The organism is Blautia sp. BCRC 81119, assembly GCF_003184505.1.
GTDB lineage: Bacteria > Bacillota > Clostridia > Lachnospirales > Lachnospiraceae > Blautia_A > Blautia_A fusiformis.
The window spans coordinates 1-57,671 of sequence record NZ_QJHD01000028.1 but is presented as its reverse complement, the minus strand read 5'-3'; the positions used below and the strand labels follow the sequence as shown (position 1 = coordinate 57,671).

Here is a 57,671-nt window from a genome sequence, read left to right as displayed (position 1 = left end):
CTGCAAATGCCTAATGCATGTTGATATTGGAAAAGGGCTTACTAACCTTGGCGAGCCATTCAGTTCAGGAGCTATGTTTAACGGATGCCGAAACTTACAGTATATAGACATCCCGGAAAATATTAAATATATCTCTTCAAACTGTTTCAGTAACTCAGGCCTTACTTCCGTGACTTTGCATGAAGGCCTTGAAACGATTGACAGCGATGCGTTTAACTGCCCGATTCAAAATGTGGAAATCCCGAAATCTGTTAAAAATATAGACCTGTGGAATTTCCCTATGCTTGATGAGGCTAATATTAAAACACACAGTATGCCGGCTATCACAAACATTGTCAAGTCAAACTGCAAGAAATGGAACTGCAGAAGCAATATGGCTGACTTGAAAATCAATATTGACTGTATAGCTTATCCGGTTTTTGTTCCAGCAAAGCTTACAAGCGCCGGATTGAGAAGATTAAACAGCCTACTTGGTAAAGCACTGTTTAGGGATACCGATTCTAATGATGTAAACCAGACGACATTCCTCTGTATTACATCTGAACCGAGGATAAAACAGAGACTTGCATTAAAAATGTATGACGCCGTAGAGAGTAATGAAATCAAAGCCTATCTTCGCCGGGCGGGAAAAAGTATTGCTGAATGGATGATTCTTGATAAAGATGAAGAGGCTTTAATTCGGTTCCTGAAAAAAGATATCATAACAGCCAATACTATTGACAAATTAATACCACAGATGGATGCTGCTGAAATGATTAACGCCAAGGCATATGCCCTGGAGTACATAAGAAAGAGCACAAAAGAAAAAAGTTTCCGTATTTGAAAAAAGCGCCTTGCGGCGCTTTTTCGTTGCCAGTAAAAAATCCGACAAAAATTTGCGTACACCGGAAAATCTGGTATACTGTATATAAGAGATGAGGAAGAGAAATCTTCCTGGTTCATAAGACGGATTCGCCGCCGAAAAAATTCCTTTCTTTGTTTAAATGCCGCTGCCGCATGCAGCGGCATTTGTGTTTTCTTGGATAAAAAATTCGGCATATAAAAATATCGTTTACGATGTTTTATTTCTCTACATTTCGGTGTAGAGATTTTTTATTTCCCATTAAAATTTTTTCGTAAAAAATCGTCCCGTTTTTAATTTTTTCAGCATATTAAAAGCATATTAAATATGTAAGGAAAATACATGAGAAGAGGAAACAGAATGCATACTTTAAGATTAAAACTAAATGTTGATGATGATACTGCAGCGGTGCTTGAAAAGCGTTTTCATATTTTAGAGAAACCAGACAGAAATAAATGCATCAAATTGTTTGATAACTTTGTAAAAATGCAGGATGAGCTGATAAACGAAATGAAAGCAGCCGGCGTCTCATATCCAGCCTGCTTCGGTTTCTAGTAAACTGCAAAAGGTTTCCGGCAAGCACTAGAAGATTCCGATATTTGCCGGGAGTCTTTTGCGGACATAACATACAGACAAAGATTTCCCAGTAACCCGTTAATTGCACAGGAGGCAGAAACCGCTCCTTCGGTTGCGAATAAGGGAGCCTGAACCTTCGGGTTCTTGTCATCTCTGAAAGCTGAGCCCGTAAAATGGAAGAGAGTCATGCAAAACCGTGTACCAGGTCATGCCTGAAAGATTGGCCGTCTGTTTCCCGGGGATATACCTGCAGGGGTTCGCCTGCTGCAGTGAAACCCGAGTCCTCTTCAAGTAACTGCTTGCAGGTGCGGGGATTCTGCGGTTTTAACCGTTGGAGGTTTCAACAAAAAACAGAAAGACTTCTTATGTCAATAATCCGCGCCCGAGATAAATCTCGGACGGGGCTTGTAAAAACATGCATATTTTTATTCTGTATTTTTTATTAGTCCTGTCCATATTTATTAGAGGCGTTGGCCGCAAGGCCTTATTGATTAGCCTCAGTATTAAACGAAGCCTTCCGGGCTAGTTTAATACTACGTTACCGGTAAAATAGGCACCGTGGAATGCTCCTCAAGTCTCACGCTCTGCGGCATGCTGTTAACCATCTCTTAGGGTAGGAGAAGTGCAGTATGCGATAAACTATCGGATAACATTGGCGATGAGGACAACCGATTCTGACTAGGCGCCGGCTTGCCGAAGCCGAAAGGATAGAGAATCTGTATGGGCTGCTTTTAAATATCTTCTGATGTTTGGAAGCAGCTGGTACAGAAGGCGTAAGCCATCCCGGCTTGCCGGGAAAATATAAATACAAAAGAGGGCAGCTTATGTCAGTTGCAGTCATTAATAAGACAGGCGAAAGATTGATGCCAACAAGTGAACACAGAGCACGCAAGCTGCTCAAATCAGGTAAAGCAATTAAACATAGTTATCATCCGTTTACCATACAGCTTACCGAAAGGGAATCTGGAGATGCTCAGCCCATAGAGCTCTGTATGGATACCGGATATATACATATTGGAACATCTGTAAAATCAGAGAAGCACGAATATCTGGCTGAACAGATTGATACATTAACAGACGAAAAAGCCAGGCATGATGCATGCAGGATGTACCGCAGACAGAGACGAAGCAGAAAGAGATACCGCCAGCCACGGTTTAATAACCGGAAACGTAATGACAGGTGGATTGCTCCATCTCTGGAGCATAAGAAAAGTATCCACATCCAGGCAATTTTACGTATCTGTAAAGCAATGCCAGTTACTGATATTACCTTAGAGATGGGCAACTTTGATACTCAGGTTTTGAAGGCCAGAGAAGAAGGTAAACCATTACCACATGGTGCAGATTATCAGCACGGCGAACGTTACGGCATCGCAACACTTCGCGAAGCAGTTTTTACCCGTGATGACTATAAATGCCAGTGCTGCGGCAGGACAATAAAAGATGGGGCGATACTCCATGTTCATCATATTAAATACAGGAGCCAGGGCGGAACAAACCGTATGTCAAATCTCATCACTGTATGTGATAAATGCCACACACCGGCAAATCACAAGCAAGGCGGTAAGTTGTATAACTGGAAACCAAAGATTGCATCATTTAAGGGTGCAACATACATGACTACTATTCGATGGAAACTATATAACGAAGCAAGAGCGTTGTTTCCAGATATTGATATTCATATTACATATGGCGCTGAAACGAAAGAACGGCGCAGGGCATTGGATATTGACAAATCACACGTTAATGATGCTTTTGTAATTGGACAGTTTCATCCAAAGCACCGTTCAAAACCTATATGCTATAAGAAAAAGCGCAGGAACAACCGGTGTCTGGAGAAATTCTACGATGCAAAATATATCGACAGCCGTGACGGTAAAAAGCGAAGCGGTCAAGAGTTGTTTAATGGCAGAATCAGCAGGAATCATAAGAAAGACTCAGAGAATTTACACCAGTATCGGTTACAAAAAGTAACTCCCGGAAGAAGAGCAATCAGGAGGCAACATTACCCCATTCAGCCTCATGACATTATCGTTTATAACGGTAATAAAATTGAAGTTTCAGGATGCCAGCACAAAGGTACAAGAGTCGTTTTTTCTAAAACTAAAAAGTCAGTACAGATATCAAAAATTAAACTATTTAAATACGCTGGCGGTTATTCCAAATCAGTATTTAATTAATAGAAAAGGAGGAAGCAGGAGGAATGTAAAACCGCGCATTCCTCCACACCCGACTGCGAAACAATGAATATTGTTTCTACGTCGGATGGGGTACCCTGCGCGAAAAAAGATGGATACTTTTTGGATATGGGAATGACAAAGCGGGCAGAAGAATTCGTAAAAGATAACGCGTAATACAGCAATAAAACTTAGCAGCGAGACATTCGGTCTCGCTTTTTTGCTGCATTTTCGCCTCATTTTTCCAGCAAACATATTGATTCTGCGGGCATAAAGATGAAGGCAAGCGAGTGAAAATGAGCTTCCCGAATCGCATATGTAAACAACAAGCTGTTTGCATATAATCGCAAATATGACCGTTCCTCGTAGCCAAAGAAAAGGAGATGCGATGAAAAAAGTTTTACGCGCCATTGTGATAATGATTCGGGATGCCAAAGAATACAGAGAAGCCGGGATAGAAGAGAAGGCTGTTGTCCTGGAAAGCCTGAAAGGATTGGTGTTTGGGAAGGTGACGATGCAGGAAAATCCTGAAAATAGAAAGTAAAAAGCAATAGGATACAAAAAAACAAAAAAATAAAAGCCTCGGTAAAGTTCCGGGGCTTTTGTTTAAGAGATATAAAATATGAAATTCTCTTTTTCGATGGCTGCTATAAAATTAAAATAATTACATTCAATATAGGTTCTAACTAGATGAACCCAGAGTTGAATATCTGCCCGCAACGGTCGCGGTAATCCATAAAAGCCCTCCTCCCTTGTATACAAAACAACAGTTCCTTAAATTAAATTATCAGAATTATATTATGTTTTGTCTCTGGCTAGATGAACCCAGAAGGAAAGTCTACGGTATTTAATCTCATCGCTACAACAAACTCCTTTCTTTTTTTTTAAGACAATAATAATATGCCGGAAAAATATAAGAATAAAAAAAGAATTTGCAAAAATACAAAAAAAAGAGCCGGCCACTTTCGTGGTCGGCAAATTTGCGGGAAATCTTACAGCAGCCCGGTGGCTACAACACTGATTCCCCAAAGGAGAAACAGTACAGCGCCAGCTTTGACAAGTCCGAAGTGAAAATCACTTTCATAGTCACAGAAGTCATCTGCATCATCATCGTCAATGATGGTATGAGCCAGAAGCTGGTGTGTTAAATCTGTCCGGCGGTCAAGTTCGTTGACCTGCCAAGCAATCTCAGATACAATCGCATGCATAATGCGGCGTCCGCGTCTTACGATGGCAACCTGATTTCTTTTTGCTCTTACGATTTCATTTTTTCTCATAATTCTTTTCTCCTTTTCTTTCCGTTCCTTTTCGTTACTTTGTGACAGATTCAATATGCCGAAAGGGTGACGAAATAAAAAAGAAACGGCAAGACCGTTTTGGCGAAAAAAAAGACAGCAAAAAAATTTTTTTTCTTTGTTTTTTATGCACGTATTTTTTAAGCATATTAATTTTGTATCTAGAAAATAGAAAAGACAAAGAAAAGGAGATTTAAAATTATGAACATCAAAGAAGCAAAAATGGAAGTCGAGAAAACAGTTAAGGTTTATCTTGAGAAAGATGAGTGTGGTGAGTACCGTGTACCGCTTGTTCGCCAGAGACCTTTGTTCCTGGTCGGTGCACCTGGAATCGGTAAAACAGCCATCATGGAACAGGTGGCAGAAGACCTTGACCTTGCTCTGGTCAGCTACTCTATGACTCATCATACAAGACAGTCTGCTATCGGCCTTCCATATCTGAAGGAAGTTGAATATGGCGGCAAGAAATTCACCAAGTCCGAATACACGATGTCTGAAATCATCGCATCTGTATATGATGTGATGGAGAAGACTGGTAGAAAAGAAGGCATCCTATTCCTGGATGAGATTAACTGCGTATCCGAGACACTGGCTCCGGCTATGCTGCAGTTCCTGCAGTATAAAGTATTTGGCAATCAGCAGGTTCCGGAAGGATGGGTTGTCGTTACCGCTGGTAACCCGCCACAGTTCAACAAATCCGTTAAAGAGTTTGATGTGGCTACCCAGGACCGTCTGAAGATGGTTCCGATTGATGCAGACTTCGGATGCTGGAAAGAGTATGCATATAACGCAGGTATCCACCCGGCTATCATGGCATTCCTGGCTAACAATGAAAAGTGGTTCTACAGCATCAAAACGACTGTTGATGGACAGCAGTACATTACAGCACGTGGCTGGGAAGATTTATCATCCCAGATTCAGGCATATGAAAGAATGGGATTCCCTGTAAGCCAGGACCTCATCATGGAGTATATTACGGACAAAGAATGTGCCCGTAAATTTGCAGTTTATTACGACTTATTTAAAAAGTACCGTGTAGATTATGCAATCTCCGATATCCTGAAAGGCAATATTTCTTCCGGTGCCATCCAGAAAGCACAGAATGCACCATTTGATGAACGACTGTCTATCATCTCCATGTTGATGGAAGCAATCGGCGGATTAGCGAAATCCGTTGTCATTGATGGTGAAGCATTCGAACAGGTTGTTAAGAATCTGCGTGTAGTAAAGAAAAAACTTGCTGGCAGTGATAGTGTTTACGAAATGCTTGCAAACGACATTGCAGACGTCAAAGACGAGATGGATAAGGACAAACAGGCAAATGCACTGTCCTCTGAAAAGAAATCCATCATGCGCAGAAAAATCAATCTCTATGAGTCTTATAAAAATAAGATTGAAGAAGAGAAACTGGTTTCTGCTGGAAACAAAGAGCAGTTCGCTATGCTGAAGGCGACTTTCGACAAAGATATCAAGAAGTACAAGGCTTCTGCAGCGAAGACAACTGCGGCGATGGAGAACGCTTTCAAATATATGGAAGGCGCGTTTGGTGATGAGCAGGAGATGACATTGTTTGTTGCGGAGTTAACAATCAATAAAAACATCGCAAACTTCATTACGAAGCACGGCAGCGAGTCCTACTTCAAGCATAACAAGAGTCTGCTCATCTACAACGAGGATGACAAACTCAACAATGAGATTGACACTATGCTTGAAGAAGCAGTGTGATGTTCTCTCAAAATACACAAAGAACCCCGGGGATTACTCCCTGGGTTCTTTTTTTTGTGCTGTTAAAAATCAGGCATATTAAAAGAGAAGCAAAATTAAACAAAAAGAAAGGAAGTAAAAAAAATTATGGATTTAAAAATCAACAAAGCAAAAACAACTGTAGCACCAGGACAGAGTCTTACAAATTTTGAGGCAATTGCGAACAAGTGCCTGAAACAGATTAAAAACAAACTGTACTTTCAGTACAAAGCGTTAAGCCCGGTAATTTACCGTATGCCAATCCAGTTTACAGAACCTGGGGCGGGGGCCTTTGGTACTGATGCTGTGAGAATATATGCGGACCCAATGGACGTCATCCTGAGATATAAAAAGTCACAGGATGAACTGAGCAGGGCGTATCTGCATATGCTGTTCCATTGTATCTATCTTCATCCATTCCAGCCGGTAAAAAACATTGACACCGGTGTTTGGAATATCGCTATGGATATCTGCAGTGAGGCCGCTGTCCAGAGGTTGAACCCGAAACAGATTGCTGGGGACAACGACCGAAGCCGTATCATTAACGACATCAAGAGCCGGATTAAGATGTTTATTCCGGCTTTGGTATACAAAGAGCTGATGGATAACTCTATGAATTATGATTTTGAAGAGTTAATCTCTCTGTTCCATATGGATGACCATTACTGGTTAAAGGACCAGACCCCTAATGTTAACGGCGACGGCAATGACAATGGCGATGGTAACGGTCATGGCAATGATAATGGCGACGGTGACGGCGATGGCGACGGCGACGGCGATGGCGACGGCGACAGCGATGGCGACGGCGACAGCGATGGAAACGGTAACGGTGGTGGAAACGGTAACGGCAATGGGGATAATGATGGACCAGAAGGCGGCGACAGTTCCCAGCACACGGACCGTGAGATTCAGCAGAAACAGCAGGAATGGCAGGATGCTGCAAGACAGGTTGCTTCAGACATGCAGAATTTCCACCACCAGGGAAAAGATGCCGGAGATATCGCAGCAGAAATCGACTTTCTGACCCAGGATAAGATGGACTACGAAGAATTCCTCCGCACGTTCTCTGTTATGGAAGAGAAAATGATGGTCAACCAGGATGAGTTTGACAATATGTATTATATGTACGGATTGAATGGCTTACCCAGTGTTGACGGAAAAAAGGCGGTAGACAAAAAAGTGCTGCTGATTGAGCCTTTGGAGTACAAGGAAGACAAAGTCATTAAAGACTTTGTTATCGCCATTGATACATCTGGTTCATGTGCAGGAGAACTTGTTAAGAAATTCCTTAACAAGACTTACAGCATTTTAAAAGAGACTGAGAGCTTTGCTTCCCGTGTAAACATTCACATCATCCAGTGTGATGCGGCTATCCAGAATGATACCAAAATCACAAACATGAAAGAAATGGAACAATTCATGCAGAACATGAAACTGTATGGCTTCGGCGGAACAGACTTCAGACCTGTATTTGAGTACGTTGATACCCTTATCAAAAACAAAGAGTTTGACAACCTTTGTGGGCTCATCTACTTTACTGATGGATATGGAACATATCCGACAAAGCCAACACCATACAAAACGGCATTTGCTTTCCTGCAGGATTACAACAACCGTGACGATGTTCCGTCATGGGCTATGTCTGTATTCTGGGATGAAGACCAGGAATAAATCTATAAAGAGAAATTTATGCAGAGCACAAGAACTGTGCTCTGTTTTTTCTTTTTCGTTTTGGATTTTGCATATTAAAGAAGAGACAAAAATAACAAAGAAAGAGAGGAGCTGGAACTATGGATAGAGATACGGCTAAAGAGATTATTTTGGCCAGTCTGCCAAATTACCTGGCTCAGAAAGGCATTAATATTTCAAGAAAGTTCTTATGCTTGAGCCCTGACCATCAGGACCATTCACCGAGCATGTGCTACGACCGGAGAAGGAACCGCTGTCATTGTTTTTCATGCGGATGCGATGTTGATATCTTTCATCTCATCCAATGGGATTACAATACCACATCATTCCCGGAAACATTCAACCTTGCCTGTGACATCTTCGGAATCGATGTAGATGACCGAAGGGAAAAACCAAAAGAAAGGCCAAAAATAAAACCGGCCAAACAGGGAAGGACGAGGGTTTCCGAGATTAAACGGGCGGAGCCTGAAGTCTGCGACAAAGTATACAGGACTTTAAAGATGTTATCACCTTTGACTGAGGCCGATAAAAAATATCTGAAAGAAAAGAGGGGACTGTCCAAAGAACGGATTGAAAAAGATTACATGAGGATGGTTGTCGCACCGGAAGAACGTGCAAAAATTGCCCGGAAGATTTCAAAATTGACTGGGTACACGAAAGATGTATTGAAGTATGTCCCCGGATTTTTTATCGACAAAAGAACAGGTATGCTTGACTATTCCGGAGAGGACACTCCTTCGGTGTCTCACGGCACAAGGTGGTGCAATAACGCGGGTATCGGAATCTTAATCCACGATGCTGACGGGTATGCGGTTGCAGTTCAAATCAGACGGGATACGGCAAGTAAAGGAAATAGATATTGCTGGTTCACTTCCATTTTTGCCGTTGACAGCATTGATTATGACGGCGGCAGCACACCTGGGGCAGCAAAGGACATTATCATTCCGGAAAACCCGCGGGGCTGCCTGTGTATAACAGAGGGCCGGTTTAAATCCGAAATCCTGGCAGCAAACAGGAATATCACTATTTCAATCCAGGGCGTTTCCTCATGGAAGGGGATTGACGAAATCATCAATAAACTTAGAGAACAGCACGAGATAAAAAGTATTTATCTGATGTTTGATTCTGACATCCTTGGTAATAGACAGGTATTCAATACCATCTCAGAAATGGCAAGGATGCTGATGGAGAAAGTCCCGGATTTAAAGATTAAATTTGCAATCTGGAAAATCGGATACGGGAAAGGGATTGATGACTGTATCCTCGCCGGGAACATAAAGGAAGTGCGATATATTGATGCGATATCTTTTATGAATACCTGCAATGAGGCTTTTGACATGCTGCTTAAAAAATATGAGGTTAAGTCTTTTAAGAAGATGAAAAGCGAAGACAGAAAAGTATTTGCAAAATACCTTCAGGCAGAGAATGAGAAAAGGCTTTTTGACGAAAAGGCAGGAAAGAAACCAGAAGAAGCCGCGTAGGAACAGAAACCGTTTGTTGTTGTAATGACAGACGGTTTTTTTTTGTGTAAAAAAACAGGAATGCCAGCAGTTTTTCAGGAAGATTTGGCATACTGGAGGTAGGAACAAACTACAAAAAAATAGCTACAAAAAAAAGGGAAAAGGAGGACGGCGAAAGAGCCGAAGAGGAAGAAAATGAGAAACAGATGTATGTTTGAGAAGATGGCTGCCGGGATGGCGCTTGCGGCAGCGGTGATGGCCGGCGTGATGATAATACCTGGAAGCGGACGTGGGCTGGTGGTTGAGGCTTATTCCGCAGATGCAAGTAATCAGAATAGTCAGAATATTTCGGGGGGGTACCAGGAGTAAAGATGGCGTAGACAAGACGGACGAAGCGGGTAGCAAAGAGGGAAATGCTGAAGTTGGCGCGGAGAGTGAGGAAGACGGAAGTGGAATCTACGATTTCAAGGATAATAAGACGACCAGTACTGTGACCATCACCAAGAAATGGGATGACGGGCTGACCAATGCGGAGCGTGAAATCCCGGATATGTATCTAAGCACCGAAAAGCCAAGTAAGAGTACAAAGGGATATACCATCACGTTCCACGGGAACGGGCTAAAGTTTGCCGACGGGACCGACGAGAATATGGTGGTTTACAACTCTTCAGGGCAAATTGTGGAGGGGAGTTATAAAGAAGTGGTCGGAACCGGGGTAGCGTGGTACAGTGATGAGACATGTAAAAACAGGATAATGATTTCTGATGATGGTATGCCGCAGGTCGAACTGACCGGGGATTTGGAATTGTGGGCGAAAGAGATGACATTTACGCTCGTCAACGGAAACACCTTCAATGCTAAAATACCAAAGAATACTACTGAGGTTATTTTCACTGATGAAGTAAAGCCAAAAGGTAAAGAGATTATTGATGTAGACGCGGACGGGGACGTCGGTGTTATTGCATGGATGGATGATGACGAAGGGACGGTCATGAAAGTATCCACACAGATTCCGGGCGTAAAAGTACAGGCGAATGAATACAGTGGAAATATGTTTAGTTATGCCAGAGAACTTCAAAAAATCGACTTCAAAATGCTGGATACACAGAACGTAACGGATATGAGAGGTATGTTCTACGGCTGTTTTGGTTTGGCTAATCTGGATTTGACACCGTTGGACACACAGAACGTAAAGAATATGCAGTACATGTTCTACGGCTGTTCCGGCTTGACTAGCCTGAATGTGTCGCCGCTGAATACACAGAAGGTGACGGATATGAGAGGTATGTTCTACGGCTGTTCCGGTTTGACTAGTCTGAATTTGTCACCGCTGAATACACAGAAGGTGACGGATATGAGCTGGATGTTTGACGGCTGTTCCGGCCTCACAAACCTGGATTTGACTCCACTGGATACACAGAAGGTGACGGATATGGGTTGCATGTTTTGCAATTGTTACGGCCTGACAAGTCTGGATTTATCGTCGCTGAATACACAGAAGGTGACGGATATGAGTAGAATGTTTCAGTATTGTTCTGGCCTGACTAGCCTGGATTTATCATCATTAAATACACAGAAAGTGACGAATATGAGTAAAATGTTCTCCGTCTGCTCTGGTCTGACAAGCTTGAATCTGACGTCGTTAAATACGCAGAACGTGACGGATATGAGTGGAATGTTCTCTAATTGTCGTGGCCTGACAAACCTAGATTTATCACCGCTGGATACACAGAACGTGACGAATATGAGTAATATGTTCTGCTATACCGGTTTCACGAGCCTAGATTTAACCACGCTGGATACGTCAAAAGCAACGAACATGAACGGCATATTCGAAGGCTGTTCTAGTCTAACAAGCCTGGATTTGACGCCGTTAAATACACAGAACGTAACGGATATGAGTGAAATGTTCTGCGACTGCTCCGGCCTGACGAGCCTGGATTTGACGCCGCTAAATACACAGAAAGTGACAGATATGGATAGTATGTTTCAAGGCTGCTCCAGTTTGACTAGTCTAGATTTGACTCCACTGGATACACAAAGGGTGACGAGCATGAGGCGTATATTTTACTACTGTTCCGGTTTGACAAGTCTGGATTTGACACCGCTGGATACGCAAAACGTGACGGATATGAGTGGAATGTTCGAAGCCTGCTCCGGCCTAACAGACTTGGATTCCTCTCTGCTAGATACACAGAACGTAAAAGACATGAGTGGTATGTTCTATGGGTGCAGTGGTCTTGTAGAATTAGATTTATCTAATTTTGACACAAGTAATGCGACAGCAATGGGTAGTCCTGCTGGGTATAAGGAAAACAGCGCTTATAGTTCTATCAGAAGTGGCATGTTTGAAAACTGTTCTTCTTTAACATCTTTAATTATTCCGTTTAATACATCGCACGTAATTGATTTTGGCAGAATGTTTAAAAAATGCAGCGCATTAACCACACTTGATATTTCAACATTTGATACGACCGCCGCTAAAGATATGGGTTGTATGTTTGAAGGTTGTAATAACTTAACGAATATAAACTTATCAAAAATAAGTACCAAAAACGCAACAAGTTTAAGCGGCATGTTTAATGATTGCAGCAGTTTAAAGAGTCTTGATTTTTCATCATTTGACACATCAAATGTAACTAATATGGTCTATATGCTTCGTAACTGTTCCTCCCTAACCAGTCTCACCACCGGCACCACCTTTAAATTCGTCGGAACGAACTATGAGCTTCCCGGCACCTGGCAGAACACCGCCGGTGAAACCTTCACCTCCGGAACGTTCCCTTCCAACGTTACTGATACCTATACGAAAGTTTCATCTTAGCATACATCAAGCCTGTAGCGCTACGCGCTGCAGGCTCTTTTGTATATTCTTTTCGTTTGCTTATTTGCAAATGGGCGTATTTCTCCGTAACTTTTTTGCATATTAGATGTATACAGATTGATTCAGAAGGAGGAAGAAAATGAGAAACAAGTATATGTTTGAGAAGATGGCCGCCGGGATGGCACTGGCTGCGGCAGTGATGGCCGGCGTGATGGTGATGCCCGTGGACGGGCATGGGCCGGTGGTTATGGCTTATGCTGCAGACGTGAATAATCAGAATAGTCAGAATATTTCGGGGGGGGTACCAGGAACGAAGATGGCGTAGATAAGACAGACGAATCGGGCAGCAAAGAGAGTGATAGTGTAGAGAGCGGGGAAGACGGCAATGCCGATGAGGGCATCTACGATTTCAAGGATAATAAGACGACCGGTACCGTAACCATCACCAAGAAATGGGATGACGGGCTGACCAATGCGGAGCGTGAAATCCCGGATATGTATTTAAGCACCGAAAAGCCGAGCAAGAGCACGAAGGGGTATACCGTCACGTTCCACGGGAACGGCTTGACGTTTGCCGACGGGACTGATGAAAATATGGTGGTTTACAACTCTGCCGGACAGATTGTGGAGGGGAGTTATAAGGAAGCAGTCGGGACCGGGGTTGCGTGGTACAGTGATGAGGCGCGTGAAAACAGAGTGATGATTTCTGATGATGGCGTACCGCAGGTCAATCTGACTGGGGACTTGGATTTGTGGGCGAAAGAGATGACGTTTACGCTTGTCGATGGAAGCAGTTTCCACAATAAAATACCAAATAGTGCTACCGAGGTTATTTTTACCGATGAAGTAAAGCCAAAAGAGAAGGAGATTATTGACGTTGATGCGAACGGAGATGGCGGTGTTGTTGCATGGCTGAATGATGACGCAGGAACTGTCATGAAGGTGTCTACACAGATTCCGGGTATGAAAGCGCAAGCGGCTGAAAACAGCAGCTACATGTTTTACTATAAAAACAAACTTCAAAAAATCGATTTCAAAATGCTGGATACGCAGGACGTAAGAAACATGGAGCGTATGTTCCAAGGTTGCTCCGACCTGAAGAGCCTGGATTTGACACCACTGAATACGCAGAATGTAACGAGTATGGCCAATATGTTCTCCAGCTGCTCCGGCCTGAAGAGCCTGGATTTGGCACCACTGAATACGCAGAATGTGACGAGTATGGCCAACATGTTCTCCAGCTGTGTCAGCCTGACAAGTTTGGATTTGGCATCGCTGGATACACAGGAGGTGACGGATATGAGGGGTATGTTCTCCAGCTGTTATAGGCTGACGAGTTTGGACTTGACACTGCTGGATACACAGAACGTGACGAATATGAGTGGTATGTTTCAGTATTGTTCTGGTCTAACGAGCCTGGATTTATCATCGTTAAATACACAGAACGTAACAAGTATGAGTTATATATTTTACGACTGCTCTTGTTTAACAAACCTGGATTTAACACATCTAGATACATCGAAAGTAACAAGCATGTATTTCTTATTTTACGACTGTTCCGCCCTCACCAGTCTCACCACCGGCACCACCTTCAAATTTGTCGGAATAGATTATTCTCTTCCCGGCACATGGCAGAACACCGCAGGTGAAACCTTCACATCCGGAACGTTCCCCTCCAACGTTGCCGACACCTACACAAAAGTTTCAAGCTGACGTTTCTGGTTTGAACTACAAAAACAAAAAAGACTCGCAAAATTTGCAGAAAAAGAAAGAGTATGGCATACTGTACTTGTCAGGAAGGAGTAATGTTTGAAACGCTTCCGGACCACGTAATAAATTCTTCATCGATGGACAGGAAAACCCGTCCACGGCTCTACACTCCGACTGCGTCGTCGTTTGTCAGCGGTCATGACCGCTTGGTACACGCGAGCATAGCTCGCGGTATCATATGTATACACGATATGTGCCGGCGATTCTGGCGAATTTGGGTTATTTTTCGAACAGGTTCTACCCAAATGGCAGGTTCGATTCCTGTCATCGCCTTCCTGGGTGCCTGGCATCCTGACTTAAATTTGTACCTTTCTTTGTTTGGCAGGACCGGTGGCTGCAATGGCTGCCGGTTTTGTTTTGTAAAAATCTGGCATATTACATATGAAAAAACGTTAAAAAAAATGAGGTAAAAAATATGGAAAGACTAACACTGAACGAATCGGCATACAAAGAAATACAAAATGCAAAAAAATGTGGAAAAATGACTGCGCCGGAATACGATAATCTGACTGAAGGAGCGACGAAACGCATACGCAAGCACAGACTGGAGCAGGCGCGGGCATATGCGGAAGCAGAAGGATTTTTTGCAAATAAGAAAAAACAAGGAAGAATATTGACTCTTCCTTGTTTTGCTTCTGTTCCTATTCGTCTCCAGACATGCGATATTTTCTGATTCCTTTGTATGGCATATGATACCCATCAGGAATATTATCCTGCCACCGCGGAATGCAAATTGCTCCAAATCCAATATGTTTCTGGAGTAATTTACAGGCCTCTTTCAGTGATTTTGCGCCGACGAAATAAACTCCCTTGACATTTGGCCGCTGATACAGCCAGTCTTTCATGTCCCGGTAGCAAAATCCATTGTTCCTGAACATATCCACCTGTAAACGATATGTATTAATTGGTTTCATTTTTTTACTCCTTTTTTTCGTTTTTTGCAATATGCGCGTTTTTGTATAAATGTAAAATTCTGCATATTGCAGGGGATAAAAAGAAAGTACAAAGAAAGGAGAAAAAATATGATAGAAAACTTAACAAAAGAGCAGTATGACAGAATCAAGAGGGCCAAAAACCTCCTTTGCTCTTACTGCGAAACTGAAATATGTAAGGCTTTTCCGGAATCATGTATGGTAATGGACATAATGACAAAACTGGAATCTCAAGCAAAAGAATCAGACATTGTAAGGACTTATGAAGTCGCTTTTGTTGTGTTTGGATATATTCAGAACAAGGATGATGATATCGGATGCATCGAATGCAACGGATTGACAAAGGCAGGCGAAAACTATGTCCTTAAAGATGGAAGAATTTATTATAATGTCGTTGAAAAAAGTCCTCAGGCAGCATACGAACACGGAGTTTGGCTTATGCAATCTGGCGGGACCAACCTCGGAGACGCAGAAATAGTAGACTGGTACTTGGAGCACGTGTCTTGTGAGGATGAATACTGGTACAAAGAAGACCTGGAAGGCTGAAACAATAGACTTGGTGCGATTGCATCAGGTCTTTTTTTTATATTTTTCTTACTTTTGTAAAATTTGGCATATTAAACCTGAAAAAGAAAATTAAAAAAAACGAAAGGAAAAATGGTTATGATTAACACAAAAAGAATAAGTAAAGAATATGGCGACAGTACTGCTGACTACGAAATACTGATGGACCAGGAATATACTGTTGAAGAGTTCATTAACGATGTACTAAAAATTTACCCAAATAACTGGGGCGAATTCCTCATTTCTGATAATCCCGATTCTTTTTTCTCTGCGCATATCGAAGAACGGGAAATCTCAGGCCGACAAAAAGTCGTCCGCGGGTCAAATGCTACGGTTCTAACTTCGAAGTCTGGCGACGAGCCGGAACGGCGAGTTGTCAAAGACTATCAGATTTGGAGTTATAGCCATGGAGAATTCGATATGCTATCTCTTCCGGAAGAAATCAAAAAAGCTAAAATAACAAAGATTTCTGGGAGTGGTGGTTGGACAAGAATGGATTACTGTATGACAATCGCATATCAGAAAAGCCCGCAGACAATCGTTTTCGCAACACACAACGAGAATAAAATAAAAGAGATTAAAAAAATCGTTAAAAATTTTCCGAATTTGGAAAATATTAACTTCATCTCCATGGCTGAAGCAGGAATCGGCGAAGACATTGTGGAAGATGGAAAAACATACGAAGAGAATGCTCTACTGAAAGCAAAGTATGTATGCGAAAAAACTGGTATGATTGCATTGGCGGATGATTCAGGGGTGGAGATAGAAGCCCTGCATGGAATGCCTGGCATTTTTTCAGCCAGATTCCTTGGAGAGCAGACACCGCAAGAAGTTAAAAATGCTTACATTTTGGACAAACTGGAGGATGTCCCATACGACGAAAGAAATATCAAGTATGTGTGCTGTATTGCAGCCGCGTTTCCTGATGGAAGCACAAAAACTACGTTTGGAAAGTTGTACGGCAAGATTGCAGAGAGGATTTCTGATGGTAAAAGCGGCTTTGCATATGACTCCATTGTATATCTTCCTGTATATCGAAAAACGATTTCTGAAATGTCCATGGAAGAAAAATGCAAAGTCAGCCATCGCGGGAAGGCATTGCGGAATATGCTGAAATTTTTAGACGAAAAACTGAAGTAACACCAGGCACTACATCACTAGATGTAGTGCTTTTGTTTTCACAAAAAAAAGCAAATCCTAAAAAATCCTGCATATTGTAGATACACACTGCCGGCCTGCATGCGGGGCAGGAGAACAGACCTGCGGCTTGGCTGCTGAGAAAAAAAACAGCAACCCGTACGATACGGAAAGAATATATCGTTACCTGTTCCGCAGACTTTGCGAGAACAGGCTCCGGCGGTGAAAAAAACAAAAGAAGGTGGAAAAATGGGAGAAAAATTAAACCTGAGGCAGGCTTCTTACGAAGGACTCCAGAATGTGAAAAGAGTAGAGAAAATAACATCTCCGGAATATGACCGGCTGGCAGAAGAAGCGAACAAAAGAATACGGAAAAACCAGTTAAAACAGGCAAAAGCATATGCGGAAGCAGGAATGTATTTTTGCAAGAAATAGCCCTCCATGCAGTGGAATGCTGCATGGAGGGTTGTTTTTTACATAAGTGACAGGAAACCGAGACTTCTTAAATCTGTCAGTCTGGCAATACATCTTTCTCCTGATACCGTATTTTCAGCGAGAGCTGTTTTGTAATCCAAAGCGATTTCTCGGACTGAGTTCTTCAGGATTTTATACACTTCGTCGCTTGGATTGGCCTTGTAAGAAGAAATCAGAACATCATATCTTGCGAATTTGTCAACGTCCAGATGGCCATCCAATGCAAAGAAGGCCGGGTGCTTGTCGCAAAAATTGCCGGAATCCCATAAAAACGACAGCATCTCAATGTTGTAGTCATGACAATCCGGATTCATAATCCTTGGAAGACAGAATGTCTTTCCGGTCATTTCGTCGTTAATCCGTAAAATCCATGGGTCGGAAAAATTGAAAAGACTCCATTTATCTCTGTAACCTAAGCAGGCCTTAATTAATCCGGATGGTATGGTCCAACTGCGGTCTACTGTAATGCTCTGGATGTGAGAGAAGGCATCCTGACCAATGTCAGAAACATAAGGCGGCAGGACAACATTTCGAAAATCTGTCTCCAAAAATGCCTTTTCGCATATATGCGTCAGGCTGCCATGCAAAACTACATGTCTTAAGTTGTGACAGCGGGCAAAGGCAGAAGCCCCGATTGTCTGGACTTGCTCGGGAATCTCTACAGATTCAAGGTTGTCGCAATGAGCGAATATGGATGTTTCCGTAAGGCTGCCGATGTGTTCAATCCCGAGGCCAAATTCAATGCACTTTAAGCCGACCATGTCGGAGCAGGCCTTTGTTCCGATATGTCTTAAGGAATCCGGAAAATGCAATTCCCGGATGTTACAGTTGCCGGAAAAAGCATATGGGGAGATAAATTCCGTTCCGTCAGGGATATGGAGAACTTCTGTTCTCAGCATAGCCGGGCAAGCGATAAGGGTTTTCCCGTCTTTGGAATATAAGATGCCGTCCACGGATTTAAGATATTTGTTCTGCGGCGTTATCTTAATAGTAGAAACACGCCCCAAGATGTGTTTATACACCAGGTCGTACAATGTATTGCCCTTGATTTTCCCCGTAAAATTCAGAAACAGTTCTTCTGTGGCGAGCATATGCCGCAGGCCATGAAGTTCTTCCGAGTCCTGGACCTCAATACAGTATATAAATGAGTAGTCGTAGTTCTTAGATAAGATATAATTTGGTGATGTCTCTATATTTTTCTGCATATTTTATTCTCCTTTTTAAGTTTTTCTTTCCGTAATATGCAGAATTTCTGGCATCTTGCACTGAAAAAATTTTCTTTCGCAAAAAAATTCCCATTCTGGTAAAAATCCTGCATATTGTAAGCACAACAAAAACAGGAGGAAAGCAGGCAAAGGTCCTGCGCTAAAAAAAATGAAAAATAAAAACAGATTTTTAGCGGTATTATGCTCCGCACTGATGGCAACGGCGTCACTTCCAGCCGTAGCCTTGCAGCCGGTTCTCGCCGATGCATCTAAAGTGGTATCTATCGGAAACGACCTGACAGATGCCCAGAAAAAGACAATGATGAAATATTTCGGGATTTCCGGCGATAAGAGTGTGCAGGAAATCACTGTCACAAACAAAGATGAGGTTTCACACCTTTCCGGGTACATCCCGCTTGAACAGATTGGAACAAGGACGGTAAGCTGTGCTTACATTAAACCAACCGAATCCGGTGGCATCAAGGTAAGGACCGCAAATCTGCAGTATGTCACTGCAAACATGATTGCTTCTACACTGGCAGACCTTGGAATCAAGAACTGCGAAGTTGTTTCCGCATGTCCATTCCAGGTATCCGGGACCGGAGCACTCACGGGCGTTATGATGGCTTATGAAAAGGCAACCGGAACGGTCATCAATAAAGATAAAAAGGATATCGCCACGCAGGAAGTCGTTATCACGAAAGATATTGCAAAAGACATTGGCACCGCACAGGCCGAGAACATCGTAAACCAGGCGAAGACCGAGATAGTGCAGAACAATATCACAAACAAGACTGACATCCAGAATACCGTAACGAACATCATCAACAATAACAACGTCAATATCACAGAACAGCAGATTGACAATATCGTGGACCTGGCTGAAGATGTTGCTAACCAGGATTACGATGATTCTTATGTAAAGAACCTGGAGGAGATTGGCGACAATATCAAACAGGAACTGGAAGCAATAAAGAACGACAAAAAAGAAGATACGGATAAATCAGACAAGCAGAAAGAAAAGAAAGAAACAAAAGACAGCGACAGTATTACGGACCAGGTGGACGACAGTGTGCTTGGAGATAATGTTATCTCTTCCTCAACAGATGACCCTGAAATGATTGTCAATACAACAGAGGACGATATGAGCGACATTGATAACGCTGCAGTGATTGAAGATGACATGGACGAAGGCTCAAGCGACACTGGCACGGACGACAGTTCATCCGATGATTCACTTTCTTCCACAGATGTCAGCGACGAACAGGGTGACGACGAGATGACCCCGGTGACAGAAGATACATACGAAGAGCAGACAGAAGGCTCTGAAGATATCAGCAAAGAAGACAGCGTAGAACCTACACAGGAAGATGCCGATAATACGGATGCAACTGACGAAACAGTTACTACCGAGAAAGACAAAAAAGACAAATCCGTGTCTATCTTTGGGTATGATTTATCTGAAATCACAAAAAACGCTGGGGAAGAAGCCTCAAAAGGATTTTCAAAGATTGAAAAATATTTAAAGGAGCATTTTGCCTTTAATGAAGAAAGCAATGACGACAAGGACGCAAATGTCGAAAATCCAAATACGGACGAAAAGATTTCAAACGTAGCAAAAACGCTTTTAGATGCATATTATGATGCGCTGGCTACTGAGAAGGATAGCGCTGAAGATGCAAGCGAAAGCACAGGTGAAGATACAGAGACTGAAAAAACAGAACAGGCGTCCGAGGCCTTTCTGAATAAGGTAAAAGAACTCCTGAATGACGGTAAGATTTCTGAAGACGATGCAAAGAAACTGGAAAAAGAATTTGCAAAAACAGATGCTGACGATGGCGATATTGAAGACGAAGTAACAGAAAGCAATGCCGGAAATGGCAATAGTAATGACAACGGCACAGAGGCTGCAAACGCGGAGTAATACGTTAGCAGAAAAACAAAAGAACCGAAAACAGGAAGACAAAAAAAAAGGAGAAGACCAAAGGTCTTCTCCTTTTTTTTTGTCTAAAATTCAGGAAGCCATTTTCCGTCGTTAGAAAACTGGCATTTCTCGAAACGAAATTCCTGTTTTGCGTCCGGGTATTTATCTTTATCGACTGGGCTGAGAAACATAGCCATTGGGCGGGCGTAGGTCTGAAAATCGCCATACATCGCTTGATAAACAACCATATATTCGTTTGTCTCTGTATGCTTGGCTTCGGCGATGATTCGGTAAAGATATTCGTTTGCCTGCATATCGTCAGTACGCTTAAAATGCTGGACAATGTCACCTGGCTTGATTTCCTCTGCAATATTTTTTTTGTTTACTTTTCTGATTCTGAACATGTTTTTTCTCCTCTCTTAATAAAAAATCAATCGCAATACACATACGCACAACTGTTTGGCTGAATTTCCAGATATGGGACTTTTGCATATAAATCTCTCATCGGTAACGGTTTTCCATTAATTTCAATACTGTCAATGATTATGCATTTTTTCTTAATTTTTCGGATAGTCCCGATACATTTGTCTCCAGTATCTGCCAGGACGAAAGAGATATCTGTTCCAACTGAGAAACGCTTTCCATTATCTGCGCAAAACGTTTTTTCAACTTTCTTCTTGATTTCTTTAACTTCCATTTTACTTTACGGTTCCTTTCTTTTTTAAAGATTTTTCTTACATACTTAATATGCTGAATTTTGCATCGTAGAAAATCATACATATTATTCTTGACGCAAAAAAAATATCTACAAAGAAAGGGAGAAAAGAAATGAAAATGACAGAGGAGAAATACCAGGAATTAACAAAGGCGGGAAATATTCTCTGCAATTGGTGTGAAAACGACGAATGCGAGAAATGCCAGGTGCAGATACTGCTGGATGAGGCGTATGCTGAAGCATTAGAGGAAGGAGTTGTTGAAGAATGAGAGAATACGAAGTTGTTTTTAACGTCTACGGCTATACTCAGTTGTGGTATCACAGTGTCGGAAGTGTATCTTATAGTAGAAAGATAGAACGTAAAGATGACGATGGAAACATTGTTTATATGCTTGAAAATGGCCATATCTCATTCACAGTTGAAGCAAATTCGCCTGAAGCTGCATATGAAAAGGCTATCATCCTATGGATGAAAACTGACACAGGACTTCTTACAATCAATGGTTGGAATCTCCGATGGGTATGCAATGGTGAAAATCGCTGGACGAAGGATGACATGGACGAAGACGGAAATGTTGCACTTGCAGTTGCATGCGAATACGTTAGAGATTTGTCAAAGCCAAAATATAAAGGCAACTACCGGATTGAGGTCACTTTTTCCTGGAACGAAAAAGATGATACAGTATATGATGGATTTTCTACAAAACAGGAAGCATTCAAAGAGGCATGTACTCTGGCCTGTAAAGAAGCATATACACAGAACGAAGAAGCCGCACACGAAAGGACCTGTATGGTCTATTTCGATGCAGCAAATGGAGTTATCCGGCTTCATTACACTTATGACGGAACGTTTTGCCAATACGAAGTCATTCCAGTCAACGAGGAAGAAAAAGAAATCTAAAATATACAAGCCGAAATACTTCCAATTTTCTTAACGGCAGCAGTGATGCTGCCGTTTTTTGTAACACAAAATTAAATAATACTTAAAAATTTTTGCCAAAAAATTCCGCATATTGTATAAAAACAAAAAGGAACGGCAAAAGAAATGACACAAAATACAACATACAGAATCAGGCATTCCGCAAGTCCATATCGTCAGGGAGCGGGAAGACCGCAGTCAGGTCATCAGCCGTATATTTACGGAAATGCGGCAAGAAAATTGGAAATGCTTCCGGACAGTAAAAACACTTACAAAAGAAAAACGGCAAAGCCGGATGTGGTGCAGAGGCCAAAGAAACAGACAAGCAAAGCGGTTTTGAAGAACAGGGCAGCGGCAAAAAGCATGAGCCCGGGATTCGTTATATTCCTTTCTCTAATGTCAGTAGTGCTTATTTTCTGCTGCATCAGTTATCTCCAGGCGAAGTCTGGTTTGACATATAGAATAAAAGAGGTTGCGAATGCAGAGTCACAGTTGGCAGAAATGAGACAGGATAACACAGCTTATGAAGCGCAGCTGAATTCAAGTGTAGATATTAATAAAGTAAAAGAAATCGCGATTAAAAATCTTGGAATGAAGTATCCATCCAACGAACAGAAGATGACATATAAACTGGACCACGAACAAGGGTATGTCAAACAATACATCTTCGATATTGAGGAATAGCCATTTTTCTTTTTTCTGCTTGTTTTGCATATTACAAAGGTATAACATTAAGACTGGAGGAATACAATATGCAAAACAAAGCAGTATTGGACTACATGTACACAATTCTTTGCCATAAGGATGAAGGCACCGCTGAACATTCTTCGCGTGTCGCCGCTATAGCACACACTATTGGAAAGAAGATGCGGCTTTATGATGATGATATGGAGTTGTTGGATGAAGCATCAAGACTTCATGATATTGGAAAAATCCGCGTGGACACAAATATCCTGAACAAGCCGGGGAAACTTACCGAAGAAGAGTTTTCCGAAATCAAGAAACACACCATGTACGGATATTCCATCGTAAGCCAGCAGGACTCTGCAGTGGCAAATGTCGTTCTGTCGCATCACGAAAGATACGACGGCAATGGATATCCGAATGGGATTTCCGGAACCGATATTCCGCTATCTGCAAGGATTATTGCAGTCGCGGATTCGCTGGACGCTATGGCATCTGACCGCTGCTACCGGAAAGCGCTGCCATGGGCTGTATGCGCTAAAGAAATAGATAAGAACGCAGGAAAGATGTATGACCCGGATGTCGTGCACGCATTCGATTGTTGTGCAGAAGAAATCAAATCCATACTCACATGCTGAAAGAATTGCAGGAACCAGGCAAAGCGCCTGGTTTTTTTTGTTTTTTGGGAAATCCTGCATGCTGAAACAGATAAGAAAAATAAGGAGGCCAAGCTTATGAGTAACGAAAAAAAGAGAAATGCAAATAAAATAATAAAAAATACAGAACGGAAACTTGAGGGTGCTGAGAAGTATATGGATGGCGATATCACAGCGAAAGGCCTGTCTGTAGCTGCTGGTATGGCAAAAACAGCAGAAAAAACAGGTCATACATTCTTTGACATACATAAAGCATTAAAAGCATCCAAAAAAGAAGACGAAAATATGTCCAGAAGTGAAAATAAAGCGCAAAAGCAATTTGTAAAGACAGATGATGCCATGCGTGATGTTGACACGGCACAGCAGCAAAAAGGAGGAGAACGCCAGGAACGGCCAAGGTTTATCAGAAAAAGACAGACTGAGAATCAGGAAAAAGAGCCTGAAAGGAATAAGACGGATGAATCACGACTGGAGCGTGAACGGGCTGCAAGGCAGAGAGAGGTGGAACAGCAGCGCCAAAGAATGAAAGAGGAGGCACAACGAAATGGAAGGCTGCATGATGGGAAAGAACAGGCGATGGTACATGATATGACAGAGCAGGTCCTCGGGCAGACGTACAAAGTGCCTGGAACAAATATCAGTTATGACGATGCGTCAATCATGGCAAAAAATAATATCCGTGATTCTGCTGAATTAACAGGAATATCTCTGGAAGACGATGGTTTCGCAAATTCTGTTGAAGAAGTCCAGGAAATGATGAAAGGATACGTATTCAACGGGGTTCCGGATATTGATGAGGTTTATGACATGACAAAAGACAAAGGCCCTGATGTTATTGCTCAGGCGTATGTAAATGTCCTGAAAGAGACAGACGTAAAAAGCAATATTCATACACTGACAAAGATTGATGAAAAGTTCTGTTTTGAGCATCAGGCTTTTGAGAAACAGTTTGATTATATCCGTGAGCACGATTCTGCTGCGGACCGGGTGCTTGACAAAGTTGAAATGGAAATGGGCAGAGACCGAGCCGATGGATAAAAACCTATCGGATTCGATAGGTTTAGAATTTTACGGGCAGCCGCTTCGCGGCTGCTTTTTATTTTTTCCCTCAAAACTCATATTGAAAGTGTAAAAAAAGATTCCTTCTCAAAGAAGGACACACAAAGAAAGGGGAACAAAAAATGAAAAAAAGCGCAAAAAGAGGATTGGTAATGTTATTGACACTGGTGATGACACTGATAGTATCAGCACTTCCGGCGGCTGCCTGCAGAAACAACTTCGTATTCAGCAAGTACGGGGTATGCAGTGGAGCAACGAGGGAAGACGCAGTCATTGGATACTGGCAGGCGAAAACCAAATCTGGTATTTCTAATCTGGAAGTCAAAGCAAACAAGACATTCACAATGACGACTGGACGAAATAAAAAATCCGGAAAATGGACACTCGATAATCTGCTAACACTTTCAAGCGGAAAGGAAAAGGTAAGATTCTATTACGGAAATAAAACACTTGAATCCGTAAGGACATCTGAGACTATCGTTTACCACTATGTCAGCAAAGTATCACTTCCCAAAAACATCAAAAAGAATGTCAGGATTAATAATTTTTCTGGCAAGTGGGAAGCAAGAGAAGTCGATACTGATGACCAGTTAAGATTTACTCGGCTTGTCATTTCCGTAAGGAACGGAAAGGCTGATATCTACATGAGACGTGGTTTTACCGGAAAGACGGTACGCGTAGCAAAAAAAGTCAAACTTAATCTCTCCAAAAAAACCGGTGCTGCTTCCTTCACAACGAAAATTTGCGGAAGAAAGGTGTCCGGAAAATTGTATGTGCTGTCAAATGGCAACAGATACATCTATGCGAATTACCAGGTTGGAACGGCCGGCATCCGCATGATAAAAACGCGCTAAGTTGTTCAGAAGGAGACCAGATGGTCTCCTTTTTGCGTGCAAAAAAAAGAGAGATTCAAAATCTCTCTTAAAGACTTTGGCAGGACTAGAAACGCTGCAGCGCTCCACAACCAATGATGCGGCCTGCCTCGTCGCGGCGAAGGTCTGCCGGGACAAGAACGTCAGTTCTGTCCGGCACAGCCTGTGCCACAAGTGTAGAAGTCAGATAGATGACTCCCTCCTGTGGCTCTGGCAGGTCTGTTACAACGGTGTCAAACACCGTTTTCGTTACTGGAATGCATCCAAGTATTCCGACCTGTTCTGAATGACATCCAACACGAGCGATAATTCCAGAGGCTGGGATTGTAAAGATAGTCTCATCCGGAAGGATGAGATTTACGTCGTGCGGAGTCAGATTCGCAAATTTTACGTGTCCGCCGTTTTCAAAAATCATTCCTGTCATTTTAAGATTTTCATTTGTCATAATAATAATTCCTTTCTTGTTTAAAAATTCACATAATCAACACTTAATATGCAAAAGAAATTACGCAGTGAAAAACGCTATCGATGGACGGAAAAACCCCGTCCACGCTCTACACTCCGACTTCGTCGTCGTTTGTCAGCGGATAAAGCCGTACTGCGTTCAGCCTAACGGCTTCACTTGTCAGCCTCTACGAGGCTTGGTACACGCGAGCTATGCTCGCGGTATCATCGTCGGGCGGGAACTTCCCGCCCGTGTCTGGTGAAGGTGAGTGTGAATTCACCGAATCATACGAAAAAAAATATTTAAAAAAAACGTCTCTTTGGGATTTTATTTGGCATATTATATATGCAGGTAACAGGGCAGTAAAGAAGCCTTGTCAACCTGTGAAAAATGCAGGTCTGCTCCGGCCGGGCGGAAACCACATTTTTTAAGTGCATCGGGCACAATTCTGGCGCCGAGTGCCGGATGCGCAGGCTAATCTGCATGGTAGTGCAAAAAATGGCCAAAATGTCGACAAAAAAAGCAAAAAAAAGCGGCCAGTGTCCGCTAAATGCATGAATTAAGTTTTTTTTGGGAACTGCGAATGTAAGAAACGAGGTATTCGCATGCCCCGCAAGTGGAAGGGTGTTAGGATATAAAGCGGGAATCCTCGGCAATTAAATTACCGAGATGAAAGCGACTAATAAATAAAAGTATCGCTTGCGATTTTTTTAAAAAAATATATCCAAACAAGCAAATTTTTCAGCATATTATATATGAGCATAAAAGAGACGTTCTCTTACCTTAAGAATAGGTTGCTCATTACAATATAAAGCAGCGACCTGAAGCAAGTATGCAAAAAAGAAACAGTCTCTGACTGTTACACCTTCTGTTTAAAACTTCAGGTCCATAGGAGCCTCGTCGTGTCCTGCTGTGGCATGTCTGCAGCCGGGCCTCTGTCCAGGGATATTTCTGGTGCATACGCTTGCATATGCGTTGGTTGTATTTCTCGCAGATAAAAGCAGTTGTTAGTTTACCTGGGTGTTTTCGGATGCTCGGTGATTCATATTTATTCTGGTAACGACTCCGGCAAAGCCGGGGAGCTATCAATTGCCGAGAGGTTCACAGCGCGGCGATAAGTTTTTGTCCCATTGTAGTTTTTCAGCATAGGTTGGTCGAGAGGTGAGAATCCGTGACGCTAAGGACGCGCTGTACCTGGCGATGACGTAAGCCAGAAGGAGGCAGAAGTTAAGCGAAGCGATGTATTCCGTGTAGCTGAACAAGGGACAGGTTGTTCTTGCCCGATGAAAGATAGCAGGTATGGCCTGCTTCTGAATGGGGAAACCTGAGCAAGATATGCTATCTGCTCCAGTCGTAGACTTGGAACAGAGGGACAAGAACAACAAAAAAGCAACAAGAAACAGTTTTGGCGGGCCTGGCGGCCCACCGGTAAATTCTATTTTTACTGCCAGCCTGCGTACAAGCAGGTAGTTAAGCTTCCGGCGGGGAAACTCCCCGGGAAAAACTGACTGCGGCAGGTGGCTGTCAGTTGCAGAGAGAGAGATGAAATCTCGTGTATACGACAAAAACAGCCACAAAAAAGAGCAAAAAAAAGCAGCGTGGGGCTTCGTGTAATCTGCAGTAGCACGTGGCAGCGCTGGAATGTATAAGCGTGGGGCTTCGTGTAATCTGCAGTAGCACGTGGCAGCGCTGGAATGTATAATGGAAAGAAAAACGGCATGCCGGCTTAATCCGGAGCAACATGCCGTTTTTTTGCTGCTTATTTTCAGGCATATTGTAAAAAACTAAAAAGAAAGGAACAAAAGATATGCCAAAAACAGAATACGAAAAAGGTTACGAAGATGGGTTTTCTGACGGCTTTAGGCTTTGCCAGAAGATATATTCCAATGTGATAGACCTTCTCTGCAAGGCGTTTCAGAAAAAAGAACAAAAAGAAAGAAAACTGATTTCCGAACAGCCACAAAGAAGAAGCGAAAGAAGAGGTTTCCGGGACATTCCAATTGACGGAAACCTGCAGGTTGGAGATGTTATCTACACCAAGGCAAATACCGTGCTGGATATCGGTATTGTCAAAAGTGTCAGTCCCCTGGAAGTATATTCTAGATGTACACGATACGATTACGGCTATCCGAGCCTCTACGGGGCGCCGGAACTCTGCCGCTGGTACAATTCAGGCGTTAATGTATCTTTTACACGATGGAAAGAAATTTCTTATGACGCCGGAACGGACGATGTCTGCCGGGCGATTGGAATAGCATATTTGCGATGCTGATTTTGCTGGCGGCTTTGGCTGCCGGCATTTTTTATGCGTTTTTTTGCTGCTTATTTTCCGGCATACTGTAAGAAACTAAAAAAGAAAGAGGAAGTATAATATGGAAAAACCAGAATATGAAAAAGGATACGAAGCCGGATATCACGACGGGGCGAAAGATTGTCAGAAATTGTACGGCAAAATTTTGGACTATGTTTGCAGTATGTTTCAGGAACAGGAAAAGAAAAAAGAATACAGAGAACGAATGGATAGATGTAAAGAAAGACGAAAAACGATTGAAAAGATTATAAGTGGCAGGCCAGTTAGACCAATGATTCTCAACAAGCCAATTGACGGAAGCCTTAAGGTTGGAGATATCGTCTTCACAAAATCTCATGTCGTTCTGGATGTCGGTTTTGTGAAAAGCACATTTCCACTGAGGATATACTCGCGAAGTACTAAATATGATTTTGGCGGAGTTCCTGGCGAGGTCGAGCTCGCATTAGGACGCGTAAACCATTACCACTGGTATTATTCCGGGGTTAATATGTCTTTAGACAAGTGGAAAGAAATATCATTAGACGCCAGTGCTGAAGAGGTGTGTAAAAAAATTGGGATTTCGTATCGAAGGGAGTAAGAAAAAGAGCCTATCGGCTCTTTTTCTTTGCGCGCAAAAACAAAACATTTCGCAAATGTTACATTTTATTTAAAATTCGGCATATTATATTTGTTGCACAAGAAAAGCAACAAGTATAACAAAGAAAAAGAGGTAATATAAAAGATGAGAAAAAAAATTGTAACTTTAACTTTAGCGATGATGCTGAGCGCTGCCATGCCTGCTGCAAGTGTTTATGCTGACAGGGAAGATGACCTGCGGGCTGAGCAGGAGGCCACAAGCCAGCAGTTAAACGAAACTTATTCACAGATTGATAACTTATATTCACAGAAGCAGCAGCTGGAAAACGAAATCAACTCTCTGGATGCGAACCTCGTTAACGTGATGGTGTCCATCCAGACGCTGGAAGGAGATATCGCTAACAAAGAAACCGATATCTCAAAAACAGAAGACAACATAAAAAAGGCAAAAAAAGCAAAAGAAAAACAGTACGAAGCGATGAAGAAACGTATTCAGTATCTATACGAAAAGGGTGGCGACACAGCCTGGTTTCAGATGATGATGAATTCAGAGAGCCTGACTGACCTTCTTAATAATGCTGAGTACACACAAAAAATGTATACATACGACCGAAAATGTTTGGACAAATATGCAAATACCATTACAGAAGTACAGAAACTGGAAGACCGTTATCAGCAGGAAAAAGCTGAACTTGAAGGGATGAAGCAGGAGCAGGAGACCGAGCAGGCAAACCTGCAGGCTGCGATTGATTCCAAGCATGCAAGTTCTGCAGACTGTGACAATGAAATTGCCTATGCTCAACAGATGGCGAATGATTACGCAGCACTGATTCAACAGCAGCAGGCCGAGATTGAGCAGATTGTCGCAGAGAAAGAGGCTGCGGCGAGGGCAGAGGCAGAGAGGATTGCGGCAGAGCAGGCTGCGGCTGAAGCAGCGGCCGAAGAAGCAGCGAAAGAACAAGAGGACGGCTCAGATGAATATGAAGAAGATAAAAACAACGGTGAGAATGATGAAGAGCCGGAAGATGATGACAATGAGTATGATGAGGAATCAGATAGAGAGGACGAAGAGTCAGATGACGCTGGGGAAGAGGAGGATACTTCAGGCGAAAGCGATGACATGAATGGAGAAGGAAATCAAGAAGAGGATTATGGCGAAGATGAGGCGGAAAGTAATGAAACAGATGAAGCCGAATCAGACAGCGAAACAAGTGATGAGCCAAGCAATGAAGCGGCAGATTCAAGCGATAGCAGCACAGAAAGCAGCAGTGAAAGTGCTTCAGGTTCCGGCTCCGGCTCTTCCGTTGTAGATTATGCGACTCAATTTGTCGGAAATCCTTATGTCTGGGGCGGTACATCCCTGACAAATGGCGCTGACTGCTCAGGATTCGTACAAAGTGTCTATTCAAACTTTGGCGTGAGCCTTCCAAGAACATCTTATGAACAGCAGAACGCAGGGCGTGAAGTCTCTTATGCAGATGCACAGCCAGGAGATTTGATTTGCTACGGCGGCCATGTGGCTATCTATATGGGGAATGGACAGATTGTTCATGCGTCAAATTCAAGAGACGGAATTAAAATAAGCGATAATGCGGCTTATAGAACAATTTTGAGTGTTAGGAGATTAGTATAAAACCAACAAGACCCGGTGTAAAAACACCGGGTCTTGCATCGATGGTAATGCCTCCATTACCAACTGCCCTTAAGGGCTGTCTTGCGCATGGATATAGTATATCAGGAAGCCAGAAAAATTTCAAGTTATAAGTTTACAGGCACCGGATTTATCCGGTGCTTTTTCTTATGCCACAGAATCTCGCATATTGCAATAGAAAACAAAAAACTAGCAACAAAGAGAGGAGAAGAAAAATGGAAATAGAATACGACTGGAGTGAACTACTCGGCAATTAAATTACCGAGCATCTGATGTGCGGAGCCTGGGCCCCGTAGATTCAGGGTGGGTCCATACCACCACTACTGTTTTTTACGCAGCTACCTTTAAGACATAAGGATGTGAGATAGATTTGGCATCAAATGTTAGGTCTATCTCTTTTTGTTTCAGATAAAGTCGCAATATGTTGAATGCTCCAACGCAATCTGCATTCCAGGCAAAATCATTATCTAGGTATAATCCACGCTCCACACGATTCGACTTTTTCGCATATCTCCGGATGACATCTGGAGCCAATGGACTTGTCTGGCTGGAATATGCTTCGCTGATTACTTCCAGACGGATTCCTTCCAAAGCCAGTTTATAAGCCAGCATGGTTGTCAGCTGTTTAAATGGCAGGCTGTGAAGTTTCTGATTCGTCTTATCTCCAAAGTCTTTGTCTTTTCGTATATTGGTCCAATCGCCAATGATGACTGTGTGGATGTTGTGCAGTTTGCAATACATGGTCATACAGCGTGTGACTTTATGAAGATAATCATGGATGTGGTTTCGTTTACTCTGATATAGCCTTTGCGCATGTTTGGATAATTTCGGATATTTTACTCCATGCTCCGCCTGAGTTCTTGCCCACTGGGACTGTATCCTTGCAATCTCTTTATCGTAATATCTACAAATAGAAAGGTATTTTCGTCCAATGATAAAAGTATTGGCTTTTTCAGATGTGCTGTCGTAACAGGTCATCAGGTTGTGGACGCCAAGGTCAATGGACAGATACCGGCCATTATCTGACAGCATATCCTCATCTGGAATTTCATAGACAACAATGACTTCGCATACCCCATTTTCAGGTGGATACAATTTTATCTGTTTTATCATATCAACGTCCTTAAAAATACGGTTTTTAAGGTAAAGGAAAGTATCGTTGATTTGGTAAGTTTCAGACATGTATTTCCTGAGATTTTTGGATATGGAGAGCCTTATGGTGTCGCTTCCGGGCTCATGCACAATCCCATTCTGCATATAAGTAATGGCGATATTGTCATGTTTAAAACGTGGCGGTTTAGGGTCCTCAATGCCTCCTGATTTCTTCAGGAAATAAAAAGACTTCCAGGCCTTATCCAGTTGCTTACATATTTCCTGTGCTGTTTGCGACGGAAGCTGTTTAAACCACAAACCATCCTTGTGCGCAGACTTCTGATAATACCAGTCAGGATATTTTACTGGCAGTGATAAGCCTTTGTAATTCTGTCGCTCATAGTTACAGACATTCCAAAGTTTATATGCTGCATAGCACATATGCCCAATGATATTAGATTCTGCGTTATTTAATTTGATAGTTGTTTTTTGTGATAGCAGCATATAGATTCCTCCTTCCTTGAATTTCTTATTTATATTTAATATGCCAAATTTGTGATAAAATGTAAAATTTTGCGAAAAAAAATCTCCGCATGAGATGCGGAGATAAAAAAGTCGTATACGATATTTTTATTTTTTATGCACTTTCATCTCGGATATAGAATAACCGAGGATTCCCGCTTTAAATCCTAAAAAATACGAAATCGGTAAGATGATTGACGCTGCATTATCAGATGGAAACGGGGACCATGATACCGCGAGCTGCGCTCGCGTGTACCAGACGCGGGCGGGTTTCCCGCCCGTCGATAGGGCCTGCATTAGTGTTCCAGATACGAGACGCGGAACGTTCATGCTGTACGAGATTATCTCTGGCTTTTATGTCGATTACTGCCACCGTGGAGCACATGACGGTTTATGTTTGCAGGTCAATTTTGGAAAAGAGAAATTTTTCATTCCACAGATGGACTTAAAATCAACCAAAGCTACATTGGCCGTGATTGATGCACTGGATGTAAAGATATTTTTTCGAAGAAGATGCCGAGAGGGACTGACAAAACATATGGAGCAAATATATCTCCAAGCAGAGCATGATAATGGATGTCTGACTGCAATAAACATATACAAAAATATGCCACAAAAGAGGTTGGAATCTGAAGCAGGGCAGGAGATAAGAGAGTATCTGACCGCAATGAGCGAATCCATTCTGTTGTGGGACTTAGAAATGCAGCTGCCAAAACAATTAGGCGATTTCCTACAGTTGGATTGCGCTCCTCCTGAAATCCTTGAGAAGGTTTTTTCAGCGAAATATGATGACATGTCTATTGACGAAAAATCATACATGCTAGACGCAATGAGGAGAGCGGAAAAGCGGGAGGCAAATGAATTTTCTTTGTAAAAAAATAAGAGCAGGCCGAATGGCTTTGCTCTTTTTTTACACTTCCCTGAAATACAGCATACTGTAAGCAGGAAGAAACACAAAGAAAGGAAGAAAAGAAAATGACAAAAACAGTATTTACTGACTCACAGAACATTTTTGTTTCTGGAGGACCATTTAAAACAGAATCGAAAAAAGAAAAATTTCCTCCTAAAATAACTCTGCAAAACACTAAAAAAGGCTTCCACAAATTATATGAACTCGTCATGGATTTATCTAATATCCAGGTTATACCATATGGTGAATTCATTGATTATCTTGCCAGAGAAGGAGACCCTAGAGACATTGAGATTAACATGGATGGAATTTCTATTTTTGTTCCAATTATGAATGACGTTCAAAGAGAACTTTTGCTGTCAAAGATACTTGATATTTCGCGGAGCATGTTTCCAAAGAAAAGGTTAAAATCATTACAAAATCTTGCAGAAAAATCGTATATTTATTCAAGTTATGATTCTGCAGAAAAGGTTGCGTTCAATACTTACCGCAAAATGACTGATGAAAGAAAGTCTTCTAAAAATGGAAGAGAGTTAGAACATTACCTGATAGTCATGAGCGAAAAGATTTTATGCGCAATAGTTGAAACTCAGGATGTAAAAGCACTGAATGAATTTTTAGACTTCGGATTTGCCAGTCAGAAAACATTGGAGCAGGTTTTTGATGAATTGTGTGATGATGTACCGGTCGTTATGAAAGCGTATCTCTTGGAGCAGATTAGCAAAGAGCGAGGTATTTCCGATAAGACAGAAACCGAAACTTTCAGTGTATAAAAAAAAGAAAGGGAAATTAAAAAAATGGAAAAAGTAATTATCCGGGATATTGAAGAACCGGAAAAAACTGAAATACATACAAAAATCGAAAATACAAAAGAAGGATTAAAAAAACTGGCACGTTTTTTTTCGCTCCTTGTTTCTGACTACAATACCAACAATATATACTGCGACGAACACAACAAAATAATGTCTGTGGAAATAAATTCCGAGCGATTTTGGCTTCCGTTGGATATCTCATATGACGAAGAAAATATCATTGTTTCAGGAATTCGGGCAATTTCATCAATTCCAGTCGCTAAATTGCGAAAGCAGTGTCTTCTCAACTATATGGAGACGATGTACCGTTTCTCAAAAAACGACTATGGGCGGACGTTGGCAATTCTGATTTATAAAAACATGAGCGAAGAAAGAAAGCGGGCGAAAAACGGCAGGACATTAAAACAATATCTTGCTGTGATGAGTCAGACAATACTGCTATGGAACATGACGGCAGGTAATGTACCGGATTTATTAGACTTTTGGGAATTGGGTTTATCATCCGCAAAAGATTTAAAATTGTTGTTTGACAACCGCTTTGCGAAACTATCCATTCCGATGCAAGCATGTATCATGCAATTGTTAAATGATTCTACTTGTAGAGATACAGATTCTGAATATTCCTTGTAAGTTTTCTTTGCACCGCCGAAGGCGGTGCTTTTTCTTATGCTCCAGAATCTCGCATATTACTGACAATTGAAAATTTAGCTGCCGCATTCTCGTGACTTCAGTCGTGAGTTAGGCGGTTTTTCTTTTAAATACATAAAAATATCGTTTACGACTTTTTAAAACTGCTCCATACTTATGCGAAGTTTTTCTCGCAAATATTTTACATTTTGGAAAAAATCCGGCATACTGTACGTATAACAGAAAACAAATCAGAAGGGAGGTAATCAGCATGGCAAATACAAATAAGAACACCGTCTGCAAGAGAAAGACTGTTGATAAGACACAAAAACAACCTTCGGAATCAAAATCACCAGTCACTGTCAAACAGCTGCCGGACGGTACTTTTGAGTTCAGTGGCGGAAAAGGCGGTTTCAATATCGTTGAACGGAAGAATAATGCCCTGGAGCCGTATGGCAAATGCATCTGGAATTACGGTGTAGTCCTGGAGCTTATTCCTGGCGAAAAACAAGCGGATATTAACCAGCAGATTGGGAATGCCCGTTTTGTACGTAATAATTATTTACATGAGCGCAAGGAATACTATGCCCAATATAAGAAAACACTTACGGTCAGCCAGTATCAGAAAGATTACCTTCCGAAACTGAAAAAAGAGAACGAGTTCCTGAAAACATCGGATAAATTTGTTTATGAAAACGCCTGCCGGAATGTTGATAACGCATATAAGCGGTTTTTCAAAGGCGAAGCCGGGTTTCCAAAGTACGCATCTTACAATAAACCAAACGGCAGCAGTTTCACGACGAACTACACAAACAACAACATTGAGCTGAAGATGGTTGACGGACTGCCATATATAAAACTTCCAAGACTTGGATATATAAGGTTCGTGCTACCAAAAGGTAAGACTCTTGCAGACATCCAGCCGCATGGCACTTCTATCAAGGTGGCAACAGTAACAAGGTTAAATAATACATACCGTATTTCTCTCAGGATGGAGACTGTGATTGACAAGCCAGTATTTCAGACTATCGTTCACAAAGACGATATCATCTCAGTGGACCTTGGATTAAAATATTTCGGCGTTTTCGGAAATCTTAAAGAAACCAGCACAGTACCAAACCCAAGATGGATTCAGGTACACGCCAAACGGCTCCGCAGATTTCAGAAGAGTCTTTCCAGAAAGCAGTACGACAAGAAAACACATACTGGTTCCAAGAACTGGGAAAAGGCACGTCTGAAGGTTGCAAAGGAACAGCGCAAGACTGCGGACCAGCGAAAGGATTTTCATCACAAGCTGGCAAGGGCAATCACTGATAGCTGCACGGCTTTTATCTGTGAAGACCTGGCAGTTAAAAACATGATGAAGAACCGATGCCTGGCAAAGTCCATTGCCTCTGTTGGCTGGTCCCAGTTCCTGGGCATGGTGAAATATAAAATGGAACGTTCCGGAAAGTATTTCCGTAAGGTCAGCAGATGGTACCCATCTTCCCAGACATGCGGATGCTGCGGACATAAAAATATAAACGTGAAGGACCTGGCGGTCCGGAAGTGGATTTGCCCGAAATGCGGAACACTGCATGACCGTGATGTCAACGCACAGCAGAATATATTCAGAGCAGGCGTAGAACTACTACAGGCGGAAGGAATCCAGGTAATCCAGTAAACTGAAGATTTCAGAAGTAACTATTAACCCAGCAACGGATAAAACCGGTCACATGCAAACAAACACTCCGGAAACGGAAATAGCCAGACAATGAAGCAACGGTACCTCGGGGAAGCGTGGGAGCCGTGGTGAAAGTCCACTTCTAAAGCCTGCACCGCAGTAGGACTGCCAGGATAAGGGTCCTGACAGAGAGCCTGAGTAAGACTAAAGCCGGCCGGCAATGCATCGGGCAGATGAAGCAGGAAACAGATAAGAGCAAAACGTAATCCTACAAATAAAGGTTTTTGTTTTTTATCAGAAGCCCGTGACTTCAGTCGTGGGTTCTTCACGTTAAAACTTGAGGCAATCAATAATAATAAAATAAGAATTGACATTCCTTTACAGCGAGAGGATTCCGATTATTGTTGCTATGCCGGAAAAAATAAACTGTGTATCCGTTATGACGGAAAGGTATTCGGATGTGAAACATTCAAGTATATTCAATTAGCTGACGAAAATAATAGAATAGTTAATCCGGATTCTATTTATAACAAATCTTTAGAGGATATTTATTATCATTCGGAGTATTTGAAGTATGAAAGAAAGTTTGTGGAGCATCAAATGGCACTTAGTGGATGTGGAGAAAAATGCCCTGTTCAAAGAAAAATGAGGAGAGTGACAGGAATATAATCTGATATGGAAGAAGAAATTGTATATTCAGAGCCGGCAGCACCAGACAGGCGATTGAAAAAATCATCAGCTTTGCTAATGAGACAGAGGGGCTGTCGTTAAAAGCATACGCACTGGATGCATTAAACAGAATGGATACAAAAACTGATTTTAGAATTTAGCATTTGCGCCTGGTTCCCAGGCGCTTTTTTATGGTGCTGATTTTTTCTGGATTTTCTGCATATTGTATACATAAATAAAAAAGGATGCAGAAAATGAAAAAGAAAAATATCTCAAAGAACTTAAAAAAACTGGCTGAAAAAATATCGGAAAAAATATTCAGACGGAAGATGGAGTGGCATATCTGGAAGAAGATGTAAGCGGCGGAATCCGGAAAGCGAATAAAGAGATGGAGAAAAAGAAAAAAGAAAAAAAAGAAGCCCGGCAGCTTCGCTGCCGGGCTGTTGTGCGTTTACAATTTAAAAGAGGTTTTCTTGGAGTTGTCAAGGTTACTTATTGCCTGTAAGACATACACATTGATATCAACCTTGCCGAGCTTGTTTGCATCATTTGCAAGGGTCTTTAGCGCGTTCTCTGTACATAAATTATATGACAGATATTTGAACAATAACTTATCATTGCTGTTGTCATTGATTTTATTGCCGGAAGCGTCGGTATCGGAAAGACACATTTTAAATATACTTCGCTAAAAGGCTCTGAGCTTTTTCCCGATTTCTGTCTTTACCTTCTGGTTATCAATTGTAGGGTAGAGTTCTATAAGAAATCTTCTGATAAGCTCTGGTTCCCTGTCGTCAATATCCTGGTAAAAATTCCAGATGATGTCTTCGTCAAACGGAATCATTTTGAAATACTCGTCCCATTTGGACAAACGACCGCCTGCAAAAGGAATTAGATAATCTTTGCCGTCTACAGTCAGCTTTGTAGATATCCTCTTGAATGAATTGTTTCCGGTGCCGATGGCATCAAACAGGTTATGAGGAAGCATTCCGTTACTGTCGGTTGTGACTATGATGTGCTTTACACCGTAAAGACTATGGCTGTCAAGTTTTTTAATTGACGCTGGTAGTATAACTTCAGTATCGTAATCGCAGTCCGGATTGAATATAAATGCATTCGCCCCAATCTCGGTTAAACCTTCAGAAAGTTCAACTGAATGTATTTTGATATTGCTGAATGCATATTTTTCGATTTTCCTGATGTGTGCCGGTATTTTTATATCCGTAAGGTTCCGGCATGAATTAAACATTGACTCCGTAATAGTATCCATACTTTTACTAAATGTAAAGGACTCAATGTCGGTTGATACAAATGCATATGCGCCAATCTCCGTAACTGAATCTGGAATGACGATGTCTGTGATTTTACAACCATAAAATGCAGATTCGTTGATTTCTTTAACCCCGTCGGGGATAACAACCTTTCCAGCTCTTCCTGACGGGCACCCGAATAAATAAGTACGGTCATGGTTGTATACGATACCGTCATGTGTTAAATAATACGGATTGCCGGAAGAGATTTCTATGCTTGCAATTCCAGAATTTCTTAATACCGTACGCAAATCCTGTGGATTGATTACCCCGTCGTTGTCAATGATGACTTTGCTTGGACGATACTCGGAATAAATCCGGGAAATAATAGATATGTCATGCACGGTAAGTGTCCTGCCTGAAAAGTCAACGCTTTTACTGATATTCCTGGCACTGTCAGGTACCCTGTCACAAACCTCCATCACCATATTGCCGAGCATATGAACGCCTTCCACAACAGGCAGGTCACCAACGCCTTCATACCCTTTAAATGCATCAACGTCGCAAGAAATATCTTCAAACTTCATATTGACGAAATTTGCACTTTTGCATCCAGCAAAAGCCATAGACGTAATTGCCACAACATTTTTCATATCCATAGGCTCGCCTGGTTTTTTGCAGAATGTATTGATAAGCGTGCCAGTATTCTTGCCGGTAATACGCATCAGCATTCCGGCGCCGGTATTTTTGTATGTGTCGTTGTCTGAGACGATTTCCTCAACATTCGGAAATAGCTGGTTGTCCATCTGAATGCCGCGGACGTTTTTGTCAATATAGATTCTTCTGACATTCGGGAAAGATTTGTTGATATCCCGCAGATAGTAGTATTTGATGCCTGTATACGGTGCTTCTCCGAGAAACTTAAATTCGGTTGCATCTGGTAAGACGTCAATATCCTTAACGTACATATCGTTGCCATACAGTGTGGCTCCTTCGTATAACTTTTTTGTAAACTTCATATTTTTTTGTTCCTTTCTTTATGATTTTTTTGTGCTTCAAGATTAATATGCTGAAAAAAGGGGAGGGTGAAAGAGGGGTGAAAAATCAAACAACAAAAACCAAAGGCCAGGGGGAGCGAAGCTCCCCCTGGCTGCGTTTCTCTTTACGTTTTTGTAATTTTTCTGCATATTGGAATTAACGGAGAACGGGAAGTCCCCGGCCGACGAAAAGTCGTCCGCGGGTCAAATGTTTTGGTTTTAATTTCGCACGTGGGCCAGAATCCCCGTTCGTGCACTGCACTTAGCCTTACGGCTTCGCTTGTCAGCCTCTGCGAGGCTTGGTTATATTTATTCTGGTAACGAAGGCGTAAGCCTGAGTTATCACGAGCCGAAACGGCGAGTTATCAAAGATAAAAAAAAGGAGCAAAGAATGCCAAACTCAGCAATTAGGACAAAGACAATATTCCTTTTTGGAGCATATCCGGAATATCTCCAGAAAAAAGTGATAAAAGAAATGCACAAAAGAAAATATATCGTCAAGCAGCCGAAGACGCTGGATGGTCTGGAATTGGATGGCGACGATATTATCGTTGTAGATGTGAGAGATATGGATGACTGGAAAGAGCAGATTGGACGGCGAAAAGATGCAAATTATGTCCCGATAGAGACGTATGTTTCGTCTGGCACTACCCTGTCAAGAAGAGAACTGCTTGAGCGCGCACGAATAAATGCCGGGTATCTCGAAAAAACAATTAAAAAATGCAGCTGCGGGAAAGATGGGATGGTCTTATCCAAAAAAGACTACGAAAAAGAAATTAAGGCAGAGGCAGATACACTGCTAAAAGATGCGTACGGAAATGAGATAAGACAGATTGGGCTGCTGAAAGCGGCGCTGCTGAACCTAAGACACCGGCCGACAAGATGTCTGGCGATGAAATATGAGTTAGAAAATGGATATCTGCTGCAGCGCCTGCTGGTGAACAGAAGTTCGTTAAGAACAGTGGAAGAAGCAGTGGAGGCGGTGGAGGATTTTTTGTGGTTTTGAAAAATAAGTGCTCCGTGTAGCGACTGAAAAACCCGTTCTTTTTTTGTTTTCCGCAAAAAAAATCAGCATATTAAAAAAAGCACACATGAATGCTAAAAGAAATATCGAAACAAGAGGAAGAACAATGACAACAAAAGCAATTTTTCTACTGGCCGGAAAGCCAGATAAAGCAATAAAGATAACAGTAAAAAAGTTAAAAAAGTTGGGACATCATATTAAATTTTGCAAAAGCATAAAATCTCTTCCTGCTTTGGATGGAGATGATGTTCTGGTAGTGAACATCAATAATGTTTCTGAAATCAAAAGAGAACTGGAAAACAGAACAGATGCAGTTTATATTGTGCATAACTACATCTCGTGCTGCTATACAAAAGGAATCCAGGAAACATACCGTGACGCGAAAGAAAATGCAGAAAGGATTGATGGTCTCGTACTCAAATATGCACTTGGCCCAGATGGGATGGACCTGTCTAAGGAAAAATACCGGAAACAGGTAATGGAAGAATATACAGCATTGATAGGCCACGCGACACGTGAGCAGACGGAGCAGTTGACAACATTAAAAAGTGTGCTGCTGAATATCAACGGCCGGAATATGATATACAACGCCATGCGGTTCCAGGAGATGAATGGGCTGATATTGAAACGGTTATATTTTTTCTGCTGCAGGCATGAAGATTACGACTGTAAGAACAAGGAAGATGCTTATGATTTGCTGGATGAGTTTTTGAGATAAAAATGCAAAAGATATTGCGATAGAATTTCCAGAAGAGTATGTATTGTCAATATTGAAAATGGATATTTTTAATACTGATGCATTAATGCAGATGCTGGAGGCAGTACAAGCAAAAGGATACAAAATAGCAGCAGCATATATACTGGAAAAAATCAATACATGTAATAAAAATGACGACGAACGTTTCAAAAAGTTCGATTGTTGATGCAGAGGGCTGATTTGATTGGCAAAACAAATAGTTGAAATTTGTGTATCACATGAAAAAACAAAAGATTGTTACAAAGAACTGGTTAGCATAATAAATGACCATTCTACCGATAGCGAAGCATATTTTTTCAGGTATTATGCACCAAGAAAGATTTTCAAATTAACCGTCTTTGGAATGTGCTTCTATCTCCCAATAATGATAAATTCTTACAGAACAATTTCAATATGCCAGGAAATAGAAAAAATATCAAAAAAAATATTAAAATCAGCACGTAGAAAAAAATTAACTAATACCATGGAAACGCTCTATAAGTATGCGTTTGGAGACGAGGGGAAAGAAGCTGCCCTTAACACATATCTGAACATGAGCGAAAAAAGAAGAAAAAGTAAAAATGGAAAAGAACTGAGAGAATATCTTGAAGAATACGCTACTGAAATTATTCGCTGGCATGTTGAAAATGCAGAACCGGAAGAAGTATACACTGTCTTAAAATTGAATCTTGTATCAGCCGATGTATTGCAAGCAATATATTCTGAATTGGAAGAGGATATGGGTATCGAAGTGAAAGCTTATTTTCTGGAAATGATTGGCAAAGAGTCCAGCATCAATGCGTCAAAGGAAGAGAAATGGACACTTTAAGATACGTAAACTACAAATATTAAGCTATTTTCATAACAAAAAAAAGAAAGTCTTTTTCCACATGTTATCAATGTTATCAAATCCAGCATATTGGATTTGTAAAAATAAGCATAAAGAAAGGCGGAAATATTTATGAGTTACGATATTGAATTGGTAAACAAAGTCACAGGCGAAACAGCAAAGATGAAGCATCCCCAGTATGTGAGAGGAGGAACGGTTCCAGCAAGAGTGAATCCTGTAACAAAAGAACTGGAGCAGGCCGAGCAGGTGGAAGCGCATATCAACATTACATATAACTACAGCCATTATTACTATGAGGCGACAGATGGCGATATTCGGTTTGCGCATGACGAGGTCTCTGCATACTATGCTGACGGAACCCAGGGCCCGGTTGAGACCAAATATGGAATCCGTGGACTGTATGGTACAACACCCGCAGAGTCAATCCCGATGCTGATGGGCATGATTGAAAAAATCAAAGCCAAATACACAGATGAAAACGGTGAGTGGATTGACACTGAAAGAACAAAGACTGTTTATTACAAAAATGGAAAAGAGATTAAAGAAAGAAATGTCCTGGATGCTATCTTAAACCACGATTATGACCGGAAAGAAGAAGTGACTTATTCAGTCAACGAAGGAGATATTTCCAGTTACTATATGGCAACGGCAGCAAATGCAATCATGGCACTGAAACAGATGATGGTTATGGCAACGGATAATCTGACTGAGAAAAATATTGTTTGGGATGGTGATTGAGATTGACAAAAAAAGACAAAAAGAAAAAAGGAAATAAATTTGCGCCGGAACTCGGTATACCGATATCAACATGGATTCTGAATGTCATGTATGTAGTCATTGAATTTGTGCTGGCGTTTTCCATGCTGTCCAGTGGCAGTCTTGGCAAATACAAATTTGTGGTCTATGCGGTGGCAGCGATACTGGCGGTTGGAATGTTTTTATATATCTTTTTTAAGATAAAAAAGCAGGAACAAAAAACAGCAAAAACGTTTCAGATTACAATAATTGAAGTCGTTGTTTTGGTATTGCCATTTGTCCTGGCTGCAAGGATGTAACAAAAAAAAGAAAAGAAGAGAAAAAAGAAAGAGCGTCCGGCCGAAGGCCGGGTGCTTAATACTCAATTTCAAGAAATAAAAATAAAAATAAAGAAAGGAGATTTGTAATGTCTTATGATACCGCGAACTGCGCTCGCGTATACCAGCACGACGTGCGTGCGAAGCAGACAAAAGTCTGCGATGCTGAGCGGGCGAGGTTTCAGACCCCTACGCATTCGTCCAATTACCTCAAGACCGACGGACAACTAATTGTTCAGGGTCGGTCTGCCTTCAGCACCCCTTCCCTGGCGGCAAGCCTGGCTGTATTTCCACGTCCGTCGATGGATAAAAATGGACAAAAATGTACAAGCAATTTACAGATGCCGGTATTTGCGATTACAGATGATAGAAAGGCGTTAAGGTCTATTTTTCGTATTTTTATACTATATGCAGGGCAGCATTCCTGTATGTATAAGAGTTCCTGTCTGTTTTCCTTGGATTCATTTGGCAAAGAAATTAAACGGCCATCGGCATCCGGAAATATTCTTGCATTGGAATACTGCGGACAGATATTCTGTATTCCTCTTGGATTAACAGAAAAAGATAAGGTCGAAATTACAAAACGGTTTGATAAAATCTCATTTCTGGTACATGGCAAGCAAAGACGAAAAAGGGCAATCTGGAATTTTCTGGATTCTTTATACAAATATGTAAATGATACAGATATGTCAAAAATAGTTGCTGTAACTACATACAAAAACATGAACCAGGAAAGAAGAGAAGGCAAAAGCGGAAAAGTATTAAAAAAATATCTGGACACCATCGGCCCTGCTGCGATTTCATGGTGTGTATCTGAAAATGATGCCGAAGCACTGAAAAATCTGCTGGATGTATGCGAGATAAAGCAGGAAACACTGAAAAATGCTTATGAAATGTATGGTGTAGATGCAGACGTCCAGGTAAAAGCGTATCTTTTGGATGCGATTGGTAAAGCAAAAAGTGATAAAGAAACATTCGATATTTGAAACATGAGCCGAATTTTTTCGGCTCTTTTTTTGCAAAGCCATGCATAGTGAACCTCTCGGCGATTAAATTACCGAGCATCCGAAGACACTCAGGTAAAACAACTACTTTTATCTGCGAGAAATACAACCAACGCATATGCAAGCGTATGCACCAGAAATATCCCTGGACAGAGGCCCGGCTGCAGACATGCCACAGCAGGACACGGCGAGGCTCCTATGGACCTGAAGTTTTAAACAGAAGGTGTAACAGTCAGAGACTATTTCTTTTTTGCATACTTGCTTCAGGTCGCTGCTTTATATTGTAATGAGCAACCTATTCTTAAGGTAAGAGAACGTCTCTTTTATGCTCATATATAATATGCTGAAAAATTTGCTTGTTTGGATATATTTTTTAAAAAATCGCAAGCGATACTTTTATTTATTAGTCGCTTTCATCTCGGTAATTTAATTGCCGAGGATTCCCGCTTTATATCCTAAGTATACAAAAAAAACTGCAAATAAGGAGAAAAAAATAATGAGAAAAAAGATATTGGTTTCTGATACCGTATATGTTTTGCTCCAGCCGTGGCTGGTATATTTCGCATTCGGAAGCGGGAGGGGTAGTATACCTCATCAGGTAAGATTTGTGCTGATGGCGTTAACTGGCCTGATGATGATTGTCAATCTCTATTTTTGCGAAGAAAACTGCTTTCAGAAAACACAAAAAGAAGAAGCAAAAGAAAACGGTAATGCATGGGTGCTGACTTTCGCTTTGCTTGTGCAGAGTGTGATTTTGGTTGTGCCAATGATGATTGGGATACATATCAAAATCTGATATTGAAAAATAAACCGGAAAATAAAACAAAGAAAAAGGCGAAAAAAGAAAAAGCGTCCGGCCGAAGGCCGGGCGATTAGTTTTATAATTTATACGTTTTTTCAGTTTTCGTTTCATACGCCTGAAGTGCAATCAGGGCGTATGCCTTAATCTCAGGCTTGCCGTCCCGTTCTGATGCAGCAACGAGGCTTTCAAGCATTTTCTTTGTTGATAAATTGTATGATAAATACCTTACCAACAGTTTAAATTCGCCTTTTTTGTAAAGACCGTTGACAGATGCACGCTGTAAGCGTTTAAATGTCTTTTCTATGTCTTTTTTAATTTCTGCATTTTCAACAGTAGGATACAATAGAATCAAAAATCTAAACAGCCTTTCGTTTGTATTAATTTTTTCGTACTGTCTCCATATAACATCTGGGTTAAACGGAAGGAAACGAAAATACCTGTCAAGCTTGTCTAACTGAACATCGATGTATGGAATCAAATATGATTTTCCGTTCACAGTCAGATAAGACACAATCCTGTGCGCTTCTTTTATATCATTCATATTTACACGCCCAACACAGCCTATTGAACTGAAGAATCCATTTGGCAGCATGCCAGTTTCTGTATCTATGGCCAGATTTTTCAGGTTTCCAAAACATCGACAGCCAAGTTTTTTGATGGTTGATGGGAGAGCGACTGTTAGGTCATTACCTGGAGTAAAGCGGAATGCCTCTGTTTCGATTTCTTCAACGCCTTCTGACAAATCAAGATGAGGGTCTTTAATCCCTCTAAATGCACTTTCACCTATAACCTTGATGTGTCCAGGAATGTTGATATCATGAAGGCTAATACATTCGGAAAATGTGTATGCTTTAATACATGACATGTTTTTGCTGAATGTGATTTTCTCTAGATTATGGCAACAGCGGAACGCCCATTGTTCAACATCTGTAACGGAATCTGGTATTACTACTTCACTGATAGAACAATTATAGAATGCACATTCACTGATAGCCTTTACCCCATCCGGGATAATAATTTTCCCAGTCCGACCCGCTGGACATCGTACCAACACTGTCATATCAGAATTGTAGAGTATTCCGTCGTGAGATGTAAAATATGGATTGTCCGGTGAAATCTCAATTTCGGAAATAGCCTCTCGCTGCAACACACCGTCCACATCGTTCATATCAATTACGCCATTATTATTCAGGATTATTTTCTGGGGTAATTTTTTTGGATTCATTGTTTTTACGACAGATATGTCTTGGACTGTGACTGGCTTGCCTGTGAAATCAATATCATAATTGAAGAGCCTGGCCTGTTTTGGAATAATAGGACCATGATGCAGCAAGCTACGCTCGCGTGTATCAAGCCCGTTAGGGCTGACAGACGACGAAGTCGGAGTGTATGGCGCGGGCGGGCAATCCATGACGATGTTACCAAGCATACGCACCCCATCCACGACTGGAAGTTCCGAAATTTTTTCGTATCCATAAAAAGCATTTTGGTAAACCTCTTTAATACCGCCTGCATTAATGATATTTGAAGATTCACAGCCGTCAAATGCGTTATCGGCAATTGTTTCAACACCGTTCAAATCAATCAGTTCGTCGGTTCTTTTGCAAAACGTATTGAACAGACATACACCTTTCGCATAGCCAAGCGCTTTCCTAATCAACAGACTGCCTGATTGAAAAGATTTGCTGTCAGAAATGATTTCCTTAACATTTGGAAACATTTTATTCGGAATCCGGATTGACATTACGCTATCTGCGATATAGATACGTTCTATCTGAGGAAATCTTTTCTCATTTCCATACATACGGACTTCCTTAATAACATAATGTTGCGCTTTGTCCCCTGACAGGTGCAGTTCTGTAACATCCTGGTCAATATCAATGTCGTAAACATTTCCGGTAAAGCTGTCTGTGTAAAACGTTACTCCTTCCTGAAACTGTCTTTTTGTATAAATCATTTTTTTCATTCCTTTCTTTGTTGTTTTTACGAAATCAATATGCTGGAACGACGAGAAAGAAAAAAATCCGCAAAAAATAATCGGCGAGGGTGTTTTTTCGGCATATTAAATATGTGACGAGGATAGTAAAAGGTTTTTGTGCAAATTGCATAACGAGGTATTTGAGATGGCTGAAATCCGCATAAACACTAAGTCTTCCCTCACTGTATGTGAGGGTATATCGCCTGAACAAAATCAAGGGAGCAACGAAACACGCCTTCCCTCACTGTATGTGAGGGTATATCGTACGTGCAGCAGTTGTGTAAACTCATTGAGCACTTCCCTCACTGTATGTGAGGGTATATCGCCAGATTTTATTTTATAATTCTGACTTAGATACTTCCCTCACTGTATGTGAGGGTATATCGTATCGGCAGGGCATCGCACATTAATTTTATAAACTTCCCTCACTGTATATGAGGGTATATCGGCGGAACAGGCAGAGAAGCGAGCGCGGGCTGCGGCTTCCCTCACTGTATGTGAGGGTATATCGTCTGTGACGAAGACCCGATTGCTTATCAAAATCTTGAGGGTGTATCGCCCGGTATAGAGTTTTCTTCCCAATTCTTCAACTTCCCCCACTGTGTGTGAGGGTATATCTGTTTTTAAATTCCCCACACTGCACGGCGGGTACTTCCCCGACGGCAAGCCTGGCCGCGGTTTTCCCGCCCGTCGATAATTAAATTTTTGCATACCTCGTCACAAAAAAAATAAAAAAAATAATATCCCTTAATCATTTTCCAGCATATTAATATAAAACACAAAAAAAAGGAGAAAAAATGTTTAACGTATTATATGAACCGTGGATGGGTGTGATTGACATGGACGGAAACGAAACGTTAGTTGGATTACGTGATTATCTAGTAAATGCCCATCTGTATAAATGCAGTGCAGAAAACAAACAGTTTGCGGTGCTAAGACGACTCCAGCAGCGGCTGGCTGAAACATTTGTAATGGATATCTTTGGAATTAATATTGACGCTGAGACAGCTCTGATAAATGCTGGACATTTTGATGCAGACGAGATTGATGCGTATATCAGAAATTGTGAAAATTCAGGCGTTTCATTTGATTTATTTGATGAAAATAGACCATTTATGCAGACAGACAAAAAAACATTTGAAAAAATATTTAAAAGCAAAAAATCTGTATCTGTGGCGACAATCAATCCGCGAATGGGAAGCGGAAACAATAAGGTATTTTTCAATAATGTCAGTACAAAAAATTATATAAAAAATACTGCCGCAGAAGACTGCAGAGATTCATATTATGACAGTGTATATAACAAAAAATACACAGTAGAAAACGCCGAAGTGGTATCATTTGCAGAATATATGAATTTACTGTTAATCGCGCATTGCATCGCCGGGCAGGGAGGTGCTGGTTATCGTTCAGGGTTAATGTGTGTTGGAGTACCGCCGATTTTATATCACATTGATTCGGATAAAAATCAGACGTTATTTCACAGCATTTTGATGAACATTGCCTTTGACAGTAAACATAATGTAAAAAATGACGCGCCATTATGGAGATGGGCTACATATGAGAGAGGAAAGGAAAATTTAAATTCCTGCAAAACCGATACTGTGAATGTTCCCAAAATGGAAGGTATGTTTTTCCCTGTAATGTATTTATATCCAGATTTAAGTTCTATTGATGAAACTAATAAAACGATTTCAAAAGTTTACAAAATCAATATTGACCTCGGGGAAGCAGATTTAATCGCCGCAGCAAGAGAACGGTGGATTGAAGAAACAGAACCGTCAGTTAGTATAAAGGAGATTAAAACGGCCTCACGAACATTCAAAACGGGCACTCGCTTTGCGGAGTCCAATCGGTCATGGCTGGATATTAAAACATATGCAGATGTGTATGATGGCGGCGCACCAAAATGTTTAGCTGGTTTTAAATTGACAAGCGGTTACGACAGCTTTGATATGGAAGACGTCTTCGGGCGCCCAATAATGACCGCTTATTATCTGGCTATGGAACAGGCTAAATATCTTGTGCAAGGAGAATACCAGTGTTATTTGCCATTATGCATTTTGCGCGACCAAAATAAAAAAATTGTGTCCAAAGGCTTTATCACAGCGGCAGAAAATATGGCATATCAATTAATAAGAGATATTAAAACCGTAGATAAAGCATTAAACTCGTCAGACCCGGCTAACGATAATAATAAACACGAAATCCAAACAGTTGAGCGGGTGCTAGGAAATCGTTTTATGCGATATTGCGAGGGACTATTCAAAAAAGAATTTATTCCTGAAATCGCTAAAATTGACGAGGACGATGATTTTTACACAGAGACTCTAAAAGAAAAACTGAATAACTATATCTCAAAAATGGCCGGCTATTCCTGGCAGTTGATTTATCAGGTTCCGGTACCATATGGGAAATCAATTGAAGCACAAAAAATATACGAAAAAATCAGAACAGAAAGGAAGAAGAAGCGTGAACAGCACAGTAACAAATCAAATTGATGTGATATCAATTTTTGAAAAGGTAAAGGCGTTGAGTAATGACGACAAAATGTTATTAAGAAGAACATGGAAAATTCCGTTTAATCGGCTGCGGATGCCGCAGAAGGCGTTACTATTTAGTATCATCGGAAATGACAATGTCGCGATTTATAAAATGGATTTTTTATCAGATATGATGGCAATATACATTAAACAAGGCTGCGAATCCGGAAAGCCGTTTGAATGCGTGCTAAAAATAATGTATGATGCCGGAAATGCGGCAGCGAGGCAGAAAATTGGATATATGATTGATGAACGTGATAAACGAATTTTCATCAACTATGTAACCCGTTATGTTGAGTTGTGCAGCAAAGAAAACAGCATTGATATCATAAAATTAACATCTGACGTTTTAAACTGGTCATATAAAACAAAAGATGAATGGACAAAAACAATTGCAGGAATCTATAAAGAAGAAAAAATGGAGGAAAAGACAAATGAATAAAAAACTGGTGATTGAGGTACATGTAGGTAAACGATACGGCATTTCCCGTCTGAACTGTGACGGTGCAGGACAGGTGAAGGATGTTTTAATTGACAATTCAAGATACAACAGGATTTCGTCTCAGTCAAAAAAGAGGGTATGGCGTGAGCATCTGGAGGAATGTCTCGGAGAGATGGAACATGTATACAGAACCCGTGCAATCAAAGATATCCTGATGAAAAAATTTGCGGCAATGGAATCTCCGTTATATCAGGAAAATGCAGAAGAGATGGCAGAATATATCGTAAAAAATATTCTCAAATGTGACCTGAAAAATAAAGCAATCGATGTAACCAGCCAGATTCTCGTTTTTACAGAATATGACATTAAAGACATCATGAATGTCTTTTGTGAGGTTATTACAGGCCAGGAAGAATGGGACAAACTGAAAAAAGAAACTGAAAAAGGAAAAAAGAAAAAAGATGACGGTTCTGGATATGCAGCGCAGATTATCAGCGCGGTTAAGAAAAAATTACCTCTGCGGTCATATGGTGTTGACTGCTCTATGTTCGGACGTATGACAACATCTGACGTTATGGAGTCCGTAGAAAGCGCAGTGTCAGTAAATCATAGCTATTCGCTAGGACAGGCTACTATGGATAATGACTATTTTACTGTTGTAGATAATTATCTCTCTGATATGAAAAATGAACTGGACAGCGGTCAGAGCGGCTCAGCATATCTGGATTCTAAAGACTTCGCAACTCATGTTTACTATGAATACGCCAGCATTGACGTTCGGCAGTTGTATGAGAATATGACCAAAGGTATTGATATGACGGATGAAAGTAACAAGGCACGAGTCAAAGAGATGATGGTTAAGGCTATCTGCTGCGTTGTTCGTGATATTGCATGCTCTGCCCCATCTGGTGGACAGAATGCATTTGCATCATATCCTGACCCGGTCGGAGTTTATATCACAATCAGGGATTGCGGAACAAACAGAACTGCAGATACCTGCTGCATTGAGGAAATGAACAGATACGGTGGAGCTGAAGATGAAAAATTTATTGCTGCAATGCATGAGTTTGTGTCAAACGATTTTTCAGGGCATCAACAGTACATAAAAAAATTATATGCCGGAAAAGATGCAGATAAAATTACCGGCGCGGAGCACGTAAATTTTGGCGATGCGTTAAATATGATTGGGGAGATTGTGAATGAACGATTCTAAAGCATTGAAGCTGATATGCTCTGGAATGCTGCAGTCGTGGAGAAACACAGGCCTCGGTCCAAATTACAGATACACTGAACTGATGCCGACAAAATCTGGGATTGCAGGCATGATTGCCTGCGCCCTGGGATATCCCCGCGGCGATTCCAGAATTGAAAAATTAAAAAACAGTTTTGAGTTGTATATTGACAATAAAGCATCCGCGCCAATAAAACCAGGAGCAAATACGACACCGGATGTTTTATTTGATTTTCAGACTGTATCTGCCCCTGATATGTTGACAGCAGGCGGTGGAATGTTACATTCTCCGTCAATCATCATGCGTGAATATGTTGTGGGGTACAGATATGTATTATATCTGAAAGCAGAAGAAGAACTGTTAAGAAAAATTGAGACAGCATTAAATGAACCGGTCTGGGATTATTACCTTGGTAGTAAATGTTGTATTCCGGCAGAACCGGTATGCCGCGGCATGTGTGAAATGCCAGAAGTGGAGGACGATAATGTATATCAGCACATTCGAATTTAAAAAAGTAAGATTGTTAAGGAATATGGATTTGGTTCACAAAATGGTGATGTTAATGTTCGACGGAAACCGGGCTGAAGAAGGCGTTTTGTATATGATAATGGACTCCAAAAAGAATGGTGCTGAAAGCGCACCGGTACATATGATAGTGCAGTCTAACAGCCAGCCAAAAAACATTCCAAATGATTCATTAAAATTATTAAACAGCAGGGAATGCAGCCATATGATGGACGCTATAAGAAACGGCGATATTGTTAGATTGTATGGCGTGTTTGAACCGCAAAAAAGAAATAAAAAAATGGTAAAAAATCCAAACTGTATGTGGCTGTTGAGAACACCTGGAGAGCGTGCAGAGTGGCTGCAGAAAAAATTTGAACCTGCCGGAAGTCTGATGGCTATCAATGAGGTGGCTAAAACTAATATATATGTCTCAAAAGCAAGTGGCGAATCACATCACACATCATTCTATGGATATGAGTGTATGCTGAATGTGACGGATTCAGAAAAACTGACGGAAATACTCAAAAATGGAATTGGACGCTCGCGCCCGTATGGCGCCGGGCTGTGTCTGGTATTGGGGGTGCAGCATGTATAATCCAAGCAGCAAATCTATTGGCTCCAGGATTACAAATGACATGTTGCCAAGAGTGGAAGACAGGTTCTCGTTTCTGTATATTGAATATGCGAGAATCATTCAGGACGAGTTTTCTATCGCCGCATGTCAAAAAAACAAGAAGACAATTATCCCATTGGCAATGGTGAATGTTTTGCTTTTAGGCCCTGGAACCAGCATTTCCCATGCTGCGATGAAGAATATTGCCGATGCAGGATGTACGGCTATCTGGTGTGGACAGGATATAAAATATATCTATTCGACATCAATGGTATCGTCTGAGTATTCAAAAAATCTGATTATTCAAGCAAAATGTTATTCAGACAATAATAGACACGCTGATGTAGTCCGCAGGATGTATCACCTTAGATATCCAGACGTAAATATGGAAAAATTTTCATTGCAGCAGATGCGCGGTACAGAAGGAAAAAGAGTCAAAGAAAAGTATAGAGAATTGGCAGAACAATACGGCATTGATTGGTATGGCAGAGACTATGACCAAAACGAATGGGATTCCAGTAATGACGTAAACCGATTTTTATCCATGGGAAACAGTCTGCTATACGGAATCTGTCAGGCTGCAATCATTGCGTTTGGAATGTCTCCGGGACTTGGTTTTATTCACAATGGCAGTAGCCGGTCATTTGTATTTGATATTGCAGACTTATATAAGGAAGAGTTTATTTTTCCGGCTGCGTTTCGGTTAGCAGCAGAGCATGGTAATGATGACGATATGCGTGCTGCATGTAGAGAAATATTTGTAAGTGGAAAACTAATGAAGCGAATTGCAAAAAATCTGTCCACATTATTCCAGTTTGATGACATCAATGCAAGGACTCCTGTTAATGTTGGTTTATGGAATCTCGAGGATTGTGTAGAGCTTGGAATTAATTACGGTAAGTAGAAAAAAAAGAAAAATCGAAAAATATTTTTAAAAATTCTGTAATAAAAAATATTAATTTAAGCATATTAAATATGGAGATAAGAGACCAAAAGGACATTTGTGTAATTTGCACAACGAGGTGGTTAAGGCGGCTGAAAGCCGCATAAACACTGAGTGTTCCCTCACTACACGTGAGGGTGTATCATTGTGGTTTGCGACACCCTAAACTTCTCAGCCGTTCCCTCACTACACGTGAGGGTGTATCAACATCATTTCGTTTTCGTTTCTGTATATTCATCGTTCCCTCACTACACGTGAGGGTGTATCGTTCCAAAAAGCAAAAAATCAACTTTTTTTTATGTTCCCTCACTACACGTGAGGGTGTATCGTCGCAGAAAGCGAAATCAGGGGCAATATGGAAGTTCCCTCACTACACGTGAGGGTGTATCAGACGTTTCCCCATGTGCTGCTGTTTATCATCCGTTCCCTCACTACACGTGAGGGTGTATCGTCCACAAGCCTCCAGGTCTAGCAGTGCCTGCAGTTCCCTCACTACACGTGAGGGTGTATCGGGGCGTGGCAGAACTAGAAATTATGCGACTGTGTTCCCTCACTACACGTGAGGGTGTATCGTCTTAGCATTGTCCGTCCCTGTTCCTATCCACGGTTCCCTCACTACACGTGAGGGTGTATCGGTCTTTTAATACAGGAGCAGAAACGGCTATCTGTTCCCTCACTACACGTGAGGGTGTATCGTATCGTAAATGAGTGAACAGCCGTTTTACTCATTAAAAGTTCCCTCACTACACGTGAGGGTGTATCGAGCGGTTCACCTCTTGCGCGTGGATTTCTCGGGTTCCCTCACTACACGTGAGGGTGTATCGGAATTAGAAAGCATATATGCAATAATAATTATGTTCCCTCACTACACGTGAGGGTGTATCGCCGCCCCGGGGCGCGTTCTGTCTGTTATTTTCGTTCCCTCACTACACGTGAGGGTGTATCGAGCAGGCAGAGGCCGAATTACAGAGGTTTGACGTTCCCTCACTACACGTGAGGGTGTATCGCCTATCTGCATGGCCCACGCATAGACCCACTCGTTCCCTCACTACATGTGAGGGTGTATCGCCATTCTGAGCTGGGTATGGTCCCAACCAGCAGTTCCCTCACTACACGTGAGGGTGTATCGCCGAGAAAAAGTTTTCCTGTTGCCGCCGTGTCGTTCCCTCACTACACGTGAGGGTGTATCGGATATCCATACCGAGTTCAACCTTGTTGTTGTGTTCCCCCACTATACGTGAGGGTGTATCGGAGTATATAAAGTCGAGCACGTGGGAGGACTAGTTCCCTCACTATACGTGAGGGTGTATCGAATTGGACGAGTCTCCTGAGCTACGCTGCAGTGTTCCCTCACTATACGTGAGGGTGTATCGAAACGCCAGAGCCGCCGAGGAAAGGAAACGGGGTTCCCTCACTATACGTGAGGGTGTATCGTGTAGTAGATGAGAATAATGCCCCACTTGACGGTTCCCTCACTATACGTGAGGGTGTATCGTAAAGCATAACAAAAGAGCCAAGCGCGCGGATGTTCCCTCATTATATGTGAGGGTGTATCGCCGGGCAAGTTGTCCCGGATATTGAATATCTTGTTCCCTCATTATATGTGAGGGTGTATCAACACGTTGACGAAAATGATAGCAGAAGAATTAGTTCCCTCACTATACGTGAGGGTATTTTTATTTTTTTAGCATATTAAATATAAACAAGAAAAACAGGAGGAAAAGGAAAAATGTTTGTGCTTCATTTAGAGCACGCGCCAGACAGCATCCGTGGTGAATTATCATTATTCTCTCAGGAGATTGCCCCATTCACATTCGTTTCTAACGCCTCAGCCAGGACACGTGACAGATTATGGGAAGATATTACTAATATTGATGGTATCTCGGCCGTTTTAATATATACAGATAAAAATGAACAAAAATACAACGTAAAAAAAATTGGTTATCCATCTTACGAATTTGAAGATTACGACGGATTACAGCTAATTGTAAAACCTGAAAATACATTAACAAAAATGATTTCAGAAAAATTATGGGCAAAATTAAATCCAAAAAAATCATTAATTGACCATATGCTAGAGACAGGAATCGTTGCTGGATGTCTGATGAATGGAATTTTTAAACCGCTGGTCAATAGACTCGTTGAATTAACTGGGATTGACGAAGCAATTTTAAAATCTCAAATTACGTTTATTTGCGCAATGCATGATATTGGTAAAGCGCATCCTGTCTTTCAGGGACGAGATACCGAGACAAACGAGATGCTGCGAGGGTATGAACTAAACCAGGAGGCAGTGTCTACAATGTTCAGGCACGAGGAGTATGCTGAGAAAATGATAAAACAAACGGATTTGTTTGGATTTGATGCGGATACGCGTAGTAAAATAATGATTCGTCAAATAATCAGTTTACATCACCAAAAAGAAAAGGAAAGGAAAAAAGAAGATTTCGTAGAAATAAAACCAAAAACAGCTGAACGATGGGGTAACATGCAAAAATACATCTACAATTACATTAAAGAAATTTTTCCATGCGAAAAAATCGAATTTCCAGATGCTGTTTTTAAAAATCAAAAAACAAAATTTGCTGTAGAAAATGGAATTCTTGGCATCCTTATCACGTCTGACTGGATTGCATCAAATAATGAGGCAATGGACAACAAAACGATTAAAGATTTTTCTGATATTGGACAATATTTAGATTGGAAAAAGAGGGTCGTAACAGTATTTTTATTTGGCGAAAATTTAACACGTTCAGCATTTCCGGATGCTCGTTCGTTTGACAGTCTATTTCATTTTGGAAACGGTCGCCCGGTACAGCGCGATGTTGTTGATATAGTACAGAAAAATAATATCAAGTTAATGTTAATTGAATCTGGCTGCGGCTCTGGCAAAACTGAGGCTGCACTATATGCCGCATCAGTCTTAGGTAATAAAAACGAATTGTCTGGAATTTATATGGGATTGCCAACAGGCACTTCTGCTGAGGCTATTCAGGGCAGAGTTGATGATTTTTTGACTGAGTTACAGATGCGAAAAACAAAATTATATACCTCAAAATCTATGCTATTGAGGGAAAATAATACTGAACCGTCATGGACAGATGTCTCACGACAGAGATTGTTGACTCCATCTGCAGTTGGAACCGTTGACCAGGTAATGACTGCTGCCAGACTAGTAAGATTTGAGAGCGTCAGAATGGCCGGACTGTCGTCCAAAGTGTTAATTATTGATGAAATCCATGCATATGATGCATATATGATTACGGTCATTGAGCGGTTATTGCAGATTTGCAATGTTCTTGGAGTTCCAGTTATTTTGTTATCTGCTACATTGCCAGTATCAACAAAAAAGAAATTATTTTCAACAATAATTAACGAGTCAGATATTGATATGCATAGTGGCTATCCGCTGATTTCATATGTAACAACTGATAATGAATTTTATGAATGCCAGTCCGAATCATATGAGCCAGATAAAAATATTGAATGTGAATCATTACCGATTTTAAATGATTACGAATCAATTGCAGAGCGGGCTGTAAGAAACGTAAAATACGGAGGCTGTGAGTGTGTCATCATGAACACTGTTGCTGATGCAATCAATGTATATGATAGTATTAAAAAAATTGCTGATGATAATTACAACCTTATCCTGTATCATGCACGCATGCCTGAAAAGACAAAGGATGAAAAAATTAAAAAAATTTTAAAATGGTGTGGAAAAAACAGGAGTGAGAGGCCGGAGCGAGCAATTATTGTTGGAACGCAGGTACTAGAGCAGTCAATTGATATTGATGTTGATTATATGATAACAGCAATCTGTCCGGTTGACCTATTGCTGCAGAGAATCGGGCGATATCATCGTCACGGTGATGCGGGGACTATTCGTGAACATATGGATGTAAAAAATGTTGTGCAGGTTTTGATTCCTGATACAGATGATAATGCGGAATATGGCGGGACTGGTCACGTATATAAACCATGCTATTTGGATGCAACGCGCCAGGTGATAGTAGAGCGCCCTGTATTACAGATACCATCATGTACGCCAGAAATTATCAATCGCGTGTATGAATCGGCAGACATCAAAACTATGACAGAAGACAGAATCAAAAATGCGAAATCAGATGCAGGGAATATCAATATTGAAAATGGCTTTGAGCTGTATGAAAAATGTGTGCTTGGAAAATTGTCTGATAGATATATTAATGTGCGAGAGTCCGGAGAGCCGACTGTGCAGATTGCAATTCTGGATGAGGATGAGATGAAGGCGGCAAAAGGAAAATTTAAAGGTATGGATGGCAACGATGAATTTGATGCCATAGAATTATTTAAAAGATGTGTCGTGACAGTTCCATTGCATTATTTGAACGGATTTGATGGAGAAGAATATGGCGTTGGGATTTTTAGAGATGTAAAAATTTTCAACTCAAATGACGCTACCAATTCTGACGGCGATAAACAGATTAACATTGATAACGAATATGGATTCAGTATTTTGAATGTATAAAAATTTAAAAAATATTTTTCAATAATTTTTACGATTTTTGTTCGCTTTACGTATTTTTTCTGCATATTAAATATGTGGAGCAAAGGTGAAAAAATCTTTTGTGCAATTTGCACAACGAGGTGTTTAAGGCGGCTGAAAACCGCATAAACACTGAGTGTTCCCTCACTGCAAGTGAGGGTATATCGAAACGTTCACACACCGGGCAGAAAGCCCAAACGTTCCCTCACTGCAAGTGAGGGTATATCGGCGCGTTCTCGGTTGGTCTGCAGGGTTCTTTGGTTCCCTCACTGCAAGTGAGGGTATATCGGTCATCCGCTTTTGCCGTTTCCATCTCAG

52 protein-coding genes and 2 CRISPR repeat arrays (1 of these 54 running past the window's edge) are annotated in these 57,671 nt (G+C 41.3%); of the genes, 43 read left to right on the top strand and 9 right to left on the bottom strand.

Annotated elements, in window-relative coordinates; all coding sequences use genetic code 11:
- The 4 genes from DMI82_RS15665 to DMI82_RS19895 all read left to right on the top strand — a co-directional run.
- On the top strand, window positions 1-823 hold the end of the coding sequence (locus tag DMI82_RS15665) for a leucine-rich repeat domain-containing protein (protein WP_110103844.1). Its footprint begins 1,010 nt before the window's first position; 823 of the gene's 1,833 nt are visible here — the last part of the coding sequence; its start codon lies beyond the left edge, outside the window; it ends in the stop codon at window positions 821-823.
- A gap of 378 nt (window positions 824-1,201) precedes the next feature.
- Complete coding sequence (locus DMI82_RS15660) at window positions 1,202-1,396, top strand: hypothetical protein (RefSeq protein WP_146207172.1); 195 nt, start codon at window positions 1,202-1,204, stop codon at window positions 1,394-1,396.
- Between the two features lie 845 nt (window positions 1,397-2,241).
- Complete coding sequence (gene iscB, locus DMI82_RS15655) at window positions 2,242-3,597, top strand: RNA-guided endonuclease IscB (RefSeq protein WP_110103842.1); 1,356 nt, start codon at window positions 2,242-2,244, stop codon at window positions 3,595-3,597.
- A 385-nt stretch (window positions 3,598-3,982) separates the two neighbouring features.
- A complete protein-coding gene (locus DMI82_RS19895) occupies window positions 3,983-4,138 on the top strand; it encodes a hypothetical protein (RefSeq protein WP_158526490.1) in 156 nt (51 codons plus the stop codon).
- 448 nt (window positions 4,139-4,586) lie between these two features.
- Here the strand turns inward: DMI82_RS19895 and DMI82_RS15650 are convergent, their stop codons facing one another.
- Window positions 4,587-4,871: a hypothetical protein gene (locus DMI82_RS15650; RefSeq protein WP_110103841.1), complete on the bottom strand. Its 285-nt coding sequence runs from the start codon at window positions 4,869-4,871 to the stop codon at window positions 4,587-4,589.
- 219 nt (window positions 4,872-5,090) lie between these two features.
- On the opposite strand from DMI82_RS15650, the gene DMI82_RS15645 reads away from it, so the two are divergent.
- The 7 genes from DMI82_RS15645 to DMI82_RS15620 all read left to right on the top strand — a co-directional run bounded on the left by DMI82_RS15645 (window position 5,091) and on the right by DMI82_RS15620 (window position 14,318).
- Window positions 5,091-6,614 (top strand): AAA family ATPase, encoded by a 1,524-nt coding sequence (locus DMI82_RS15645; protein WP_110103840.1) that lies wholly within the window; start codon window positions 5,091-5,093, stop codon window positions 6,612-6,614.
- Window positions 6,615-6,740: 126 nt separating this feature from the next.
- A complete protein-coding gene (locus DMI82_RS15640; RefSeq protein ID WP_110103839.1) occupies window positions 6,741-8,303 on the top strand; it encodes a vWA domain-containing protein in 1,563 nt (520 codons plus the stop codon).
- A gap of 119 nt (window positions 8,304-8,422) precedes the next feature.
- Window positions 8,423-9,802 carry a DUF3854 domain-containing protein gene (locus DMI82_RS15635; protein ID WP_110103838.1) on the top strand — a complete coding sequence of 460 codons (1,380 nt, stop codon included), beginning with the start codon at window positions 8,423-8,425 and terminating at the stop codon, window positions 9,800-9,802.
- Window positions 9,803-9,976: 174 nt separating this feature from the next.
- Complete coding sequence (locus DMI82_RS19890; protein WP_158526489.1) at window positions 9,977-10,150, top strand: hypothetical protein; 174 nt, start codon at window positions 9,977-9,979, stop codon at window positions 10,148-10,150.
- The gene (locus DMI82_RS15630; RefSeq protein ID WP_110103837.1) at window positions 10,101-12,605 is read left to right on the top strand and encodes a BspA family leucine-rich repeat surface protein; all 2,505 of its coding nucleotides are present in this window, start codon (window positions 10,101-10,103) and stop codon (window positions 12,603-12,605) included. Before DMI82_RS19890 ends, DMI82_RS15630 begins: the two co-directional genes overlap by 50 nt.
- A gap of 139 nt (window positions 12,606-12,744) precedes the next feature.
- Entirely contained in the window at window positions 12,745-12,930 is a 186-nt protein-coding gene (locus DMI82_RS15625) for a hypothetical protein (RefSeq protein WP_110103836.1), read from the top strand.
- A gap of 170 nt (window positions 12,931-13,100) precedes the next feature.
- Complete coding sequence (locus tag DMI82_RS15620) at window positions 13,101-14,318, top strand: BspA family leucine-rich repeat surface protein (RefSeq protein ID WP_110103835.1); 1,218 nt, start codon at window positions 13,101-13,103, stop codon at window positions 14,316-14,318.
- Between the two features lie 698 nt (window positions 14,319-15,016).
- On the opposite strand, the gene DMI82_RS15610 is transcribed toward DMI82_RS15620, so the two are convergent.
- Window positions 15,017-15,289: a hypothetical protein gene (locus DMI82_RS15610; protein ID WP_110103833.1), complete on the bottom strand. Its 273-nt coding sequence runs from the start codon at window positions 15,287-15,289 to the stop codon at window positions 15,017-15,019.
- Window positions 15,290-15,397: 108 nt separating this feature from the next.
- Here DMI82_RS15610 and DMI82_RS15605 point away from each other — a divergent pair, with 108 nt between their 5' ends.
- From DMI82_RS15605 to DMI82_RS15595, 3 genes are all read left to right on the top strand, one after another.
- Window positions 15,398-15,853 carry a hypothetical protein gene (locus tag DMI82_RS15605; RefSeq protein ID WP_110103832.1) on the top strand — a complete coding sequence of 152 codons (456 nt, stop codon included), beginning with the start codon at window positions 15,398-15,400 and terminating at the stop codon, window positions 15,851-15,853.
- 117 nt (window positions 15,854-15,970) lie between these two features.
- On the top strand, window positions 15,971-17,011 hold the full coding sequence (gene rdgB, locus DMI82_RS20595) for an RdgB/HAM1 family non-canonical purine NTP pyrophosphatase (RefSeq protein WP_330409287.1): 1,041 nt from the start codon (window positions 15,971-15,973) through the stop codon (window positions 17,009-17,011).
- A gap of 246 nt (window positions 17,012-17,257) precedes the next feature.
- On the top strand, window positions 17,258-17,443 hold the full coding sequence (locus DMI82_RS15595; protein WP_146207171.1) for a hypothetical protein: 186 nt from the start codon (window positions 17,258-17,260) through the stop codon (window positions 17,441-17,443).
- A gap of 38 nt (window positions 17,444-17,481) precedes the next feature.
- Here DMI82_RS15595 and DMI82_RS15590 read toward each other — a convergent pair whose 3' ends face one another.
- A complete protein-coding gene (locus DMI82_RS15590) occupies window positions 17,482-18,687 on the bottom strand; it encodes a leucine-rich repeat domain-containing protein (RefSeq protein ID WP_110103830.1) in 1,206 nt (401 codons plus the stop codon).
- A gap of 169 nt (window positions 18,688-18,856) precedes the next feature.
- Between DMI82_RS15590 and DMI82_RS15585 the strand changes: the two genes are divergently transcribed.
- Window positions 18,857-20,611 carry a DUF1002 domain-containing protein gene (locus DMI82_RS15585; protein WP_110103829.1) on the top strand — a complete coding sequence of 585 codons (1,755 nt, stop codon included), beginning with the start codon at window positions 18,857-18,859 and terminating at the stop codon, window positions 20,609-20,611.
- An 83-nt stretch (window positions 20,612-20,694) separates the two neighbouring features.
- Here DMI82_RS15585 and DMI82_RS15580 read toward each other — a convergent pair whose 3' ends face one another.
- Together DMI82_RS15580 and DMI82_RS15575 are read right to left on the bottom strand one after the other, a co-directional pair.
- Window positions 20,695-21,015, bottom strand: a complete 321-nt coding sequence (locus tag DMI82_RS15580) for a DUF1653 domain-containing protein (protein WP_110103828.1) — start codon at window positions 21,013-21,015, stop codon at window positions 20,695-20,697.
- Between the two features lie 26 nt (window positions 21,016-21,041).
- Window positions 21,042-21,308 carry a hypothetical protein gene (locus DMI82_RS15575; protein WP_110103827.1) on the bottom strand — a complete coding sequence of 89 codons (267 nt, stop codon included), beginning with the start codon at window positions 21,306-21,308 and terminating at the stop codon, window positions 21,042-21,044.
- A 131-nt stretch (window positions 21,309-21,439) separates the two neighbouring features.
- On the opposite strand from DMI82_RS15575, the gene DMI82_RS19885 reads away from it, so the two are divergent.
- From DMI82_RS19885 to DMI82_RS15550, 6 genes are all read left to right on the top strand, one after another.
- The gene (locus DMI82_RS19885; RefSeq protein ID WP_158526488.1) at window positions 21,440-21,595 is read left to right on the top strand and encodes a hypothetical protein; all 156 of its coding nucleotides are present in this window, start codon (window positions 21,440-21,442) and stop codon (window positions 21,593-21,595) included.
- Complete coding sequence (locus tag DMI82_RS15570; protein ID WP_110103826.1) at window positions 21,592-22,227, top strand: hypothetical protein; 636 nt, start codon at window positions 21,592-21,594, stop codon at window positions 22,225-22,227. Before DMI82_RS19885 ends, DMI82_RS15570 begins: the two co-directional genes overlap by 4 nt.
- Before the next feature lie 144 nt (window positions 22,228-22,371).
- A complete protein-coding gene (locus DMI82_RS15565; RefSeq protein WP_110103825.1) occupies window positions 22,372-22,929 on the top strand; it encodes a hypothetical protein in 558 nt (185 codons plus the stop codon).
- Between the two features lie 68 nt (window positions 22,930-22,997).
- The gene (locus tag DMI82_RS15560; protein ID WP_110103824.1) at window positions 22,998-23,567 is read left to right on the top strand and encodes an HD-GYP domain-containing protein; all 570 of its coding nucleotides are present in this window, start codon (window positions 22,998-23,000) and stop codon (window positions 23,565-23,567) included.
- A gap of 96 nt (window positions 23,568-23,663) precedes the next feature.
- The gene (locus tag DMI82_RS15555) at window positions 23,664-24,623 is read left to right on the top strand and encodes a hypothetical protein (protein ID WP_110103823.1); all 960 of its coding nucleotides are present in this window, start codon (window positions 23,664-23,666) and stop codon (window positions 24,621-24,623) included.
- 143 nt (window positions 24,624-24,766) lie between these two features.
- Window positions 24,767-25,498: a hypothetical protein gene (locus DMI82_RS15550; protein WP_110103822.1), complete on the top strand. Its 732-nt coding sequence runs from the start codon at window positions 24,767-24,769 to the stop codon at window positions 25,496-25,498.
- 85 nt (window positions 25,499-25,583) lie between these two features.
- Here the strand turns inward: DMI82_RS15550 and DMI82_RS15545 are convergent, their stop codons facing one another.
- Window positions 25,584-25,961, bottom strand: coding sequence for a hypothetical protein (locus DMI82_RS15545; RefSeq protein WP_199579977.1), 378 nt, complete (start codon window positions 25,959-25,961; stop codon window positions 25,584-25,586).
- Window positions 25,962-27,768: 1,807 nt separating this feature from the next.
- Between DMI82_RS15545 and DMI82_RS15540 the strand changes: the two genes are divergently transcribed.
- The 3 genes from DMI82_RS15540 (at window position 27,769) to DMI82_RS15530 (ending at window position 30,481) form a co-directional block, all read left to right on the top strand.
- Window positions 27,769-28,233, top strand: coding sequence for a hypothetical protein (locus tag DMI82_RS15540; protein WP_110103821.1), 465 nt, complete (start codon window positions 27,769-27,771; stop codon window positions 28,231-28,233).
- Between the two features lie 100 nt (window positions 28,234-28,333).
- The gene (locus tag DMI82_RS15535) at window positions 28,334-28,849 is read left to right on the top strand and encodes a hypothetical protein (protein ID WP_110103820.1); all 516 of its coding nucleotides are present in this window, start codon (window positions 28,334-28,336) and stop codon (window positions 28,847-28,849) included.
- A gap of 144 nt (window positions 28,850-28,993) precedes the next feature.
- Entirely contained in the window at window positions 28,994-30,481 is a 1,488-nt protein-coding gene (locus tag DMI82_RS15530) for a C40 family peptidase (protein WP_110103819.1), read from the top strand.
- A 348-nt stretch (window positions 30,482-30,829) separates the two neighbouring features.
- On the opposite strand, the gene DMI82_RS15525 is transcribed toward DMI82_RS15530, so the two are convergent.
- Window positions 30,830-32,095 (bottom strand): RNA-guided endonuclease InsQ/TnpB family protein, encoded by a 1,266-nt coding sequence (locus DMI82_RS15525; protein WP_199579976.1) that lies wholly within the window; start codon window positions 32,093-32,095, stop codon window positions 30,830-30,832.
- A 346-nt stretch (window positions 32,096-32,441) separates the two neighbouring features.
- On the opposite strand from DMI82_RS15525, the gene DMI82_RS15520 reads away from it, so the two are divergent.
- The 5 genes from DMI82_RS15520 (at window position 32,442) to DMI82_RS19880 (ending at window position 37,299) form a co-directional block, all read left to right on the top strand.
- The gene (locus DMI82_RS15520) at window positions 32,442-32,987 is read left to right on the top strand and encodes a hypothetical protein (RefSeq protein WP_146207170.1); all 546 of its coding nucleotides are present in this window, start codon (window positions 32,442-32,444) and stop codon (window positions 32,985-32,987) included.
- 101 nt (window positions 32,988-33,088) lie between these two features.
- Complete coding sequence (locus DMI82_RS15515; RefSeq protein WP_110103817.1) at window positions 33,089-33,796, top strand: hypothetical protein; 708 nt, start codon at window positions 33,089-33,091, stop codon at window positions 33,794-33,796.
- 24 nt (window positions 33,797-33,820) lie between these two features.
- Window positions 33,821-34,465 (top strand): hypothetical protein, encoded by a 645-nt coding sequence (locus DMI82_RS15510; protein WP_110103816.1) that lies wholly within the window; start codon window positions 33,821-33,823, stop codon window positions 34,463-34,465.
- 268 nt (window positions 34,466-34,733) lie between these two features.
- Entirely contained in the window at window positions 34,734-36,125 is a 1,392-nt protein-coding gene (locus DMI82_RS15505) for an RNA-guided endonuclease TnpB family protein (protein WP_110103815.1), read from the top strand.
- Window positions 36,126-37,128: 1,003 nt separating this feature from the next.
- Window positions 37,129-37,299, top strand: a complete 171-nt coding sequence (locus tag DMI82_RS19880; RefSeq protein ID WP_158526487.1) for a hypothetical protein — start codon at window positions 37,129-37,131, stop codon at window positions 37,297-37,299.
- A gap of 180 nt (window positions 37,300-37,479) precedes the next feature.
- Here DMI82_RS19880 and DMI82_RS15495 read toward each other — a convergent pair whose 3' ends face one another.
- A complete protein-coding gene (locus DMI82_RS15495) occupies window positions 37,480-39,060 on the bottom strand; it encodes a leucine-rich repeat domain-containing protein (protein ID WP_110103813.1) in 1,581 nt (526 codons plus the stop codon).
- A 409-nt stretch (window positions 39,061-39,469) separates the two neighbouring features.
- Here DMI82_RS15495 and DMI82_RS15490 point away from each other — a divergent pair, with 409 nt between their 5' ends.
- The 7 genes from DMI82_RS15490 (at window position 39,470) to DMI82_RS15460 (ending at window position 44,561) form a co-directional block, all read left to right on the top strand.
- Complete coding sequence (locus DMI82_RS15490; protein ID WP_110103812.1) at window positions 39,470-40,084, top strand: hypothetical protein; 615 nt, start codon at window positions 39,470-39,472, stop codon at window positions 40,082-40,084.
- Between the two features lie 124 nt (window positions 40,085-40,208).
- Window positions 40,209-40,820, top strand: coding sequence for a hypothetical protein (locus tag DMI82_RS15485; protein WP_146207169.1), 612 nt, complete (start codon window positions 40,209-40,211; stop codon window positions 40,818-40,820).
- Between the two features lie 223 nt (window positions 40,821-41,043).
- Window positions 41,044-41,667 (top strand): hypothetical protein, encoded by a 624-nt coding sequence (locus DMI82_RS19675; RefSeq protein ID WP_146207168.1) that lies wholly within the window; start codon window positions 41,044-41,046, stop codon window positions 41,665-41,667.
- Between the two features lie 132 nt (window positions 41,668-41,799).
- Entirely contained in the window at window positions 41,800-42,426 is a 627-nt protein-coding gene (locus DMI82_RS15475) for a hypothetical protein (protein WP_110103809.1), read from the top strand.
- Window positions 42,427-42,428: 2 nt separating this feature from the next.
- On the top strand, window positions 42,429-42,743 hold the full coding sequence (locus DMI82_RS15470; RefSeq protein ID WP_110103808.1) for a hypothetical protein: 315 nt from the start codon (window positions 42,429-42,431) through the stop codon (window positions 42,741-42,743).
- A gap of 107 nt (window positions 42,744-42,850) precedes the next feature.
- Window positions 42,851-43,747 carry a hypothetical protein gene (locus tag DMI82_RS15465; protein ID WP_110103807.1) on the top strand — a complete coding sequence of 299 codons (897 nt, stop codon included), beginning with the start codon at window positions 42,851-42,853 and terminating at the stop codon, window positions 43,745-43,747.
- A gap of 514 nt (window positions 43,748-44,261) precedes the next feature.
- Window positions 44,262-44,561 carry a hypothetical protein gene (locus DMI82_RS15460; protein ID WP_110103806.1) on the top strand — a complete coding sequence of 100 codons (300 nt, stop codon included), beginning with the start codon at window positions 44,262-44,264 and terminating at the stop codon, window positions 44,559-44,561.
- Window positions 44,562-44,643: 82 nt separating this feature from the next.
- On the opposite strand, the gene DMI82_RS15455 is transcribed toward DMI82_RS15460, so the two are convergent.
- Complete coding sequence (locus DMI82_RS15455) at window positions 44,644-46,524, bottom strand: leucine-rich repeat domain-containing protein (protein ID WP_158526486.1); 1,881 nt, start codon at window positions 46,522-46,524, stop codon at window positions 44,644-44,646.
- 194 nt (window positions 46,525-46,718) lie between these two features.
- Window positions 46,719-47,056: direct repeats of the CRISPR family, unit length 29 nt; unit sequence CTTCCCTCACTGTATGTGAGGGTATATCG.
- Window positions 47,057-47,342: 286 nt separating this feature from the next.
- Here DMI82_RS15455 and DMI82_RS15450 point away from each other — a divergent pair.
- The 7 genes from DMI82_RS15450 to cas3 all read left to right on the top strand — a co-directional run bounded on the left by DMI82_RS15450 (window position 47,343) and on the right by cas3 (window position 57,335).
- Window positions 47,343-49,046: a type I-E CRISPR-associated protein Cse1/CasA gene (locus DMI82_RS15450; protein ID WP_110103804.1), complete on the top strand. Its 1,704-nt coding sequence runs from the start codon at window positions 47,343-47,345 to the stop codon at window positions 49,044-49,046.
- Window positions 49,018-49,530, top strand: a complete 513-nt coding sequence (locus tag DMI82_RS15445) for a hypothetical protein (protein WP_110103803.1) — start codon at window positions 49,018-49,020, stop codon at window positions 49,528-49,530. The genes DMI82_RS15450 and DMI82_RS15445 overlap by 29 nt, the downstream gene beginning before the upstream one ends.
- On the top strand, window positions 49,523-50,743 hold the full coding sequence (locus DMI82_RS15440) for a type I-E CRISPR-associated protein Cas7/Cse4/CasC (protein ID WP_158526485.1): 1,221 nt from the start codon (window positions 49,523-49,525) through the stop codon (window positions 50,741-50,743). The genes DMI82_RS15445 and DMI82_RS15440 overlap by 8 nt, the downstream gene beginning before the upstream one ends.
- On the top strand, window positions 50,730-51,272 hold the full coding sequence (gene cas5e / locus DMI82_RS15435) for a type I-E CRISPR-associated protein Cas5/CasD (protein ID WP_110103801.1): 543 nt from the start codon (window positions 50,730-50,732) through the stop codon (window positions 51,270-51,272). The genes DMI82_RS15440 and cas5e overlap by 14 nt, the downstream gene beginning before the upstream one ends.
- Window positions 51,247-51,864 (top strand): type I-E CRISPR-associated protein Cas6/Cse3/CasE, encoded by a 618-nt coding sequence (locus DMI82_RS15430; protein WP_158526484.1) that lies wholly within the window; start codon window positions 51,247-51,249, stop codon window positions 51,862-51,864. Before cas5e ends, DMI82_RS15430 begins: the two co-directional genes overlap by 26 nt.
- Window positions 51,857-52,786 (top strand): type I-E CRISPR-associated endonuclease Cas1e, encoded by a 930-nt coding sequence (cas1e, locus tag DMI82_RS15425; protein ID WP_158526483.1) that lies wholly within the window; start codon window positions 51,857-51,859, stop codon window positions 52,784-52,786. The genes DMI82_RS15430 and cas1e overlap by 8 nt, the downstream gene beginning before the upstream one ends.
- Window positions 52,787-52,941: 155 nt before the next feature.
- Window positions 52,942-54,503: direct repeats of the CRISPR family, unit length 29 nt; unit sequence GTTCCCTCACTACACGTGAGGGTGTATCG.
- 51 nt (window positions 54,504-54,554) lie between these two features.
- Window positions 54,555-57,335: a CRISPR-associated helicase Cas3' gene (gene cas3 / locus DMI82_RS15420; protein WP_110103798.1), complete on the top strand. Its 2,781-nt coding sequence runs from the start codon at window positions 54,555-54,557 to the stop codon at window positions 57,333-57,335.
- The last annotated feature ends 336 nt before the right edge of the window (window positions 57,336-57,671 follow it).

Coding starts and splice junctions, on each gene's coding strand:
- DMI82_RS15660 (WP_146207172.1), top strand. CDS start 1,202: ATGCATACTTTAAGATTAAAACTAAATGTTGATGATGATACTGCAGCG.
- iscB (WP_110103842.1), top strand. CDS start 2,242: ATGTCAGTTGCAGTCATTAATAAGACAGGCGAAAGATTGATGCCAACA.
- DMI82_RS19895 (WP_158526490.1), top strand. CDS start 3,983: ATGAAAAAAGTTTTACGCGCCATTGTGATAATGATTCGGGATGCCAAA.
- DMI82_RS15650 (WP_110103841.1), bottom strand. CDS start 4,871: ATGAGAAAAAATGAAATCGTAAGAGCAAAAAGAAATCAGGTTGCCATC.
- DMI82_RS15645 (WP_110103840.1), top strand. CDS start 5,091: ATGAACATCAAAGAAGCAAAAATGGAAGTCGAGAAAACAGTTAAGGTT.
- DMI82_RS15640 (WP_110103839.1), top strand. CDS start 6,741: ATGGATTTAAAAATCAACAAAGCAAAAACAACTGTAGCACCAGGACAG.
- DMI82_RS15635 (WP_110103838.1), top strand. CDS start 8,423: ATGGATAGAGATACGGCTAAAGAGATTATTTTGGCCAGTCTGCCAAAT.
- DMI82_RS19890 (WP_158526489.1), top strand. CDS start 9,977: ATGAGAAACAGATGTATGTTTGAGAAGATGGCTGCCGGGATGGCGCTT.
- DMI82_RS15630 (WP_110103837.1), top strand. CDS start 10,101: ATGCAAGTAATCAGAATAGTCAGAATATTTCGGGGGGGTACCAGGAGT.
- DMI82_RS15625 (WP_110103836.1), top strand. CDS start 12,745: ATGAGAAACAAGTATATGTTTGAGAAGATGGCCGCCGGGATGGCACTG.
- DMI82_RS15620 (WP_110103835.1), top strand. CDS start 13,101: ATGTATTTAAGCACCGAAAAGCCGAGCAAGAGCACGAAGGGGTATACC.
- DMI82_RS15610 (WP_110103833.1), bottom strand. CDS start 15,289: ATGAAACCAATTAATACATATCGTTTACAGGTGGATATGTTCAGGAAC.
- DMI82_RS15605 (WP_110103832.1), top strand. CDS start 15,398: ATGATAGAAAACTTAACAAAAGAGCAGTATGACAGAATCAAGAGGGCC.
- rdgB (WP_330409287.1), top strand. CDS start 15,971: ATGATTAACACAAAAAGAATAAGTAAAGAATATGGCGACAGTACTGCT.
- DMI82_RS15595 (WP_146207171.1), top strand. CDS start 17,258: ATGGGAGAAAAATTAAACCTGAGGCAGGCTTCTTACGAAGGACTCCAG.
- DMI82_RS15590 (WP_110103830.1), bottom strand. CDS start 18,687: ATGCAGAAAAATATAGAGACATCACCAAATTATATCTTATCTAAGAAC.
- DMI82_RS15585 (WP_110103829.1), top strand. CDS start 18,857: ATGAAAAATAAAAACAGATTTTTAGCGGTATTATGCTCCGCACTGATG.
- DMI82_RS15580 (WP_110103828.1), bottom strand. CDS start 21,015: ATGTTCAGAATCAGAAAAGTAAACAAAAAAAATATTGCAGAGGAAATC.
- DMI82_RS15575 (WP_110103827.1), bottom strand. CDS start 21,308: ATGGAAGTTAAAGAAATCAAGAAGAAAGTTGAAAAAACGTTTTGCGCA.
- DMI82_RS19885 (WP_158526488.1), top strand. CDS start 21,440: ATGAAAATGACAGAGGAGAAATACCAGGAATTAACAAAGGCGGGAAAT.
- DMI82_RS15570 (WP_110103826.1), top strand. CDS start 21,592: ATGAGAGAATACGAAGTTGTTTTTAACGTCTACGGCTATACTCAGTTG.
- DMI82_RS15565 (WP_110103825.1), top strand. CDS start 22,372: ATGACACAAAATACAACATACAGAATCAGGCATTCCGCAAGTCCATAT.
- DMI82_RS15560 (WP_110103824.1), top strand. CDS start 22,998: ATGCAAAACAAAGCAGTATTGGACTACATGTACACAATTCTTTGCCAT.
- DMI82_RS15555 (WP_110103823.1), top strand. CDS start 23,664: ATGAGTAACGAAAAAAAGAGAAATGCAAATAAAATAATAAAAAATACA.
- DMI82_RS15550 (WP_110103822.1), top strand. CDS start 24,767: ATGAAAAAAAGCGCAAAAAGAGGATTGGTAATGTTATTGACACTGGTG.
- DMI82_RS15545 (WP_199579977.1), bottom strand. CDS start 25,961: ATGACAAATGAAAATCTTAAAATGACAGGAATGATTTTTGAAAACGGC.
- DMI82_RS15540 (WP_110103821.1), top strand. CDS start 27,769: ATGCCAAAAACAGAATACGAAAAAGGTTACGAAGATGGGTTTTCTGAC.
- DMI82_RS15535 (WP_110103820.1), top strand. CDS start 28,334: ATGGAAAAACCAGAATATGAAAAAGGATACGAAGCCGGATATCACGAC.
- DMI82_RS15530 (WP_110103819.1), top strand. CDS start 28,994: ATGAGAAAAAAAATTGTAACTTTAACTTTAGCGATGATGCTGAGCGCT.
- DMI82_RS15525 (WP_199579976.1), bottom strand. CDS start 32,095: ATGCTGCTATCACAAAAAACAACTATCAAATTAAATAACGCAGAATCT.
- DMI82_RS15520 (WP_146207170.1), top strand. CDS start 32,442: ATGCTGTACGAGATTATCTCTGGCTTTTATGTCGATTACTGCCACCGT.
- DMI82_RS15515 (WP_110103817.1), top strand. CDS start 33,089: ATGACAAAAACAGTATTTACTGACTCACAGAACATTTTTGTTTCTGGA.
- DMI82_RS15510 (WP_110103816.1), top strand. CDS start 33,821: ATGGAAAAAGTAATTATCCGGGATATTGAAGAACCGGAAAAAACTGAA.
- DMI82_RS15505 (WP_110103815.1), top strand. CDS start 34,734: ATGGCAAATACAAATAAGAACACCGTCTGCAAGAGAAAGACTGTTGAT.
- DMI82_RS15495 (WP_110103813.1), bottom strand. CDS start 39,060: ATGAAGTTTACAAAAAAGTTATACGAAGGAGCCACACTGTATGGCAAC.
- DMI82_RS15490 (WP_110103812.1), top strand. CDS start 39,470: ATGCCAAACTCAGCAATTAGGACAAAGACAATATTCCTTTTTGGAGCA.
- DMI82_RS15485 (WP_146207169.1), top strand. CDS start 40,209: ATGACAACAAAAGCAATTTTTCTACTGGCCGGAAAGCCAGATAAAGCA.
- DMI82_RS15475 (WP_110103809.1), top strand. CDS start 41,800: ATGAGTTACGATATTGAATTGGTAAACAAAGTCACAGGCGAAACAGCA.
- DMI82_RS15465 (WP_110103807.1), top strand. CDS start 42,851: ATGTCTTATGATACCGCGAACTGCGCTCGCGTATACCAGCACGACGTG.
- DMI82_RS15460 (WP_110103806.1), top strand. CDS start 44,262: ATGAGAAAAAAGATATTGGTTTCTGATACCGTATATGTTTTGCTCCAG.
- DMI82_RS15455 (WP_158526486.1), bottom strand. CDS start 46,524: ATGATTTATACAAAAAGACAGTTTCAGGAAGGAGTAACGTTTTACACA.
- DMI82_RS15450 (WP_110103804.1), top strand. CDS start 47,343: ATGTTTAACGTATTATATGAACCGTGGATGGGTGTGATTGACATGGAC.
- DMI82_RS15440 (WP_158526485.1), top strand. CDS start 49,523: ATGAATAAAAAACTGGTGATTGAGGTACATGTAGGTAAACGATACGGC.
- cas5e (WP_110103801.1), top strand. CDS start 50,730: ATGAACGATTCTAAAGCATTGAAGCTGATATGCTCTGGAATGCTGCAG.
- DMI82_RS15430 (WP_158526484.1), top strand. CDS start 51,247: ATGTATATCAGCACATTCGAATTTAAAAAAGTAAGATTGTTAAGGAAT.
- cas1e (WP_158526483.1), top strand. CDS start 51,857: ATGTATAATCCAAGCAGCAAATCTATTGGCTCCAGGATTACAAATGAC.
- cas3 (WP_110103798.1), top strand. CDS start 54,555: ATGTTTGTGCTTCATTTAGAGCACGCGCCAGACAGCATCCGTGGTGAA.